This is a genomic window from Bradyrhizobium sp. LCT2 (assembly GCF_009931255.1).
In the GTDB taxonomy this organism is placed as follows: Bacteria; Pseudomonadota; Alphaproteobacteria; order Rhizobiales; family Xanthobacteraceae; genus Bradyrhizobium; species Bradyrhizobium diazoefficiens.
Genome location: NZ_CP034432.1, coordinates 2,799,712 through 2,857,382 on the forward strand (window position 1 = coordinate 2,799,712; position 57,671 = coordinate 2,857,382).

Below are 57,671 nucleotides of genomic sequence, written 5' to 3' on the forward strand. Positions count from 1 at the left end.
AAGCTAACCCGCCTTCCTCTGTCGCGCCGTCGACCGGTGCACCTTCTTCGCGGCTCGTCCCCGTCCTGTCGTCCGTCTTCCATGCGACTTGGCCGACGGCCGTCCCCCGCCGCGCCCCCTCAGGCTCTGCTTCAGCGCATCCATCAGGCTGACGACATTGCTCGGCCGCTCCTCCGGCTCCGGCAGCTTGATCGTCTTGCCGCTCGCCTTCCGCTTCACCAGCGCCTTCAGCGCGGTCTCGTACTGGTCCTTGAACTTGCTCGGATCGAAATGCGCAGCCTTGGTGTGCAGGATGTGACCGGCGAGCTCGACCATGTCCTTGGTGATCTTCGGACTCTTGATGTCGTCGAAGAACTGGTCCTCGTCGCGGAGCTCATAAGGATAGCGCAGCGTGGTGCCGAGCAGGCCCTTGCCGAGCGGCTCGATCGCCATGACATGCTCGCGGTTGGTAAGCACGATTTTTGCGAGCGCGACGCGCTCCTGGTCCTTCATGGCGTCGCGGATCACGGCAAAGGCGTCGATTGCGGCCTTGCCGTCTGGTGCGATGTAATAGGGATGGTCCAGGTAGCGCTGGTCGATCTCGTCGCTCGGCACGAAGCTCTCAATGTCGATGGTGTGGTTGCTCTCGATCTGGACCGCCTCGAGCTCCTCCGGTTCGATCTCGACATATTTGCCCTTGCGCAGCTCGTAGCCGCGTCCCTTCTGGTCGCTCTCGACGACGTCGCCGGTTTCCGAATCGACCATTTGCTGCTTGAGGCGATTGCCGGTTTCGCGGTTGATCATGTGAAACCGGGTCTTCTCCGCGGCGGTCGTTGCGGGATAGAGCACGACCGGACAGCTGACCAGCGACAGCTTCAACGTTCCCTTCCAATAGGCGCGGGGGGCCATTCCATTCTCCAGCGTTTTCAAGGCGTTTTGGAACTCCAACCGGCGCGTCGGGTTTTGGTTCCGGATGGGACTTTTGCCGTGATAGGCTTGAAGCCGAAAGAGATGCGGGACCGGTCGTGCTGCGAAAACTCTCCACCTATCGACAGAAGCGGGACTTCGAGAAGACCCCTGAGCCCTCCGGCGAGGCCGCGGTAGCCTCTTCGAAACAGCGACGCTTCGTGATCCAGAAGCATGACGCCAGCCGGCTGCACTACGATTTCCGCCTCGAGTTCGACGGCGTGTTCAAGTCCTGGGCGGTGACGAAGGGCCCCTCGCTCGATCCGCACGACAAGCGGCTGGCGGTCGAGGTCGAGGACCATCCGCTCGACTATGGCGATTTCGAAGGAACGATTCCGGAAGGGCAGTATGGCGGCGGCACGGTCATGCTGTGGGACCGCGGCACCTGGGAGGCCGATGATCCCGAGCGTGGTTTTAGGAAGGGCGACCTGAAGTTCACGCTGCACGGCGAAAAGCTGCACGGAAGCTGGGTGCTGGTCCGCATGCGCAACGATCGCGATGGCGGCAAGCGGACCAACTGGCTGCTGATCAAGCATCGCGACGAATATGCCCGCGAGGGCGAGGACATCCTTGCCGAGGACAAGTCAGTCGCCTCCGGCCGCGCGATGGCGCAGATCGCCGAAGGCAAGGGCCGCGCGCCAAAGCCGTTCATGCTGGCGAAGGGTGCCAAGGGCAAGGCCGATGCAGTGTGGCAATCCAACCGCGTCGAGGAGACGAAGGGGCGGACCGTCGCGCCGGCGCCACGCGCCGCGTTGAAGGCCGGCAAGACCGTAAACAAGGCCGCAAAGAAGAGTGCCACGGCGGCTACGAACGCCAAGACGGTCGCGGACATGCCGGATTTCGTCGCGCCGCAGCTCTGCACGCCGGTCGAGCGTCCGCCGGCCGGCGACGGCTGGTGCCACGAGATCAAGTTCGACGGCTATCGCGTGCAGCTTCGCATCGAGGATGGCAAGGCGACGCTGAAGACCCGCAAGGGTCTCGACTGGACCGACAAGTTCGCCTCCATCGCGAAAGAGGCGAATTCGCTGCCGGAGGCCATGATCGACGGCGAGATTGTCGCGCTCGACCACAACGGCGCGCCGAACTTTTCCTCGCTCCAGGCCGCGCTGTCGGATGGCAAGACCGAGGAACTCATCTTCTTTGCCTTCGATCTCCTGTTCGCCGAAGGCCGCGACTATCGCCGCCTTCCGCTCAGGGAGCGTAAGTCGCGGCTCAAGGAGCTGCTGGAGGCACGCAAGCGGAAATCGAACCAGATCCGCTATGTCGAGCATTTCGAGAGCGGCGGCGACGCCGTGCTGCAATCGGCCTGCAAGCTCGAGCTTGAAGGCGTGGTGTCGAAGAAGCTGGACGCACCGTACCGGTCGGGACGGATGGGGAGCTGGACCAAGGCCAAATGCCGGGCCGGCCATGAGGTCGTGATCGGCGGCTGGAAGACCACCAACGGCAAATTCCGCTCGCTGATGGCCGGTGTGCATCGCGGCGATCACCTCGTCTTCGTTGGCATGGTCGGTACCGGCTTCGGCGCCGACACGGTCAAGCGCATCATGCCGCTCCTGAAGGAGGCGGCGTCGAACGACAGCCCGTTCGGCGGCAAGAACGCGCCGAAGAAGACGCGGGACGTGCACTGGCTGAAGCCGGAGCTCGTCGCCGAAATCGAGTTCGCCGGCTTCACCGCCGACGGCAACATTCGCCAGGCCGCGTTCAAGGGGCTGCGGCAGGACAAGCCGGCCGAGGAGGTCGAGGCGGAGACGCCCGCCGATACCGAGCTCGCCAGGCCGTCTGCTGGAAAGCGCGTTCGTGCGAAGTCCGGAAAGAAGAAAGATGCCGGCGCTGCCGAGGTCATGGGCGTCGTGATCTCGAAGCCGGACAAGGAGCTGTGGCCGGATGGCGGCGACGGCGAGGGCGTTACCAAGCTCGATCTCGCGCGCTATTTCGAGGCGGTCGGCGGCTGGATGATCGAGCACCTGAAGGGGCGACCTTGCTCGATCCTGCGCGCGCCCGACGGCATCGGCGGCGAGACATTCTTCCAGCGCCATGCCATGCAGGGCACCTCGAACCTGCTCGAGCTCGCCAAGGTGTCCGGCGATCGCAAGCCGTATTTGCAGATCGATCGCGTCGAGGGCCTCGCCGCGGTCGCGCAGATCGGCGGCCTCGAGCTGCATCCCTGGAATTGCGCGCCTGATGCTTATGATACGCCGGGCCGGCTGGTGTTCGATCTCGACCCCGCGCCTGATGTCGGTTTCGCCGATGTCGTCGAGGCGGCCAAGCAGATGCGGCAGCGGCTCACTGACGTTGGCATGGAGAGCTTCTGCAAGACCACCGGCGGCAAGGGCCTGCATGTGGTGGTGCCGCTGCTCCACGGCGCGCGCGACAAGGTGAGCTGGAAGGAGGCCAAGGCGTTCGCGCAAGGAATCTGCCAATGGATGGCGGATGACGAGCCCGAGCGCTATCTGCTCAACATGTCCAAGAAGCTGCGCAACGGAAAGATCTTTCTGGACTATCTGCGCAACGATCGCCTGGCGACGGCGGTGGCGCCGCTATCGCCCCGCGCCCGCGACGGCGCGACCGTGTCGATGCCTGTCACCTGGGCGCAGGTGAAGGGCGATCTCGATCCGAAGCGATATACGGTGCGGACGGTGCCGGGCCTGCTGGCGCGTTCCAAGGCGTGGGAGGGCTATGACGATGCGGCCGCGTCGATCAAGGCCGCGATGAAGAAGCTTGCGGGGAAGATGAGGTAGTCGCTCTTTTAAACGTCATTCCGGGCTGCGCGAAGCGCAGACCCGGAATCCAGAGGTTTGCGGCGCGAGATTCCGGGTTTGCGCTTGCGCGCGCCCCGGAATGACCGACTTGGCTAGATCCGTCCGAGCAGCAGCAGGATCAGCAGGATGACGATGACGAGCCCGAGGCCGCCGCCGCCGTAATAGCCGGTGCCGTAGAACGGCCCGCCGCCGATGCCGCTGAAGCCGCCGAGCAGGGCGATGACCAAAATGATCAGAATGATCGTACCGATAGACATGCTAGTCTCCTCCAGCCCTCTGTTGAAAGGGTCGTTTGCACCTGTCCCTTTGGTGCGGGGGCAACTTGCCGCAGGTTTTAAAGTTCCGGTTTTGAAACGGGGCGACAGGTGCAAGTTGCATGGAACCTTTGCCGCTCGGGCCGGCATGATGAATGAGATTCAATCAGCGTAGGGCACGGCCATGTCAGCACCGCTTGTCGTTTCAATTCCCCATCGTCTCGGCCGCGAGGAAGCGGTGCGCCGGCTGAAGTCCGGGCTTGGCCGCGCGGCGGCGAGCATTCCCGTGATGCAGGTGGAGGAGGAGCGCTGGAGCGGCGACAGCATGACCTTTCGCATCCGCGCACTCGGGCAGATTGCCACCGGCCAGGTCGACGTCGCCGACGACCAGGTCAAGGTGCAAGTCGTGCTGCCCTGGCTGTTGCAGCGCTTTGCCGAGATGGCGCAGGCGACGATCCGCAAGCGCGGGCAGTTGCTGCTGACCAAGGACGGGGGAAAGTGAGTTTTAGGCGCGCACGCGCTGCCGCGCAGGCCTGATGGCGCCCGCTGTACGGGCCTCGATGACGGCCGCGGGAAAATCACGAAAAGCCTGCGCGACCGGCAGCTCGTTACCTGCAAGTCCCGGCGCAGCGTAGCCGGTGATGTCGATGGTGGCGTCAAAACCTTCGAGCGCGGGCCATTCCCGGCCGCCTTGCGAAAACGGCGCGAACAATCGCCCGACCACGACAATCGCCGCAGCGCGGTCGTGGCGACGGGCGAAAGCGATGACATGATCGGCGTGCGCGCCATGGACGTCCAGCGACTGGTAGTCGCCTTGCGTAAAAACGCCGGCGAGCTCGTTGCGCAGCTTGAGGAGGTGCCGCGTCCAGGCCAGCTTGAGCTGGCCATCCGGCCAGGTCTTGATAAAGCTGCTCCAATCCGGACCGGACAGCGAACCAAGCGCCGTATCCCGCGCGGAAAAATCCACCGGACGGCGGTTGTCGGGATCGACCAGCGACAGATCCCAGAATTCGGTGCCCTGGTAGAAATCCGGGACGCCCGGCAGCGTTGCCTTGAGGGTGAGCTGGCTCAGCGAGTTCAACGCGCCGAGCAGCGCGACGCGGCGCGCCAGGGTTTGCAGCGCCTCCAGGAATTCGCGCGACTGCGCAGGATCGAGGATCTTCGCGACGAAGTCTCGTAGTCCGGTCTCGTAGGTCTCGTGCGGGTTGAGCCAGCTCGTCTCTTCCTTGCCCTCGCGGGCGGCCTTCAGCGCATAGGCCTGGATGCGCTCGACGAAGCCGGCGTCCGCGGGTGTCTGAAGCGGCCAGGCGCCGAGCAGGGTCTGGTAGAGCATGTATTCGAACGTCGCCGACGGCGCGCGCAGATGGCCATGGAGCGCGAGATGCGGCGCGTTCAGCACCTTCCAGCGCGAAACTGCGCTGGTCCAGTCGCCGGGAATTTCGCTGAGCGCTGCGATCCGGGCGCGGGCGTCCTCGCCGCGCTTGGTGTCGTGGGTGGCGGTTGCCGTCATCCCTTGCGGCCATTCCTTGGCGCGCGCGCGCATGGCCTCGTGGAAGGCGGGAATGGCAAGGCCGGTGCTCGCGGGATCGCCGCCGACCTCGTTCAGCGCGAGCAGCCGGTGGAATTGGTAGAACGCGGTGTCCTCCAGCGACTTCGCCATCACCGGCCCGGTGAACTGCTGCACCTTTAGCGCGAAGCGGCGCACGCGTGGGGCACTGTGCGGGGGCCGGCCGGGCTTGAGCAGGTCCATGGTGAGGGCATCGCGCAGGAAATCGAAAATGCCCTCGTCCGCGGCGAACCACTCTGCCCGGGCACGCGCGATGGTATCGTCGATCAGCTTGCGATCGTGCGCGGCAGGCGCGCCGGACGTGAGATAGGTGCGATAGACCGGGAAATGCAGCACGTAGAGCTCGAGCGCCTGCCGCAGGCTGTCGGCCGAGAAGTCGCGGGTCGAGTAATGCCCGTTGGCAATGCGTGCGAGCAGGCGCGTCAGCACGATGAATTCGCTGGTGAGCAGCGTCTCCAGCACCCGCCGCTTGGCCTCCTTGACGTAAGGCGCAAGCCGCGGTGGGCGATTGCTGACTTGCCGCCAGGTCTCGTCCAGCGCCTCCAGCCCCTTGGCGTCGACCAGCACTTGCGTGATGACGTTCATCCACTCATAGCCGGTGGTGCCCTGGATGCCGGCGAAATGCGGCAGGCGCTCGTGCTCGCACAGGATCTTTTCGATCACGGTGTAGAACGGCTTGGTGTTGCCTTGCGCGTCGCGCACCAGCCGGCGCAGCCGCTGGCAGTATTGGGCGGGATCGCGCAGGCCGTCGATGTGATCGAGACGGATGCCGTGCAGCCTGCCGTCGGCAACGAGCTGCTTCACCAGCCGGTGCGTGGCAGCGAATGTGCCGGGGTCCTCGACGCGCAGGCCGGCGAGCCCGTTGACGTCGAAGAAGCGGCGGTAGTTGATGTCGCTGGAGGCGAGCCGCCAATGACCGAGCTTGTAGTGCTGGCGCTCCAGCAGATGATGCAGCGCCAGCGTCTGCGCCGGACGATCCTTGGCCGCACGATAGGCGGAAAGGCCGCTCGCGATGATGTCGGCCGCGCCCGCGATCTCCTTCAGCTCCGCCTTGAAGCCAGGGGCTTCCTTGCGGTTGGGACGGCGAAGGCCGGTGTAGCGGGCCGCGAGCGCGAGCAGGCGCTTGCCGGCCTCCGTCTCGGCGGCATCGGCTTCCTTCACGAACATCCGCAGCATTTCGCCATAGCGCTCCGGGGCGATCGGCAGGCGATGCTCGAAATACCAGGCAGAAAGGCTGCCTTCGCCGGCATCGTAGCGCAGCTCGATGTCGCCGCGCTCCAGCGCCTCGCCATAGGACGAACCGAGGATCGGCAGCAGCACGCCGCCGCGGGCGCGGTGGGGCAGCAGATCCCAGTCGATATCGAAGGCGGCCGCGTGCGGCGAAGTCGGTCCCCATTCCAGCACGTCAAGCCACCAGGGATTGTCAGCAAAGTGCACGCCGACATGGTTCGGCACGAAGTCGATGATGAGGCCGAGGTCGTTCCTGCCGAGTGCCTCGCTCAGCCGCGCAAAGCCGGCCTCGCCGCCGAGCTCCGGATTGAACTGGCTGTGATCGACGGTGTCGTAGCCGTGCGTCGAGCCCTTGCGCGCCTTCATCACCGGCGAGGCATACAGATGCGTGATTCCGAGCGATTTGAGATAAGGCACCACTGCGGCAGCCTTGTCGAAGTCGAAATCCGCGGTGAGCTGAAGCCGGTAGGTCGCGAGAGGAATGGCCGGAGGCATGTCAACCTCCGAGGCGCCAGACCACCGACCAGGGCGGAAGGCGATCGCCGGCCGCGCCGCCCCAGATCGGCGTGCCCGCATTGTCAGTGGAAATGATCTCGTGATCCGAGAGATTGGCGACGAGGCGCAGCGTCGTGCCGTCGCCCATGCGCCAATGCGCGCGGAGCAAGCCGCTATCGGTCGCCTCGGCGTCGCCGAAGCGCGCGCCTTTCAGCCGCGGCATGATCTCCTTGCGGCGGAGCGCGAGCAGGTCACGCACCAGAGCCAGCCGCGCATCCTGCTCCGGCGTGCGGCCGCCCCAATCGAGCACGGCCGATTGCAGTGTTGCCGGATCGAGCGGGTCGGGCACCTCGTCGCCGTATTTCTCATAGGCCCAGGCATATTCCTGCCTGCGTCCCTTGCGCACGGCGTCGGCCAGCCCGCCCTGGAAGTCGCAAAAGAACGGGAAGGGGACCTTCGAGCCCCATTCCTCGCCCTGAAACAGCATCGGCACCATCGGCGCCAGCAGCGTGACTGCGAGCGCGGCTTCGATCTGCCGCGGCGATGCCAGGCTTTCGAGCCGCTCGCCGAGCGGACGGTTGCCGATCTGGTCGTGGTTTTGCAGGAAGTTGACGAAGGTCGCCGGCGGCAGCTCGCGGCTCGGCTCGCCGCGCGGCTTCTTGCCCCAGAACTCCGAGATCTCGCCCTGGTAGACGAAGCCCGAGGCGAGCGCGCGTGCGAGATCCATGCGCGGTGTCTGGTAGTCGGCATAGTAGCCGGCGAGCTCGCCGGTCAGCATCACATGCCAGACGTGGTGATAGTCGTCGTTCCACTGCGCGCGATATTTGCCGTTCGGCGGCTCCTGCGCGGCGTCAAGCAGGCTGGCGCGATTGTCGCCGTTCTCCAGCACCAGATGGATGTGCCGCCCCGTGGCCTTGGCAAGCTCGCCGGCGGCGACGCTGAGGTCTTGCAGCATCGACTGCTCGCCGGGCAGCGCCATGATGTGGTTGGCGGCATCGAGTCGCAGTCCGTCGAAGCGATAATCGCTGAGCCAGGACAGTGCGTTCTCGACCGCAAAGGCTCGCACCTGCGGCACGCGATAGTCGATGGCGCTGCCCCAGGGCGTGTGCGTGTCGGTGAAGAAGCTCGGCGCATAGCGTCCGAGGTAGTTCCCTTCGGGGCCGAAATGATTGTAGACGACGTCGAGAAACACCATCAACCCGCGCAAATGCGCCTCGTCGATCAGCGTCTTCAGGTCCTCGGGCCGACCGTAAGCGCTGTCGGGCGCATACCACAGCACGCCGTCATAGCCCCAGCCGCGGCGGCCGGCGAAATCCGCCAGCGGCATCAACTCCAGCGCGGTGATGCCGGTCGCGGCGAGATGATCGAGCTTGTCGATCATGGCGCGGTAAGTACCTTCCGCTGTGAAGGTGCCGACATGGCTCTCGATCAGCACCGTCTCTTCCCAGGGACGGCCGCGCCAGTCGCGCGCGCGCCAGGCGAAGGCGTCGTGATCGATCACCTCGCTCGGGCCGAACACGTCCTCGGGCTGGAAGGCGGAGGCCGGATCGGGCACGTCGATCTCGTCATCGATCCTGAACTTGTAGGGACTGCCGGTGGTCAGGCCGGCGATCTCGGCCACATACCAGCCGTCCTGCCGGCGCTGCATCGCGTGCCTTCGGTCGAGCAGGAGATCGACCCGTCGCGCGCCGGGCGCCCACAGGCGGAACGACACGCCCTCCTTCGTCGGCCTCGCGCCGAAGGACGGCCTCATAGCGCCCCCGCGAAGGCGAGCACGGAGCGCGGCGGCGCCTTGCTGTCGCTTCCAGGCTGGAAGTCGATCGTGTTCAGCTTGGCATCGGTCGTGTTGAGGATCTGCTGCCAGCTCTTGTATTCGGTCATCTTGGGCAATTTGAATGCGATCTCTTCGGGAGCGGCGTTCAGGACGATAAAGATCGCGGCCCCGCCCGGTTCCATCGGCCCCATCACATAGGAGAGGAACCGCCCTTCCGGGAATTTCCAGTCGTTCTCCGTCATCTCTTCTCCGGCAGGCGTCAGCCACAGCGCGCCGTAGGAGAGGCCGTCTTTGGGGCGTCCGTCGAGCCAGCGATGGCTGCGAAGCTGCGAGAAGCGGCGGCGGATGTCGGCGAGACCGGCGACGAAATCGACCATGTCGTCGCCGTCCTTGCCGAGATTGCCCCAGCCGACCCAGCCGACCTCGTTGTCCTGGCAATAGGCGTTGTTGTTGCCGGATTGCGAATTACCGACCTCGTCGCCGGCGAGAAGCAGGGGAACGCCCTGCGCCAGCATCAGGCAGGCCAGCACGTTCTTGCGAAGCTGGCGGCGCAGACCGAGAATCCCGGGATCGTCGGTCGGCCCTTCGACGCCGCAATTGTTGCTGTGGTTGTCGTTGGAGCCGTCGCGATTGTCCTCGCCATTGGCCTCGTTGTGCTTCTCGTTGTAGCTGAACAGGTCGGCCAGCGTGAAGCCATCATGCACGGTGATGTGGTTGATGCTGGCGCGCGGCCGACGTCCGTCGTGGTTGAACAGGTCGGACGATGCCGTCATGCGGCTGGAGATGTCGCCGATCAGGCTGCCTTCGCCGCTCCAGTAGCGGCGCATGGCGCTGCGATAGCGATCATTCCACTCCGACCATTGCGAGGGGAACGCCCCGACCTGGTAGCCGCCAAGCCCGAGGTCCCACGGCTCGGCGACGAGCTTGACGGCGGCCAGCACCGGATCCTGCCGGATCGCGGTCAGGAGCGAGCTGCCGCGATCAAAACCGTTGGGCCCGCGCGCGAGGGTCGTGGCGAGGTCGAAGCGGAAGCCGTCGACATGACAGACCTCGACCCAGTAGCGCAGGGAATCCATCACCATCTGCAGCACGCGCGGATGGGTGAGGTTCACCGACGAGCCGCAGCCGGTGAAATCGTCGTAATAGCGCGGGTTCTCGCGGTTCAGCCAGTAATAGGAGGCGTTGTCGATGCCGCGGTAGCACAGCGTCGGGCCGAGGTGGTTGCCTTCGGCGGTGTGGTTGTAGACGACGTCGAGCATCACCTCGATGCCGGCATCGTGCAGGCGCGCGACCGTGGTGCGGAAGGAATCGAGCGCGTTGTCCTGGGCGTAGCGCGGCTCGGGCGCGAAGAAGGACAGCGTGTTGTAGCCCCAGTAATTGGCGAGCTTCTTCTCGACCAATATGCGGTCGTCGACGAAACTGTGGATCGGCAGCAGCTCGATCGTGGTGACGCCAAGCTTCTTCAGATGCTCGATCATCGCCGGCGATGACAGGCCGCCATAGGTGCCGCGCAAGTTCGGCGGGACGTCGTCGCGCTTCTGCGTCAGCCCCTTGACGTGGGCCTCGTAGATGATCGTGTCTTCCCAGGCGACGTTGGGGCGGATCTCGCGCCGGCCCCAGTTGAAGGTCTCGTCGACCACGACGGCCTTGGGCATGCCGCGCGCATTGTCGCGCCGGTCGAAGGACAGGTCCTCGCGCGGTGAGCCGGTGCGGTAGGCGAAATGCGCATCGCTCCAGACCAGTCGTCCGGAGAGCCGCTTGGCATAGGGATCGAGCAGCAGCTTGTTGGCGTTGAAGCGGTGGCCGTGCTCGGGCTCGTAGGGGCCGTGCACGCGATAGCCATAGAGCTGGCCCGGCGAGACGTCGTTGAGATAGCCGTGCCAGACGTCCTCGGTCCGTTCCGGCAATTCGACGCGCTCGAGCTCGCGGCGGCCTTGCGTGTCGAACAGGCAGAGCTCGACCTTCTGCGCGTTGGCCGAGAACAGCGCGAAGTTGGTGCCGCGTCCGTCCCAGCTTGCGCCGAGGCGTGCGGGCGATCCGGCAGTCAGGCGCATCGGTCAGCTTTCCGGAACGAGGAAGATCGCGGCGAGCGGCGGAATGGTGAGGCGGAGCTCGGGCGTCTTGCCGTCGACGGCATGAACCTCGCCGATGTTCCCGACATTGCTGCCGCCATAATGGGCGGAGTCCGAGTTGAGCACCTCTTTCCACTTGCCGGCAAAGGGCACGCGAACGCGATAGTTGCGATAGACGTTGGGGGAGAAGTTGACGATCACCAGGCAGCGCGCGTGCTCGTCGAGCCCCTTGCGCAGCCAGGCGAACACGTTGCGATTGGCGTCGTCGGTAATGAGCCATTCGAAACCGGCCTGGTCGCAGTCCATCTGGTGCAGCGCCGGCACCGCGCGATAGAGCCGGTTGAGGTCGCGGATCAGCGCCTGGATGCCCGAGTGATATTTGTATTCGAGCAGGTGCCAGTCGAGCGACTGGTCGTGATTCCATTCGCGGCTTTGCGCGATCTCGGCGCCCATGAACAAGAGCTTCTTGCCGGGATGGCCGAACATGAAGCTGTAATAGGCACGCAGGTTCGCGAAGCGCTGCCATTCGTCGCCGGGCATGCGGCCCAGGATCGAGCGCTTGCCGTGCACGACCTCGTCATGCGACAGCGGCAGGATGAAATTTTCCGAGAAGGCATAGTGCAGGCCGAACAGGATCTCGCCGTGATGATGCTTGCGGTGAATCGGATCCTTGCTGATGTAGTTCAGCGTGTCGTGCATCCAGCCCATGTTCCACTTGTAGCCGAAGCCGAGCCCGCCGAATTCGACCGGGCGCGAGACTTGCGGCCACGCCGTGGATTCTTCCGCCGCCGTGGTTGCCTGCGGAAAGCGGGCGAACAGTTCGGTGTTGAAGCGGCGCAGGAACGCGATCGCCTCGATGTTCTCCCGTCCGCCATACTGGTTCGGAATCCAGGCGCCGGGCGGGCGGCTGTAGTCGAGATAGAGCATCGATGCGACGGCATCGACGCGCAGGCCGTCGATCGCGTAGCGCTCCAGCCAGAACAGCGCGTTCGACACCAGGAAGTTCGTCACTTCGGTGCGGCCGTAATTGTAGATCAGCGTGCCCCAGTCGAGATGCCGGCCCTGCAGCGGGTTGGCGTGCTCGTACAGCGAGGTGCCGTCGAAGCTGCCGAGCCCGTGCGGATCGTCCGGGAAATGGCCGGGCACCCAGTCGAGCAGCACGCCGACGCCTTCGCGGTGGCAGGCGTCGACCAGTGCGGCAAAATCCTCCGGCGTGCCGAACCGGCTGGTCGGTGCATAGAGGCCGGTCGGCTGATAGCCCCAGGAGCCGTCGAACGGGTGCTCGCTGACGGGGAGGAATTCGAGATGGGTAAACCCCATGTCGCGGGCATAGGCCGGCAGCTGCTCGGCCAGCTCGCGGTAGGTGAGCCATTCATTGTCGCCCTTGCGCCGCCACGAGCCGAGATGGACCTCGTAGATCGACATCGGCGCCGACAGCGCATTGATGCCGTCAGGCGCCGGGCGCGGCCGCGGCAGGTGCGCCTCGTCGAACACGATGGAGGCCGTCTTCGGACGCACCTCGCTCGCGAACGCCATCGGATCGGATTTCAGCGGCAGCTGATGGCCGTGTGGCCCGACGATGTCGAACTTGTAGTGATCGCCCCGCTTGGCGTGCGGGATGAACAATTCCCAATAGCCGCTGCCGCGCACCCGCATCGGATGGCGCCGCGAATCCCAGAAATTGAAATCGCCGACCACGGACACGCGCCGCGCATTCGGCGCCAGCACCACGAAGCCGATGCCGTCGACGCCGTCGAGCGTCATCGGATGCGCGCCGAGCTTGTCATAGAGGCGCTGATGGGTGCCTTCGCCGAGCAGATAGAGGTCGAAATCGGTCAGGATCGGCGGAAAGCGGTAGGCGTCCTCGAACTCGACGATGCTGTCGCCGAATTTGGCGCGTAGCTGGTAATGCTTCGAGCCGTTCGGCAAGGCGCCGACGAACAGGCCTGCGTCGTGGACGCGGTCGAGCCGGGCGACCTCGCCGTGCTCGCCAACCGCCTCGACATTGGAGGCCTCGGGCAGAAAGGCGCGCACCACGCTCTTGCCGCCCTCGGGATGCAGCCCGAGATAGTGGAAGGGGTCGGCGTGGCGGCCCTCGATGATCGCGTAGGCCTCGGCAGGTAGTTTAGGCATGGGCTTCGCTCTCGGCATTGGACAGAATGCGAAGCAGTCCGGTCAGCGGCGCATGGAGCCCCTCAGGCCGGTGGGACAGCTCGTACTCTACTTCGTCGAACGCTTGATCAAGCAGGAAAAACCTTAACAGGCCTTCCGCGGATTGCGGATCTTCCGGCCACAGCCGCCGATCGGTCATGGCCTCGCGATAGGCGGACAGGAAGGTCGTGGTGGCGCGCTCGCGCCATTCACTGAGCGCGGCTACAAGCCGGCTCTGCTCGTCAGTGCCTCCTGACAGGGCCCGGCCAAGCGCCACGTTCACCGAAAGATCGATCGAGCGGATCAGACCGGCGACGTCGCGCGCGGCAGGCAGCTTGCGCCGCTTGTCGGCCAGCGGCAGACGCGGATCGCCGTCGAAGTCGATGATGCAGATATCGTCCTTCACGATCAGAATTTGCCCGAGGCGGAAGTCGCCATGATGACGGATGTTCAACCCGTCGATGTCGGATGGCAAGAGCGCATTCAGGCGGTCGGGCAGGCTCGTGCGCAGCGCCGTGAGCTGGTCGATCAGCGGCCGGTCCGCTTCCCGCAGGCCGTCGCGGCTGTCGGCCAGTCGCTCGAAAACCCGCCCGGCGCGTGCCTTGAGGTCGGAGACCCAGTGCCTGATGTGGGCGGAGCCGATCGGCTCCGGAGCGAGATCGTCAGGCCTTGCCGCGGCCAGAGCGACATGCAGCTCGGCGAGGCGCCGGCCGATCTGCATGACGAAGTGCAGGTAGGGCGACTGCTCCTGGGTCTCGCGCGGCGCTTCGCCCGCCGACAAGACGCGCTGCTCGTCGATATAGCGGTCGAGATAGCCCGTGGTCACCGCCCAGCCGTCGCCCTGGTTCTCGACATAGGCATGCAGCACGCCGAGTGTGCTGCGCTGATCGCCCTCGACCAGCTCGACGCTGCCGAGCAGCGCCGGCGTATTGGCAAAGCGGGCGACTTCCGTGAGGTAGTGGCCGATCTCGATCTCGGGATTGGTGCCTCCTTCGAGCTGGCGATAGATCTTGGCGACGTACTGGTTGTCGACCAGCGCGGTGCTGTTCGACTGCTCGATCGCGCGGATGCGTCCGGGCTCCTTGATGGTGTAGTCGGCAAACCGGCTGGTCGCCTTGAACTCCAGCCGCAGATTGTTCTCTTCCACCACCAGGTTCTGCGACAGGTTGCGCAGGAACAAGCCGATGAAGATCTGGTCGGTCGCGACGTCGAGCAGCGTACCTTCGCGCGCGCCCTGGCGCACGGCGGCGAGCGCCTTCGGGTTGAAGCGCTCGCGGTCGAAGCGCACCCATTCGATCTGCATCGGCAGCACGTAGCGGGTCGCAACGGCGTCCTGTTGCGCCGCCTCGAAGAACGCGATCCAGGGCCGGTTGTCGCCGATGTCGCAGAACGGCACCGCCGAGGTCAGCGTCGGCTTGATGTGCTTGGGATCGTGCTCGGGATACCAGCGTGTCCGCGACAGGAATCCCGGCAGCACATCGTGCTCGAACACGCCGCGCTCGCGCGCCAGCGACACCCAGGTCGAGTTGACCGGCACCACCAGCGTTTCGAATTCCGGCACCGCGCGCGGCGTCACCGGCTCGGACTTGTCGCGCTCCATGAGATGGAACCAGTAGAAGCCGTACGGCCCCAGCGTGATCATGTAGGGCAGCTCGCCGATCGGCGGGAAGCGGGTGCGGCCGAGCATCTCCTGCGGGATGCGGTCCTTCCACGGCGACAGGTCGAGCTCGGTCGCCTGCGCCGCCCGCGAGAGGTTGGCAACGCAGAGGATCACCTCGTCGTGGTACTGCCGGACATAGGCCAGCACGGCGCGGTTGGCCGGGCGGATGAAGGTCATGGTGCCGCGGCCGAAGGCGAGCGTCGACTTGCGCACCGAGATCAGCCGCTTGGTGGCGCTGAGCAGCGAGGACAGGCTGCGCGATTGCGCCTCCACGTTCACCGATTCATAGCCGTAGACCGGATCCATGATCAGCGGCGCGTAGAGACGGGCCGGGTCGCAGCGCGAGAAGCCGCCGTTGCGGTCCGGGCTCCACTGCATCGGCGTGCGCACGCCGTTGCGGTCGCCGAGATAGATGTTGTCGCCCATCCCGATCTCGTCGCCGTAATAGATGATCGGCGTACCGGGGAACGACAGCAAGAGCGAGTTCATCAGCTCGATCTTGCGGCGGTCGTTGTCCATCAGCGGCGCGAGGCGCCGGCGGATGCCGACATTGATGCGGGCGCGCGGGTCGTTGGCGTAGGTGGTCCAGAGATAGTCGCGCTCGACGTCGGTGACCATTTCCAGCGTCAGCTCGTCGTGGTTGCGCAGGAACAGCGCCCATTGGCAGCTTGCCGGAATGTCCGGCGTCTGGCGCAGGATGTCGGTGATCGGGAAGCGGTCCTCCTGCGCGATCGCCATGTAGATGCGCGGCATCAGCGGGAAGTGGTAGGCCATGTGGCACTCGTCGCCACGGCCGAAATATTCCTGCACGTCCTCCGGCCATTGATTGGCCTCGGCCAGCAGCAGCTTGCCCTTGGAGTAGGAATCCAGCTCCTGGCGCAGACGCTTGATGATCGCATGCGTCTCGGGGAGGTTCTCGTTCGAAGTGCCCTCGCGCTCGCAGAGATAGGGAATGGCATCCAGCCGGAAGCCGTCGACGCCGGCGTCCAGCCAGCGCTTCATCACCTGGATGAGGGCGCTGACCACGCGCGGATTGTCGAAATTGAGGTCCGGCTGGTGCGAGAAGAAGCGGTGCCAGTAGAAGGCGCCGGCCTCGTGATCCCAGGTCCAGTTCGACTTTTCCGTGTCGGTGAAGATGATGCGCGTGCCCTGGTATTTCTGGTCGGTGTCACTCCAGACGTACCAGTTGCGGGCGCTCGAGCCCGGATGGCTGCGGCGCGCACGCTTGAACCATTTGTGCTGGTCCGAGGTGTGGTTGACGACAAGCTCGGTGATGACGCGCAAGCCGCGCTTCTGCGCCTCCTGGATGAAGCGCTTGAAGTCCTTCATCGTCCCGAAATCGGGATTGACCGAGCCGTAGTCCGCGATGTCGTAGCCGTCGTCGCGCCCGGGCGAGGGATAGAACGGCAGCAGCCACAGCGCGGTGACGCCGAGCTCCTGGAGATAGGGCAGCTTCTCGGTCAGGCCGGCGAAGTCCCCGATGCCGTCATTGTTGCTGTCCGCAAACGCCTTGACGTGCAGCTGGTAGATGATGGCGTCCTTGTACCAGAGCTCATCCACGACCTCGGCAGCCTCAATCTTCTTGGTATCGACGGAAGACAGAACATTCATGGCGTTAAGCCTTTACGCCAGGCAGCGGAACAGCAGCGCCGGATCGCGGTCGGGATCGATACGCAACCTGATCCCGCCCCATTCGATGCGGGACTGTTCGCCGGTGAGGAGATTTTCGAGTGCGGTGACGTGGCGGCGCTGGCCGCCGGCGTCGATGGTGAGGTCGCCGAGCGGCAACCAGAATTCGCGCGCATCGCGCGTGAGGGCGATGGCGGCGACGACGGCGTTGGCCGGATCGGTCGCCTCTTTCACGAAGCTGATCGTCTCGCCGTCCTCGATGCCGAGAAACCGCAAATTCGCCGTCTGCTGGAGTGCCGCATTGTCGTTGCGGATGCGGTTGAGAGCGGCGATGTAGGGCTTGATGTTGCCCGGCTTGTCCCAGTCGCGCTGCTTGATCTGGTACTTCTCGGAATCGAGATATTCCTCGCGGCCGGGGATGGCTTCGTGTTCGAGCAATTCGAAGCCGCTATAGATCCCGTAATTGCCCGACAGCGTCGCGGCCAGCGCGAGCCGCGACTTGAAGGCCCAGGCTTCGCCGCTCTGGAGATGAAAGGGCAACAGGTCCGGCGTGTTCACGAACAGGTTCGGGCGATAGAAGTCGCGCTCGGGATAACGCGTCAGCTCGCCGAGATATTGCTCCACCTCCCACTTCGACGTGCGCCAGGGAAAATAGGTGAAGGACTGCGCGAAGCCGAGCTTGGCGAGGCCCTTCATCAGCTTCGGCCGTGCAAACGTCTTCGAGAACAGGATCACCTCGGGATGCCGGCGGCGGATGTCGCGGATCAGCCACTCCCAGAACGGAAGCGGCGCGGTATCGTGATTGTCGATGGCGAAGATGGTGACACCATGGTCGATCCAGAACAACATCGCGTCGCGGAACGCATTCCACAGCCCGGCCCGGTCGACGGAGGCGAAATCGGGGATGACGATGTCCGAATAGGGGCCATCAGCCGTCCGCACCGAGCGGTCCGGCCGCCATTTGAACCATTCCGGATGCTGCGTCAGCCAGGGATGGTCCGGCGAGCATTGCACGGCGAAATCGAGCGCGAGCTCGAGGCCGTATTCCAGGCAGGTCGCAACCAGCGCGCGGAAATCCTCGATGGTGCCGAGCTCGGGATGCAGTGCATCGTGTCCGCCCTCGGCGGTGCCGATCGCATAGGGCGAGCCGGGTTCGCCTGCGGTCGCCACCGGCGCATTGTTGCGGCCCTTGCGCCTGTTATGCCCGATCGGGTGGACCGGCGTGAAGTAGAGCACGTCGAAGCCCATCGCGGCGATATCGGGCACGCGCGCGATGCAGTCGCGCAGCGTGCCGTGCCGGCCGGGGATCCGGCCCTGGCTGCGCGGCATCATCTGATACCAGGCGCCAAAGCGCGCCTTGTCGCGGTCGGCGATCAGCGGGAAGAGCGGCGAGCGCGTGAGGTCGGGCCGCGACTGGCTCTCGGCCATGGCGCTGCCGAGCTCGGTTGAGAGCAGCGGGGTGACATCGCCGGTCTGAAGATAGTCCTCGCATTGTCTGACGATCACCGCCGCGGCGTCCTGCCGCGCGCCATGCGCCTTGGTCAGGAGCCCGGCGCCCTCGATGGCGTCGAGGCTGACATCGGCGCCGGACAGCCGCTTGCGCGCGACCGCGTGAGACCAGGTCGCGAACTCGTCGGTCCAGGCCTCGATCGCGTAGAGATATTGGCCGGGCTCGACGGGCGTGAACGCGCCGGACCAACGGTCATTGCCGTGATGGATCATCGGCTCGCTCCGCCATTCCCGGTCCTGCTCGCGTCGCCAGATCAGCGCGGCGCCGACCACGGCCTCGCCGTCGCGGTAGATGTCGGCCCACACCTCGACGCACTCGCCCGCGATCCGCTTCACGGCGAAACGGCCGCCGTCGATCAAGGGATAGACGTCTTCGATGAGGAAAGCGCTGCCGGCTGCGGCACTTTCGACAGTTTGAATTGTCTTGTTCACGGTGATGCCATTGACAAGAAAGCAGGGCCCGTTTCCCTTGTCGGGAACCTACGCTTGATACCTATATAGAAAGCCGCTTGTGTGTCATTAGTTCCGCCTGGGAACGGCAGGCCCGTTTTTGAGTTACCCCTGACTAACGTCTTCCGCCACCTCGTTAAAATCCCTGCCCCCGGCCACACAATGGCCTGCAAGCTGCGTGCCGAATGGATCTTTTAGCTCAAGCCCAGATCAAGGGTGTTCAGTCCGAATTCGTGGACGCCCTCGGAAAGCTGCGGGTCACCGATCCCGTGGCCCTCAAATCCATCCTCGACGCCCTGCCGGAGAAGCGGGTTTATCGCTTCGTCAGCGGGCCCGTGGTGGTTCGCGCCCTGGGACATCCGCGGACGGAATTGGCGGCCACCGGCGCGCCGCCGCTGCAATGGAAAATCGCCGGCAACGGCAACGTGATCGCGCAAGGCGAGACGCGCGAGCCTGTCATCGCCTGGCCCGCCGGCCTGCCGCTCGGCTACCACCGCTTGACGCTGACCGATGCCGAAGGCGTGACCGAAGAGGTGCCGATGATCGTGGCGCCCGAGCGCGCCTTCGGCGGCGATTTCGACCGCGGCTGGCTGCTCGCCGTGCAGCTCTACGGCGTCCGCTCGGAGCGCAACTGGGGCATCGGCGATTTCACCGACCTTGCCGATCTCGTCCGGCTCGCAAAACAGCTCGGGGCCGACGGCGTCGGCCTCAATCCGCTGCACGTGTTGTTCGACGACCACCCGGCCGATTGCAGCCCCTATTCGCCGAACAGCCGACTGTTTCTCAATCCGCTCTACATCGACGTCGAGGCGATCCCGGAATTTTCCGCGGACCTCGTCCCCGATGCGGCCGCGACCGCCGCGCGGCTGCGCGAAGGCGACCGTGTCCCCTATGCCGACATGGCGGCGCTGAAATGGCTGGCCTTGCGCGCTGCCTTTAACAGCTTCGTGCGGAGCGCGAGCGGCGTCCGCCGCAATCAGTTCGACGCCTTCCGCGCGGACCGCGCGCCGCTGCTGTCCCGCTTCGCCTGCTTCGAGGTGCTGCGGCATCGCTTCACCGGGCCGTGGTGGGAATGGCCCCCCGAGTGGCGGCAGCCCGACGAGACAAAATGCGCCCAGCTGCGCAACGGCCCTGACAAGCGCGAGGTCGAGTTCGTCGAATTCGTGCAATGGACCGCCGATAGCCAGTTGCATGCGGCCAAAGAGCTGGCCGGCCAGCTCGGCATGCGGGTCGGGCTTTATCTCGACGTTGCCGTTGGCGTGCAGTCCAACGGCTTCGATGCCTGGAACGAGCAGACGGCGATCTCGCGCCATCTCGCCGTCGGCGCGCCGCCCGACGTGCTCAACACGGTCGGCCAGGACTGGGGTCTTGCCGGCTTCAACGCCGGCGGCCTGGAGGCGCAATCCTTCGTGCCGTTCGCCGACATGCTGGCCGCCTCGATGCGCCATGCCGGCGCCATCCGGATCGATCACGTGCTCGGGCTGAAGCGGCTCTATCTCGTGCCGCGCGGCTTCAAGCCCGACAACGGCGCCTATGTGCAGATGCCGTTCGAGGCGCTGCTGGGCGCCGTGGCGCGCGAGAGCGCGGCCCATAAGTGCATCGTGATCGGCGAAGACCTCGGCACGGTGCCGGAAGGTTTTCGCGAGACCATGCAGGATTTCGGCATCTGGTCCTACCTCGTCATGATGTTCGAGCGCGACGATGCCGGCCACTTCCGCAACATCGACTATTACCGGCCGAACGCGCTGGTGACGCTGAACACGCACGACCTCTGCACCTATGCGGGTTGGCGCTCCTTCAGCGATCTCAAGATGAAGCTGTCGCTCGGGCTCGATCCCGGCGAGGACGACAAGGCCCGCTGGCATGCGCTCGGCATGCTCGATGAGATCCTGCGCCAGAACGGCATCAACGCCAACGATCTCTATTCGGTGCTCGCCTTCCTGTCGCGCACGCCCTCGCGGCTGCTCGCGGTGTCGCTGGAGGATCTGCTCGGCGTGATCGACCAGCCCAACATTCCCGGCACGATCGACGAGCATCCGAACTGGCGGCAGCGCCTGCCTGTCACGCTCGACAAGATCGCCTCGAAGGTCGATCTCACGGCCTTGAGAGCGGCGACGCGGGAACGTTCGTTGCTCGGCGGGAGTTAATCCGCCGGGGTTTTTAGGCTCGCACGACATTGTCTCAGAGGATCGAGGACTATGCGCTGATCGGCGACTGCGAGACCGCGGCGCTGGTCGGGCGCAACGGCTCGATCGACTGGTTGTGCTGGCCCGCCTTCGATTCCGACGCCTGCTTTGCCGCAATCCTCGGCACGCGCAAGAACGGCCGCTGGCAGATCGCGCCGGCCGGGGACGTCACCACGACGTCACGCCGCTATCTCGGCGATACCCTCATCCTCGAAACGCAGTTTGAGACGAGGAGCGGCATTGTCGCCTTGATCGACTTCATGCCGCCGCGCGGCAAGGCGTCCGACGTCGTGCGGCTGGTGCGCGGCGTCAGCGGCACGGTGAAGCTGCGGATGGAGCTCGTGATCCGCTTCGGTTTCGGCGTCGATATTCCCTGGGTACGCCGCTGCAGGGACGGTTCGCTGCTGGCGGTCGCCGGCCAGGACATGACCGTGCTGCGCACGCCGGTCGGGACCCGCGGCGAGGACCTGACGACGGTTGCCGAATTCGAGGTGAAGGCCGGCGAGACCGTGCCGTTCGTGCTGACCTATGGCCCCTCGCACCTCGATCCGCCCGAGCCGATCGACCCGGAGATCGCGCTCCAGGAGACCGAAAGATTCTGGAAGGACTGGTGCAGCCGCTGCACGCGGGACGGCGAGTATCACGATCTCATCATGCGCTCACTGATCACGCTGAAGGCGCTGACCTTCGGCCCGACCGGCGGCATCGTCGCGGCGCCCACGACCTCGCTGCCCGAGAAGCTCGGCGGCAGCAGGAACTGGGACTACCGCTTCTGCTGGCTGCGCGATGCCACCTTCACGCTGCTGGCGCTGATGAACTCGGGTTATACCGAGGAGGCCTTGGCCTGGCACAATTGGCTCTTGCGCGCCGCCGCCGGCTCGCCGGCGAACATGCAGATCATGTACGGCATCTGGGGCCAGCGGCGCCTGCTGGAATGGGAGGCGGGCTGGCTCGACGGTTATGAGGGCGCCCAGCCGGTCCGCGTCGGCAATGCCGCGCATGCACAGCTGCAGCTCGACGTCTATGGCGAACTGATCGACGCCTTCCACCAGACGCGCATGGCCAGGCTCAAGCTCAATGACGAAGCGACCTGGGCGCTGGAATGCGCGGTGCTCAATCATCTCGCCGAGGTCTGGGACCAGCCCGACCACGGCATCTGGGAGCGGCGCGGCGAGCCGAAGCACTACGTCTTCTCCAAGGTGATGACCTGGGTCGCCTTCGACCGCGGCATCAAGAGCGCCGAGACCTTTGGCTTCAGGGCGCCGCTGCTGCACTGGCGCGCGCTGCGCGAGGCCATTCACCGCGACGTCTGCAACAATGGCTTCGACGCGGAGGAAAATGCCTTCGTCGAGTCCTACGGCTCAAAGCTGCTCGACGCCAGCGTGCTGCTGGTGCCGGCGGTCGGCTTCCTGCCGGCGGAGGACCCGCGCATCCGCGGCACCATCGCAGCCGTCGAAAAGCACCTGATGTGCGACGGCTTCGTGCTGCGGCACGATCCGCGCGAAGTGTCCGAGGAAAAGCAGCCGACCGAGGGCGCGTTCCTGGCCTGCACCCTCTGGCTCGCCGATGCCTATGTGCTGTCGGGCGATCTCGACACGGCGCAGGTGCTGTTCGACCGCGTGGCCGCCCTTGCCAACGACGTCGGGCTATTGGCCGAGGAATACGATTCCGTGGCGGGCCGCCAGACCGGCAACTTCCCGCAGGCGCTGACCCACATCGCGCTGGTCAACACCGCGCATAATCTATCGGCGGCAAGGCAGGAGAGCGAGAAGCCCGCGATGCAGCGGTCGAAGTAGATCGGCGCGGCAGGTTCTTCACCTCTCCCCGCTGGGGAGAGGTGGGTACCCAGCGGCAGGCGATAGTTGAGGCCATCAAGCCCTAGCCGACCCCGTTCCGCTTCAAGATCATCTCCATCGCCTCGGCAAAGCCGTCCTGCTCGTTGGTGGCGGTGACGTGGGTGGCCTGGTCCTTGACGTCGTCGGTGGCGTTGCCCATGGCGATCGAGGTGCCGCTGACGCGGAACATCGCGAGGTCGTTCTGCATGTCGCCGATGGTCGCGACCGCGTCGGTCGAGATGTCGAGGCGCTTGGCCATCGCCTCGACGAAGGTGCCCTTGTCGAAGCCGGGCGGGGTGATGTCGAGATAATAGGTCTGCGAGCGCACCGCGGTCGCCTCGCTGCCGAGCGCCTCCTGCATCGCCTTCTCGCAAGCGGCGAGTCCGGCGGCGTCGGCGCTGGCGCCGACGATCTTGCAGGCGCTCGCAAGGTACGGCGAGAAATCCGTCACGATGGTCGGATCGGAGCGGATGGTGTGCTGCTCATGGGCAACGTATTTACCGCCAGGGTTGTCGATCAGCCATTTGTCGGTGGTGAACAGCCAGATGTCGGCGCGGAACTCCCGGAGGATCTGCAAGGACCGCTCGACCGCGCCTGCGGGGATGAGGTGCTGTTCGACCGGCTTCATCTCGGGATCGACGATCGAGGAGCCGTTGAACGGGCCGACCGGCAGCCACAGCGCCAGCGGCTCGATCAGGAAGCGCATGCCGATGGCGGGGCGGCTGGAGGTGATGGTGAAGCCGATGCCGGCCTGGTGCAGCCGCTGCACCGCGGACCTCGCACGTTCCGTCAGCGTCTTGTCCTTGGTCAGCAGCGTGCCGTCGACGTCGGAGACCACGAGTGAGATTGGCGTCATGGCAGAACCTTGGGTATTGCGCCGCCCAGTTTCAATTGCCGCACGACGCCGTCCACGATCGCCTCGACGGTTTCGTCGATCGAGACGGTGACGACGTGCTCGCTCGCCTCCGGGGCTTCCAGCGTGTTGAACTGGCTCGTCAGCAGCCCTGGCGGCATGAAGTGGCCCTTGCGGTGCGCGAGGCGTTCGGCGATCAGCTCCTTCGTGCCCTTCAGGAAGACGAAGCGGACGTCGTCGCGCCCCCGCAGCAGTACGTCACGATAGGTGTGCTTCAGCGCCGAGCAGGCGATGATGACGTGCTTGCCGCTCTTGCAGACCCGTTCGATCTCGTCGGCGATGGCGTTGAGCCAGGGCCAGCGGTCCTCGTCGGTGAGGGGATGGCCGGCCTTCATCTTCTCGACATTGCTGGCGGGATGAAAGCTGTCGCCGTCCTCGAAGCGCCAGCCGAGCCGCTCGCCCAGCGCCTCCGCAACCGTGCTCTTGCCCGAACCCGACACGCCCATCACGATCAACGCACAAGGTGCTTCAACGCGGCCCACGAATTTCCTCCGGAAGCGCGGCCTGGTCGACCAGCCAGACGGTCTCACCATTCGAGCGCGCGCGTACAGCCGGCAGAGTCTCGCCATTGAGGAGGCGCGTCAAGATCGGCTGCTTGTCATGTCCCGCAATCTCGAACAGCATTTCGCGGCAGGACGCAAGGACGGGCAGGGTGAGGGAGACCCGCGGCACGAAGGGGGCCACATTGGCCTTGGGCACCCCGACGACCCAACGCTTGCTCTCCTCGATCTCGGGATAGCCGGGAAACAGCGAGGCGGTGTGGCCGTCCGGGCCGGCGCCCATCAAGACCAGGTCGAACAGTGGCCGGGCCGGATCGAGGCTTTCCGAACCGTAGAAGGCCTGCAGCTCGCGCGCATAGGCGGCGGCGCCTTGATCCGGGTTCTCAGTCGCGGTCGGGATCGGGTGGACATGGCCGGAGGGCGCATTGCGGTCGAGAAAGGTCGCGCGCGCGACCGCCATGTTGTTGAGGGGATCGTTCTCAGCCACGAAGCGCTCGTCGCCGATGAACCAGTGCACGCGATCCCACGGGATTTTTCCACGCCAGGAATCGCCGCCGAGCAGTTGATAGAGCTTTTTCGGGCTCGAGCCGCCGGTCAGGCAGATCGCGATACGCCCCGGATTGGCGCCAATCCGCGCCATCACCCGTTCCGCCGCGGCCTGCGCAAGGGCCTCGGCGTCGGCCGCGACAATCAGCTTCGGCTTGCCGGCCGCCGCCATCACGAAAACTTCCGCCAGCTTCGTCCGTCGCGCCGGAGCAGCTCGTCCGCGCAGGCGGGGCCGTCGCTGCCGGCTTCATAGGTCTCGATGCCGTTGGTGCCCTCGCTCTTCCAGGCGTCCAGGAACGGCTGCACCGCCTGCCATCCGGCCTCGATGCCGTCGGCGCGCTGGAACAGTATGTTGTCGCCGATCATGCAGTCGTAGATCAGCGTCTCGTAGCCGGTCGAGGGATCGACGCGGAAATAGTCGCCATAGCGGAACTTCATCTCGACGCCGTCGATGGTGATGCTCGGGCCCGGAATCTTGGCGTTGAACTGAAGCTCGATGGTCTCGGTCGGCGCGATGCCGATGGTAAGGAAGTTCTGCGACAGGCGGTCGACGTCCGTGCCCGAAAACATCGACAGCGGCGCCTGCTTGAACTTGATCGCGACTTCGGTGCGCTTGTGACCCAGCGCCTTGCCGGTGCGCAAGTAGAAGGGGACGCCGGCCCAGCGCCAATTGTCGATCATCAGCTTGAGCGCGACAAAGGTCTCGGTGGTGCTGCCGGGCTTGACGTCCTCGGTCTTGCGATAGTCCGTGATCTCCTCGTCGCCGATGCGGCCGGCGAGATATTGCGCGCGCACTGAATTCTTCAGCGCCTCTTCCCGGCTGGGCTGCTGGATCGAGGTGAGCACGTCGGCCTTCTCGGAGCGCACGGAATGCGCGTCGAAGCGGGCGGGGGGCTCCATCGCGACCAGCGACATCAGCTGGAACAGATGGTTCGGTACCATGTCGCGCAGCGCGCCGGTGGCGTCGTAGAAGCCGCCGCGATGGCCGACGCCGAGCTTCTCTTCCACCGTGATCTGGATGTGGTCGATGTGGTTGCGATTCCAGATCGGCTCGAACATGCCGTTGGCAAAGCGCAGCACCAAAATGTTCTGCACCGTCTCCTTGCCGAGATAGTGATCGATCCGGTAGATCTGGTGCTCGTCCATGATCTTCAGGAGCTCGGCGTTCAGCGCGCGTGCCGAGGCGAGATCGGTGCCGAACGGCTTTTCGATCACGAGGCGTCGCCAGGCGCCGTTCTCCTCCATCATGCCGGTGCGGCCGAGCTCGCGCGCGGTCGGCGCGAACGCGGCGGGCGGCGTTGCCAGATAGAACAGCCGGTTGCCGCCGGTGTCCTGCGCGCATTCCAGCGAATCCAGATGCTCGCGCAAGCGGTCGAAGGACGGCGAGTCCTTCGGGTCGGCCTCGACGAAGGTCAGGCATTGCAGCAGCTTCTGGGCGATATCGTCGTCCACGGGTCGCGTCGCGAACTGGCGCAGGCCCTTCAACAGGCTGCTGCGCAGCTCGTCATCCGATTGGCCCTTGCGGGCCACGCCGACGACACAGAACTTTTCCGGTAACAGGTGCTCGGCCGCGAGATTGTAGAGCGAGGGCATCACAAGGCGATGAGTAAGGTCTCCGGTCACGCCAAAGATGACGAAGGCGCAATTTTCCGGCTTGCGCTTGGCTTGCGGGTCTTTTGTCACGAATGATCGGCCTTCGCTCTGTTACTTGATACTTCGCCTTTTATTTGGGCTTCGAAGCGCCCGGCTGCTTCGGCTCCTTGTGGCCGCCGAAACCCGCGCGCATCGCGGAGAGAATTTTTTCGGCGAAGGTGTGTTCCTTGCGGGAACGGAAACGTGTGTAGAGCGCCGCGGTCAGAACTTCGGCCGGCACCGCTTCGTCGATCGCCGCATTCACGGTCCAGCGGCCTTCGCCGGAATCTTCGACGAAGCCGGAATATTCCGCCAATGCCGGGCTGTCGGCGAGCGCCGTCGAGGTGAGATCGAGCAGCCAGGACGGGATCACGCTGCCGCGCCGCCAGACTTCTGCGATGTCGGCGAGATCGAAATCGTAGCGATGGTCCGCCGGCAAGGCATCGATGTTGGCGTTCTTGAGGATGTCGAACCCTTCGGCATAGGCCTGCATCAGGCCGTATTCGATGCCGTTGTGGATCATCTTGACGAAGTGGCCGGCGCCGACGGGGCCGGCGTGGATATAGCCCTGCTCGATGCGGGGATCGCGCCCCTCACGTCCTTCCGTGCGCGGAATGTCGCCGGCGCCGGGCGCGAGCGCGGCGAAGATCGGATCGAGCCGGTCGACCACCTGTTTCTCGCCGCCGATCATCATGCAATAGCCGCGGTCGAGACCCCAGACGCCGCCGGAGGTGCCAACGTCGACATAGTGGATGCCGCGTGCCTTCAGCGCCTTGCCGCGGCGGACGTCGTCCTGCCAGAAGGTGTTGCCGCCGTCGATGATGACGTCGCCTTCCTGCATCACGCCCGCGATCGTGTCGATCGTCGTCTCGGTGATGCGCCCCGCAGGCAGCATCACCCAGGCCGTTCGCGGCCGCTCCAGCTTTGCGACGAACTCCTCCAGCGTCGCCGAGCCTACCGCGCCGTCTGCGGCAAGGCCGGCGACGGCCTTGGCGTCCTTGTCATAGACCACGGTCGAATGGCCGTGGCGCATCAGCCGGCGAACGATGTTGCCGCCCATCCGGCCGAGGCCGATCATGCCGAGTTGCATCTGAGAGATTCCCTTAATTCAGCGCGTCGTTAAGCGCCGCGTTGAGCGCCGCGAGACCCTTCTTGAGTCCGCCCTTCAGGTGGACGCGCAATGCGCGCCGCCCGCGCTCGGTGAGCACATCGAAATCGCCGCGCGCCTGCGCCGCCTTGATCACGCCGAAGCTGGCCTTCTGGCCCGGCACGGCCAGGTCCTTGGCGTCGTCAGCGGTGATCTGGAGGAACACGCCGCTGTCGGGCCCGCCCTTGTAGGCCTGTCCCGTCGAGTGCAGGAAGCGCGGTCCGAACTCGGCGCAGGTCGCGACATGGCGCTTCTCGCGCACCTCGAGCCGCATCGCCTGAAGCGCGTCGATGGTGGCCTTGTCGCGCGCGATGTAGCCAAGCAGGGCGACATAATCGCCATGGCCCGAGCGCGAGAGATGCGCCTTCAGCCAGGAAGTGAGGTCGCCGTTGGCGCCGGCGGCGCGCAGTGCCGTGGCGTTGGCCTCGTCGGTATAGAGATCGGCCTCGTCGGTGCTGACCACCGGCTGCTCCGCCGGCAGCGCGCCGGTCTTCTCGAACGACGCGGTGAGCTCGCGGGTCTTGATCTTGGCCGCTTCCACGTCCGGCTGGTCGAACGGGTTGATGCCGAGGATGCTGCCTGCCACCGCCGTCGCCATCTCGAAGCGGAAGAACTCCTGACCGAGATGGTCGATCGACTTCATGACGATGCGCACGACGGGATGGCCGGCCGCTTCGATCGCGGCAAGCTTCGAATCATGGGCGGCGTCCGCCTCGCCCTCGGTGCGGATGTCGATGAAGAAGCGGTCGTTGCCGTAAGCCGCGGCTTCGCCCAGCGGCTCGCCGTCGATCGGGATCAGGCCCTTGCCCTCCTTGCCGGTCGATTCCGCGATCAGCTGCTCGGCCCAGGCGCCGAAATCGGTGATCTTCTTCGACGACAGGATCGTCACCTTGTCGCGGCCTTCGAGGCCGGCGAGGCCCATGGCAAGGCCGAGCTGCACGCCGGGATTCTCGCTTGGCGGCACGTCCGGTCCGCAGGAGCGGGCCATCGCGAGCGCATGCTTGACGAAGGTCTTGACGTCGATGCCCGCGGTCGCCGCCGGCACGAGGCCGAACGGCGAGAGCACCGAATAGCGGCCGCCGATCGAGGGCTCGCCGTGGAAGATACGGGCGTAGTTCAGCGTCTTGGCCGACTTCTCCAGCGACGAGCCGGGATCGGTCACCGCGATGAAGCGGTGGCCGGTCTTCACCTTGGGGCCGACCGCCTGCGCGACGCGGTCGTGGAAATAGTCCTTCATCGCGTTCGGCTCGGTGGTGCCGCCGGACTTACTGGACACAATGAACACGGTGTTGGCGATGTCGATCTTCGCTTCCATCGCCCGCACCTGGGCGGGATCCGTGGAATCGAGCACATGCAGCTTCGGAAAGCCTGACTTTCGCGCAAAGGTCTCGGCCAGCACCTCGGGTCCGAGGCTCGATCCGCCCATGCCGAGCACGACGGCATCGGAGAATTTCTGGCCCTTCACGCGGCTCGCATAGTCCTCGTAGTCGGCGACGTCCGCCTTGGCGGCGCTGTCGAGCCAGCCGAGCCATTTGTCCTCGTCGGCCCCGGTCCAGACCGATTTGTCACGCTGCCACAGCCTGCGGATCTTGGCCGACGCGCGCCATTCCTCGGTGCTCTTCGCCACCGCCTTGCCGAGCCCGTCGCCGAGCGACAACTGCTGGCGGTCGAGCGCGGGCCCGAGCACGGTTGCGCGCTTGTGCGCAACGGCGCCGTAGAGCTTGTCGGCGGCGTCGGCGAACAGCTTGACGCCGTCCTTGACCAGCTCTTCGGTGATCGCGTCGAGCGAGACGCCGGAGCGCTCCAGCTCTTCCAGCACGCGCCTTGCGTCGTCGATGTTCTCTTCCAGGCTGTCGCGCGGCTTGCCGTGGTCGCGGAACGCATCCAGCGTCGCCGGCGGCACGGTATTGATGGTGTCGGGGCCGATCAGCTCCTCGACATAGAGGACGTCGCTGTAATCCTTGTTCTTGGTGCCGGTCGAGGCCCACAGCATGCGCTGCGGCTTGGCGCCCTTGGCGGCGAGCCTCTCCCAGCGGGAACCGGAGAACAGGCGCTTGTAATCCTGGTAGGCGACCTTGGCGTTGGCGATGGCGACCTTGCCCTTCAGCGCGGCCAGCCGTTCCTTCTCGCTGGGGTCGTTGGCGCGCGCGATCTTCTCGTCGAGCTGCTTGTCGACCACCGAGTCGATCCGGCTGACGAAGAAGCTCGCGACGCTCGCGACATGCGACGGATCGCCGCCGCCTGCGACGTATTTCTCGAGGCCGGCGAGATAGGCCTCCGCGACCTGGAGGTAGACGTCCCTGGAGAACAGCAGCGTGATGTTGATGCTGATGCCCTCGCCGATGAGCGTCTCGATCGCCGGCAGGCCTTCCGGCGTCGCCGGCACCTTCACCATCAGGTTCTTGCGGTTGACGTCCTTCCAGAGCCGCCGTGCCTCGGCGACCGTCCCGGCGGTGTCCATCGCAAGATAGGGCGAGACCTCCAGGCTGACATAGCCGTCGCCCCCCTTGAGGCGGTCATAGACCGGGCGGAGCACGTCGGCGGCGTTCTGGATGTCCTCGACCGCGACGGCTTCGAACAGGTCGGCCACGCTCCGGTCGCCGCGCTTCAGCGCCTTGCCGATCGGGGCGTCGTACTCGTCCGAACTGCCGATCGCCTTCTCGAAGATCGACGGATTGGAGGTGACGCCCTTGACGCCGTCGGTGTCGATCAGCCGCTTGAGGTCGCCCTTGGCGATGAAGCCACGGGCCAGGAAGTCCAGCCAGACGGCTTGTCCGTGCTTTTCCAGTTCTTTGACGGGATTCATGATACTTATTTATCTCCAAGCCTGCGGGCGAGGGGTTTCCGCGCCGGTCCTGACGCGCTATCCTCTAGCTTACATGCTCCCGGGAGGGAACCAATCAAGGGAATAGGCGTCATACCCTCCAGTGTAACTCCGTCGCGATCATGGCGATCCAGGCGGTTGTGGTCGTGTTGCGTAAAAAGTCGCTGACCGGGGAGGTTCGGTCGAGGTCTCGTTGCGTAACGTCTGCCGGCCGCTGCACAGAGTGCATCGGCGGATTCCGATCCGCCTGATGCTTCATCGCCCGGTCGCGAATGGCCATGCTGGGGGAAGGCATGCACGCACATCCTGACGGCCCACCGCTCGCCGTCACCGACGGATCGCAATCAGTCGTGCCGGCCGTAGGTATCGACGCGGCCCACGATCTCGAAATCAACCCATGCACGACGTATCTGCGGCTGCTGGTCGCGGCGGGCTTTGCGATGACCCTGCTCAGCGCCGGCCTTGCCGTCGACTGGTGGGACGGCCTCGGCGACTACGACACGACGGTCGGCTATGCCGGCGTCGCGGTGTTCGGCCTGGTCACCAGCCGGCTGATCTGGATGCTCCCCGCCGAACGCGGGCCGGTGGTGATCGTCACCCCCTATGGCATCCGCGATCTCCGCATCGGCAATGAATTTCTGCTGTGGGAGTCGATTGCGGAGGTTTCGACCGAGGAGCGGCGCGGCCGCAAGGCGATCGTGCTGACGCCGACGCCGGGCTTGCAGCGGCAGCTCTCCTGTATCCGCGCCAACATCCAGTCGACGTCGCGCGGCGTGCAGGACGATCGCATCATCATACGCCCCGACGGACTGGCGACCGATTTTGACACATTGCTGCGCGCCTGCCGCGACTGTCATGCCGCCAGCGATTCACGCACCGCATTGCGGCGGGACCGCGATCAAGGCGCGGAAGGCTCGGGTTCGGTCTCACAAGGCTTGGCCGCACAAGCGTCATAAAGCTGCCGCCGGCTGACGGCTATGCTGCACCGCCGGATAGGCTGATCCCCGGTAACGCCCGGATGTTGCGGCCGAGTGACATTTGCTGGAAATGAGCGAAGATATACATAGATTCGCATAAATAACAGGCAGGTGCCTGTTCGTAACTCACCTGGTTGCCTACGTTGTGCGTTGCGTCGAGTCGGCCCCCGGGTGTCCAATGATCGTCATGTGCTCACGCTGATTCGAAACGGCCTGAGGAACGGTCCGGTAACTGCTTTCGTTTCAGCTTGTAGCGGAACTCACGCGGAGAGGGATCATGTACAACGATTCTCTATTCAACGCTTTCGCTCGGTCGTTCGAGGCGAGAAGCCAGCACGACATGTCGATGGCGGAATATCTGGAATCGTGTCGAAGCGATCCCATGAAATACGCGAACGCGGCCGAACGACTGCTAGCAGCGATCGGTGAACCCCAGACGATTGACACGGCCAAGGACCCACGCCTTGGCCGTATTTTTTTGAACCGCACCATCCGTACCTATCCGGCCTTCGCCGGCTTCTACGGCATGGAAGAAACCATCGAGCGCATCGTTGGTTTCTTCCGGCACGCGGCGCAGGGCCTGGAGGAGCGCAAGCAGATCCTCTATCTGCTCGGCCCCGTCGGCGGCGGCAAATCCTCGCTCGCCGAGCGGCTGAAGTCGCTGATGGAAGTGCATCCGATCTACGTGCTCAAGGCCGGCGACGAACTCTCGCCCGTGTTCGAGAGCCCGCTCAGCCTGTTCGATCCCGATCAGCTCGGGCCGATGCTGGAGGAGAAATACGGCATTCCGCGCCGGCGCCTCACCGGATTGATGAGCCCGTGGTGCTACAAGCGGCTTGAGGCCTTCGGCGGCGACATTTCCCAGTTCCGCGTCGCCAAGATCCAGCCGTCGCGGCTGCGCCAGATCGCGATTGCCAAGACCGAGCCCGGTGACGAGAACAACCAGGATATCTCCTCGCTGGTCGGCAAGGTCGACATCCGCAAGCTCGAGACCTACGCGCAGAACGACCCCGACGCCTACAGCTATTCCGGCGGTCTCAACCGCGCCAATCAGGGTATCCTCGAATTTGTCGAGATGTTCAAGGCGCCGATCAAGATGCTGCACCCGCTGCTCACGGCGACGCAGGAAGGCAACTACATCGGCACCGAGAACATCGGTGCGATCCCGTTCACCGGCATCATCCTCGCGCACTCCAACGAGGCGGAGTGGGCGAGCTTCAAGGCCAACAAGAACAACGAAGCCTTCATCGACCGCATCTGCGTGATCAAGGTGCCCTATGTCCTGCGGGTCACGGAAGAGCAGAAGATCTACGAGAAGCTGATCCAGGGCTCCGAGTTGGCGTCGGCGCCGTGTGCGCCGTCGACGCTGGAGACGATGGCGCGTTTCTCGGTGATGTCGCGCCTGCGCAAGCACGAGAATTCCACCGTGTTTGGCAAGATGCGGGTCTACGACGGCGAGAGCCTGAAGGAATCCGATCCGAAGGCGCGCAGCGTCCAGGAATATCGCGATGCCGCCGGCGTCGACGAGGGCATGGACGGCGTCTCCACGCGCTTTGCCTTCAAGATCCTGGCTGCGACGTTCAACCACGATCCGCAGGAGGTCGCCGCCGACGCCGTGCATCTGATGTACGCGCTGGAGCAGTCGATCAAGCGCGAGCAGCTGCCCGAGGAAGTCGAGAAACGGTACCTCGAATTCATCAAGGCGGACCTCGCGCCGCGCTATGCCGAGTTCATCGGAAACGAGATCCAGAAAGCCTATCTCGAATCCTACTCGGATTACGGCCAGAACCTGTTCGATCGCTACGTCGACTATGCCGATGCCTGGATCGAGGACCAGGACTTCAAGGATCCCGATACGGGACAGCTCCTGGATCGCGAATTGTTGAACCAGGAACTGACCAAAATCGAGAAGCCGGCGGGCATCGCCAACCCCAAGGACTTCCGCAACGAGGTGGTCAAATTCTCGTTACGGTCGCGGGCCCAGAACGGCGGCAAGAATCCGACCTGGACCTCCTACGAGAAGATTCGCGACGTGATCGAAAAGCGGATATTCTCCCAGGTCGAGGACCTGCTTCCGGTCATCTCCTTCGGGTCGAAGAAGGACGGCGAGACGGAGAAGAAGCACGGCGAGTTCGTCGCACGCATGGTGGAGCGCGGCTACACCGAGCGTCAGGTTCGCCGGCTCGTCGAATGGTATATGCGTGTGAAGCAGGCCGGTTGAGGCGGATGGAAAAGTGCCCATTCACATTATTGACAGGCGCCTGAATCCAGGCGGCAAGAGTCTTGAGAACCGCCAGCGGTTCTTGCGTCGGGCCAAATCCCTGGTGCAGGGCGCCGTCAAGAAGACCTCGCAGGAACGCGACATCAAGGACGTCCTGGAGGGTGGTGAGGTCACGATCCCGCTCGACGGGATGCATGAGCCGCGTTTCCGCCGCGAAGGCGGAACGCGCGACATGGTGTTGCCCGGAAACAAGAAGTTCGTCGAGGGCGACTATCTGCAGCGTTCCGGCCAGGGCAGCGCCAAGGATTCCGGTCCCGGCGAAGGCGACAGCGAGGACGCCTTCCGCTTCGTGCTGAGCCGCGACGAATTCGTCGATCTCTTCCTCGACGACCTCGAGCTGCCGGATCTTGCCAAGCGCAAGATCGCGCAGACCGAGAGCGAGGGCATCCAGCGCGCCGGCTACACCACGTCGGGCTCGCCCGCCAACATCTCGGTGAGCCGGACGGTGAAGCTCGCGCTCGCCCGCCGCATCGCGCTCAAGCGTCCCCGCAAGGACGAGATCGAAGAGCTCGAAGCCGCAATCGCCGCATGCACCGACGAGGACGAGCGTGTGGTGCTTCTCGCCGAGCTGGAAAAGCTGATGGCGAAGACGAAGCGGATTCCGTTCATCGATCCGCTCGACATCCGCTACCGCCGCTTCGAGACGGTGCCGAAGCCGGTCGCGCAGGCCGTGATGTTCTGCCTGATGGACGTCTCCGGCTCGATGTCCGAGCACATGAAGGATCTCGCCAAACGCTTCTACATGCTGCTCTACGTGTTCCTGAAGCGCCGCTACAAGCACGTCGAGATCGTCTTCATCCGCCACACCGACCGCGCCGAGGAGGTGGACGAGCAGACCTTCTTCTACGGCCCGGCCTCCGGCGGCACGCTGGTCTCCAGCGCGCTCCAGGCGATGCACGACATCGTGCGCGAGCGCTTCAATCCGTCGGACTGGAACATCTACGCAGCGCAGGCCTCCGACGGCGACAATTCCTATTCCGACGGCGAGCTCACTGGGCTTCTGCTGACCGACAAGATCCTGCCGGTCTGCCAGTTCTTCGCCTATCTCGAGGTCGGCGAGTCCGGCGGCAGCGCCTTCGATCTCTCCGACTCCTCGCTCTGGACCCTCTATGAGCGCCTGCGCAACAGCGGCGCACCGCTCTCGATGCGCAAGGTCAGCGAGCGCAGCGAGATCTTCCCGGTGTTCCACGACCTGTTCCAGCGCCGCGAAACCTCTCAGGAGAAAGCCGCTCCATGACGGAAAGATTGTTCGAAGGCGCGGATTGGGACTTCCACACCTTGCAGCGCATCACCGATGCCTGTGAGGAGGTGGCGAAGAACGATCTCGGGCTCGACGTCTATCCGAACCAGATCGAGGTCATCACCGCCGAGCAGATGCTGGATGCCTACTCGTCGGTCGGCATGCCCCTGTTCTACAAGCACTGGTCCTTCGGCAAGCACTTCGCGTACCACGAGGCCTCCTACCGCAAGGGCCTGATGGGCCTCGCCTATGAGATCGTGATCAACTCCTCGCCCTGCATCTCCTATCTGATGGAGGAGAACACGGCGACGATGCAGACGCTGGTGATCGCGCACGCCGCCTTCGGCCACAATCACTTCTTCAAGAACAACTATCTGTTCAAGCAGTGGACCGACGCCGACGGCATTCTGGACTATCTCGATTTCGCCAAGAACTACGTCATGCAGTGCGAGGAGCGCTACGGCCGCGCCGAGGTCGAGCGTACGCTCGATGCCGCGCACGCGCTGATGTCGCACGGCATCGACCGCTACCCGGGCAAGAAGAAGCTCGACCTGCGCGCCGAGGAGAAGCGGGCAGGGCGTCGCCGCCAGCACGAGGAGGAGGTCTTCAACGACCTCTGGCGCACCGTGCCGGCGGGCAAGAGCAAGAGCCGTTCCGCGCTCAGCGTCGAGCGGCGCCGCAAGCTGCTCGGCCTGCCGCAGGAAAACCTGCTCTACTTCCTGGAAAAGAGCGCGCCGCGGCTGGCGCCCTGGCAGCGCGAATTGCTGCGCATCGTCCGCCACATCGCGCAATATTTCTATCCGCAGAGCCAGACCAAGGTGATGAACGAGGGGACGGCGACCTACGTCCACTATCGCATCATGACCAAGCTGCACCAGCAGGGCCGCATCACCGACGGCAACTTCCTCGAATTCCTGGGATCGCACACCAACGTGGTGTTCCAGCCCGAATTCGACGATCCGCGCTTCTCCGGCTTCAATCCCTACGCGCTCGGCTTCGCCATGATGCAGGACATCGAGCGCATCGTCACCAGCCCGTCGGACGAGGACCGCGAATGGTTCCCTGACATCGCCGGCAAGAACGACGTGATGGGCGTGCTGCGCGACGTCTGGGCCAACTACCGCGACGAGAGCTTCATCGGCCAGTTCCTGAGCCCGAAGCTGATGCGGCAGCTGCGCATGTTTCATCTGCACGACGACCCCGAGGAGCGTGCCGGCATCCGCGTCGATGCCATTCACGACGAGCGCGGCTTCCGCCGCGTCCGGCGCGAGCTGGCGCGGCAGCACGATGTCGGCTACATCGACGCCAATATCGAAGTGGTCGACGTCGATCTCTCCGGCGACCGCCGGCTGATCCTGCATCACCACGTCATCAAGGGCGCACAGCTCAACGAGACCGACGCCAAGCGCGTGCTCCAGCATCTGGCGGACCTCTGGACCTACGACGTCGCGCTGATCGAGGTCGATGCCAACGACAAGGTCCTGCGTGAATATGTCGTGAGCCCGCGCCCGATCCCGGCGGCGGTGGCCTGAGGCGCCGGCAACTTCTGGCGCTTGACGATGAGTCCCTACTAGTGCGCCGACGAAGGTGCGTTCCCTCCCCCCTTGTGGGGGAGGGAACGGAGAGAGCGTTGCCTTGCCCTGGCCAGACTCGATTTGACCTCAGCTCATCACGCTTTCGTCTTCGCTGGCTTCTTCTTCACCTTGGACGCGTTCAGGGCCACGGCTGCGCGGATCAGCGCCTTCAGCGCTTTCTCGTTGATTTTCTCGCCTTCGCGAATATCGATCGCGCGCCGCACATTGCCGTCGAGGCTGGAATTGAACAGGCCGGCCGGGTCATCGAGCGCCGCACCCTTTGCAAAGGTCAGCTTCACGACGGCCTTGTAGGTTTCGCCGGTGCAGATGATGCCGTCGTGCTCCCACACGGGAACGCCGCGCCACTTCCATTCCTCGATCACGTCAGGGTCGGCGTCCTTGATCAGGGCGCGAATCCGCCCGAGCATCTCGCCGCGCCAGTCGCCGAGCTCCTTGATCCTGCCGTCGATCAACTTGGACGCCGACGCTCCGTCCGCGTCCTTCGGGCTGCTTGTCTTCATCGCGGCGGCCTTCTTCATGACCTCGCCTCGCGCTGCATGCCGCTGCGCCGGTCAAGATAGGGCAGCGCAAACAGATACAGCCCGGTCGCGAGCAGCGGGATCAGCGGGACGAGCGCCAGGAAACCGATCCACACGGCCTGGATCTGCATGGTCATCGCGACGATGTTCGCGATGACGGCGATCGTGAAGGCGATGGACAGCCAGCGATGGATTTGTCGAATGTTCAACGAGACCTCCTTTGCAATGGTCGGAATGGATGTACGCCGCCGGCTCAATCCGGTCGCGCCAGCAGCTCGTCCAGCTTGGTGAGAAACTGCTTCCAGCCGGCATGCGCGCCGCCATAGGCCTGCTTCTGCGTCGGGCTGAAGCCCGCCTGCTCGACGCGCAGATGCGTGCCCGCATTCGTCGGTGTCAGCGTGAAGGTGACGACGCTTCGCAAGTCGAACGCCGCGTCCTCATGCGCGAAATTCCAGGTGTAGGCGAGCGTCTTCTGCGGCTCGATGGTGAGCACCTCGCAGTCCAGCACGCCGCCCCATTCGCCGCGAAGATTGAAGCGATGGCCGACTGACGGCTTGAAGTCGTTCTTCATCAGCCATTCCTCGATCAGGTGCGGCTGTGTCAGCGCGCGCCAGATCCGCTCGGCCGGAAAGGCAAATTCGCGCTCGATGACGACGGCGCGGGTCTCGCTTGAGGTTTCGGTCATTGGTCCATCCTCTTCAGGAGATCGTCGAGTGCGTCGAGCCGGTTCTGCCAGAACCCGGCCATCTGGCTGGTCCAGTCGAGCAGCGGATTGAGCGCACCGGGCTGGGCGCTGTAATGGGTCTGGCGTCCTTCATGGCGGTCGCGCACGAGGCCGGCCTGCTTCAGCGCGCCGAGATGTTTCGAGACCGCCGGCTGGGAAACGCCCGACCGTGCCGTCAGTGCCCCGACCGTCTGCTCGCCCTCGCGGCACAACCGCTCGAAGATCGCCCGCCGGGTCGGATCGGCGAGCGTCCTGAACAGGAGGTCGGGGGCGGTGGACATGCAAATTCCATAACCATTCAGTTATGGATCAATTCATAACCGCAGGGTTATGGGTAAGTCAAGCGCGATGCGAGCAGTTTTGGCGCGTTCAGATCCGCGCTCAGGGCCGCAGATAGAGATATCCCTGCGACTGGAGCTCGGCCAAGCGGACCACGCCGCCTTTCTCCGCGCTGACGAAGCCCGGCAGCAGATCCGTCAGCGTGACGTTCTGCGCCTTCATCGTGTTGCCGCAGGCCGCGAGCTCGACGCCGTCCTTGGAGAACTCGCCGACGCGCTTGCTGACATCGGGGTTGGCCTGCGCCGAGTGAAACGCCTTCAGCGCCGGCCCGTGGATCACCAGCGCGATCGTGACGTGCTCGGGGCCGCCGACGCCGTCGATGTGGTTCTGGATGTTGCCGAGCACGAAATTGACCTTCTCGGCGTCGCTGAGGTGATAGACGACCTTGAGCCTGTTCGACGGCGGAGCCTCGGTCGCGGCCTGTGCGCGGGAGGCGCCGAGCGCCGCACCTAGCGCTGAAACGGCGCTCCACAGGATGTTCCGGCGGTTCATCGCGATCTCCCTCGACTGCGCCCGAATTTGCCGGACACATATCACTTGTGGCGGAGCGCGGCGAGTTCCTTGCGATCGGTCACCAGCGAGGCGCACTCGCCGTTGTCGGTGCGGTCGAGGCGGAAAATCTTGTCGTCGGCGCCGGCGACCAGCGATTGCTCGGCCTCGTCATCCGGCTTGTTGTTCTGCCAGACCCTGACCTGTTCGAGCCGAATGATGGCGGACCTGTTGTCCTTGGACAGCGCCACTTCGATGCCGCCGCCTTCGCAGTCGACCCCGCAGCCCATGCGGACTTCGTCGCCCTCCGTGAGAAGCACCGCGTGGCTGCCGCATGACCCGCTGGAGTCGAAATCGCCGCTGCGATAGCGATAGCGGAAGCCCAGGCGAAAGGAATTGTGGAGTTGCTTGTCCTCCTTGTCGGTTTCCGCGGAGATCAGCAGCTTCATCGACGCGACCTTCTGCTTGGGATGCCGCGCCAGGTGCTCGGCATCGTAGCGGCGGACGAAGCAGGCATAGGCCTTGTCACCCGGCGCCCCCGCATAGATTCGGGCCGTGAAGGCGTCAGCTTCGGCCTTTGTGGTTTCCCGGACTTTATCGGCCTCATCGGCGTGGGCGAGGCCGGTGAATGCGGCAAGGACAAGCGGCAGGAGGAGGGCAAGCTTCATGGTCGCACCGAACGCGTGAGCCGTTGACGGCCCGCGGCGGGACGGTCAGGGCCGATTGGCCGTTAGTCGCGGGCAGAAAGCGTTGCGTTCAAGCGTTCCTGGCCGCACGCCTCGCGGGCAGCCTCGCGCAAGGTTCCCGCTGTAACAATTTGGAAGGAGGGGTGTTGGTAAGCCCCTGGTTGTTGCAGATGACTGGTGGCGGTCAAAATGTCCATAAGTCAGAACTTGCCCAACCTTGCGATCGGCTATTCCCTTGCGCGGCTGTTCAAGTTGCTGGGAGCCAGCCTGCTGGCGACGCTGCTGTGCGGCGCGCTCGCATTCAGCTGGCACTATGGCAAGGACATCGCCACGATCCAGATCGCGCTCAGCTATTTCGGCATCGTGTTTTTCGGCCTGACCACCTGCAAGACGCTCTCGACATTGATCTCCGCCAGGGAGCCGGTCCTCTTCATCACCCGTATCGGCATTCGCGACACCAGGATCGCCGATGACACCATCTCGTGGAGATCGGTGAGGGACATATCGATCTTTCGGTATCGCAGCCAGAAGATCGTCGTTCTTCAGGTCGATCCTCTTCTTGCCGGGCGGTTCGAAGGCGGCTTTCTGAAGCGCGTCTTGTCGCTGCTGAACAAGCCCATTGGCGCGGACGGCGTGCTCGTCACGGGCGGCCTGACCATGGACGGCGAAACGCTGTTCGAGACCTGCAAGCAATACTGGACGGCCGGCCGGTTGGCATATTCGGGTCGCGCCGCAGCTGAGCCCGAGCCTGTCCATTAAAGCCCGATGTGTCTTGGCTGAACCAGTGGCGGACTCCGTCGCCCTGAGTGAGAAGCACCGCGTGGCTGCCGCACGACCCGCTGGAGTCGAAATCGTCGCTGCGATGGCGATAGCGGAAGCCCAGGCGGGCCGTTAGTCGCAGGGTAAGCGCGGCGCGTTCACGTTCGCTCCTCCCAGACATCGTCATCACTGGACCGACATGAGATGGATGTTCCGAGCGGTGCTTTAGTCGCTGGTTGGACCGGAAGGGTTCAAGGTCGTCGCTCCCTGGAACTCGATGTCGCGAGTCCTTCGACATTGTCCCAGTTTGTCAATGTGATAGCCTTCACAGACGATTGCTTCTCGAAATCGTAGGGTGGGGCGGCCTTTGTAAGTTTGTGGAGTCCCCGCGCAATGGGCGAAATTCGCAACTTCAGATCCGGGAATCAGAACGAGCCGCCTTCGCACGGCGCCATGCCTCGTCGTCTCGCAGCAATCATTGTCGGTGACATCGCTTCCTACAGCCGCTTGATGCAGGCCGACGAGGAAGGCACGCATGTCCGCGTCAAGCGGATCGAGCGGGACCTCATCGAGCCCAGTATCGTCGAGCACCATGGAAGCCTGGTGAAGACGACGGGCGACGGCTTCATCGCTATCTTCGATAGCCCTGTTGAGGCCGTTCGCTGCAGCATCGTCATCCAGCAGAATCTCATCGGCCGCAATGCCTCGCTTCCGAAGCACTCCCGGATCGAGTACCGAATTGGCGTCAATCTCGGCGATGTCATCATCGAGCCGGACGACGTTTACGGCGATGGCGTCAACATCGCCACGCGTATCGAGGGCATTGCCGAGCCCGGTCAGGTCTACATCTCGGGCGCGATCTACGAGCAGATCAAGCACAAGGTGGTGTGCGGCTACGAGGCCCTTGGCGACCGCAAGGTGAAGAACATCACCGACCCCGTACGCATCTATCGCGTCCTGCCCGACGCAGATGCCGTCGGCGGGACGCGAGGCCGGCGCGAGAATACCTTGATCTTTCTCCTCAGCTTGACGTTGCTGGTCAGCGCAGCCGGCGTGCTCTGGTATCTTCTGGCGCAGCCGCCCGGCAAGGGAAGCGAGCAGGCCGCCACGCCGACTGCCTCTCCGGTCGCATCTCCTGTCCAGCAGCCTCCGGCGCGCGAATCGGCCGTGCCGACGCCGCAACCGTCGCCCTCGTTGGCTTCACCTGCGCCGCCGGCACCGACGCCGACGCCCAGCCAATCGCCGACGCCCGCCAGCGAGCCGGACATGACCGCCATTCGCGGCGGTAGCTTCACGATGGGAAGCAACGACGATCCGACCGAACGCCCTGTTCACCAGGTCGCGATCAAGCCATTCTCGATCGGCAAATACCCTGTGACGGTGCGGGAGTGGAATGAATGCGCCGCCGCAAAGGCGTGTGGCTTTACGGCGATCGGGAAGGACGACGCCCCCGTCACGAATGTAAGCTGGACCGATGCCCAGCAATATGCGGCCTGGCTCGCGCAGGCGACGAAGAAGCCGTACCGGCTTCCGAGCGAAGCGGAATGGGAATATGCGGCGCGCGGCGGAACGCAGAGCAAATATTGGTGGGGCGACAAGCTCCAGCCGGGCATGGCCGGGTGCAAGGATTGCGGTGACGCAGCCGGCGAGCAGCCGGCGAAGGTCGGCAGCTTCAAACCCAATCCATTTGGACTCTACGATATGGGCGGCGGCGTCGATCAGTGGGTCGCCGATTGCTGGCACAGGACTTATCAAGGCGCGCCCAATGACGGTTCGGCATGGAGCGGTGGGGACTGCAGTTCGCACGTCCTGCGCTCGGGCTCCTGGAAGAACGATTCGAGATACGTGCGGCCGTCCAACCGCGACGGCTACGATACCAATGTTCGTTACCCGACGCATGGATTCCGCGTCGCGCTCGGTCCTTGAGTGCAGGAGTAGATCCGATGCAAATCCTTCGCTGCGTTGCGCTGTCGGCGGTGCTCACATTGCTCCCGGGCGTGGCCTTCTCGCAGGGTAAGGCTGCTCCAAAGGACGCAAAGGTTTATTTCATCACCCCGTATGACGGGCAAAGGGTGCGCGCCGGTTTCCTGGTCCGGTTCGGCTTGCGCAACATGGGCGTGACGCATGCCGGCGACGACTACCAGAACGCCGGCCATCATCATTTGCTGGTCGACGTCAGCGACCCCATCGATCCGAAGGAGCCGATCCCGCAGGACAAGTCGCATCTGCATTTCGGGGCAGGGCAGACCGAAACATTTCTCGAGCTTCCGCCCGGGACCCATACCCTTCAACTGGTGCTGGGCGACGCGAAGCACTATCCGTTCGAGCCGCCTGTCGTGTCGGACAAGATCACCGTGCGCGTCAGGCCGCTGCCTCAGCGCGGCAGATGATCACCGCAGGCTGGCGTTGAACTTGTCCAGGGCCGCCGAGCCCGGGCACAGCGTGTCCGCTTCCAGCGTATTGAGCGGCGTCTCGACCGTGTTGAGATGCGCGTGCAGGTCTTCCGCGTCGGGATCGACATAGAGCAGGCCGGTGACGATCTGGCCCTTGGCGGCGTGCTTCGCGAGGAAGGTCTGGGCGCCGAGCCGGTCATGCGGATCGTAGTCCGCGTCGATCTTGCGCAGCGCGATCTTGCTGCCGTCATGCTGCTCGACCAATTGCACCGTGCCCGGCGCATAGTCCACGGCGATCGGATCGCGACCGACCAGCACGTCGAGCCGGTTCACCGCGTCGTTGTGCTCGCGGACATAGTCAAAGCTCTTGGTCGAGCCGGCATGGTTGTTGAAGGCGATGCAGGGGCTGATGACGTCGATGAAGGACGCGCCCTTGTGGCGGATCGCGGCCGCGATCAGCGGCACGAGCTGGGTCTTGTCGCCGGAGAACGAGCGCGCCACGAAGGTTGCGCCCAGTTGCAGCGCGATCGCCACGAGGTCGATGGCGTTGTCGGTGTTGGTCACGCCCTTCTTGGACTTCGAGCCGCGGTCGGCGGTCGCCGAGAACTGGCCCTTGGTGAGGCCGTAGACGCCGTTGTTCTCGACGATATAGGTCATGTTGACGGCGCGCCGGATCGAATGCGCGAACTGGCCGAAGCCGATCGAGGCGGAATCGCCGTCGCCGGACACGCCGAGATAGATCAGGTCGCGATTGGCGAGGTTGGCGCCGGTCAGCACGCTGGGCATGCGGCCGTGCACGGAGTTGAAGCCGTGCGAATTGCCGAGGAAATAGTCCGGCGTCTTCGACGAGCAGCCGATGCCGGAGATCTTCGCCACCCGGTGCGGCTCGATCGACAGCTCATAGCAGGCCTCGATGATCGAGGCCGTGATCGAATCGTGGCCGCAGCCGGCGCACAGCGTCGAGATCTTGCCCTCGTAGTCGCGATGGGTGTAGCCGAGCTCGTTCTTCTTGAGGCCCGGATGATGGAATTTCGGCTTGGCAATATAGGTCATGATACGGCCTTGCGGAGCGGGGTCACCTTGAGTTGATCCTGGTGATCGCCAATGGCTTTTGCGATGAAACGGGCGGTGATTGGTGAGCCGTCGTAATGCACGATCGGCACGAGGCGGACGGGATCGATGCCGTTCTCGTTGACGATGAGCTGGCGGAGCTGGCTGTCGCGGTTCTGCTCGACCACGTAGACGAAATCGTGCTCGGCGAGGAAGCTCGCCACGCTCGAGTGGAACGGGAAGGCACGGATGCGCAGGCGATCAAGCTGATGCCCGCGTGCCTCGAGCAATCCGATCGCCTCGTCCATCGCGGGGGAGGTGGACCCGAAATAGATCACGCCATATTTGGTCGGCCGTTCCGCATTGGCCTGCAGCGGCCGCGGCACGAGGTCCTGCGCGGTCTCGAACTTGCGCACCAGGCGCTGCATGTTGTCGGCGTAGACCGGGCCTTCCTCGGAGTAGCGCGCATAGCGATCCCGGGACGTACCGCGGGTAAAATAGGAGCCCTTGGTCGGATGCGTGCCGGGATAGGTGCGGTAGGGGATGCCGTCGCCGTCGACGTCGAGATAGCGGCCGAAGTCGCGGCCTTCCTCCAGCATCTCCGCGGTCATGATCTTGCCGCGGTCATACTGCCGCGCATTGTCCCACTTCAGCGGGCGGCAGAGGCGGTGGTTCATGCCGATGTCGAGGTCGAGCATCAGGAAGATCGTGGTCTGCAGCCGCTCGGCGAGATCGAAGGCGGCGGCTGCGAACTCGAACGCCTCCGCCGGATCTTCCGGGAACAGCAGCACATGCTTGGTGTCGCCGTGCGAAGCATAGGCGCAGGCGATGATGTCGCATTGCTGGGTGCGGGTCGGCATGCCCGTCGAAGGCCCGGCGCGCTGGATGTTCATGATCACGGCCGGGATCTCGGCAAAATATGAAAGGCCGATGAACTCGGTCATCAGCGAGATGCCGGGGCCGGAGGTCGCGGTGAAGGCGCGGGCGCCGTTCCAGGAGGCGCCGATCACGATGCCGATCGAGGCAAGCTCGTCCTCGCCCTGCACGATGGCGTATTTCGCCTTGCCGGTCTCAGGGTCGTGCCGGTACTTCTTGCAATGAGCGGTGAAGGCTTCCGCCACCGACGAGGACGGCGTGATCGGATACCACGCGCACACCGTGGCGCCGCCATAGACGGCGCCGAGCGCGGCGGCGCTGTTGCCCTCGATGAAGATGCGGTCGCCCACCTTGTCGGACTTCTTCACCCGCAGCCCGATCGGGCATTTCAGGTTCTGCAAGGCCCAGTCGCGGCCGAGATGCAGCGCGTGGACGTTGGAGGAGAGCAGCTTCTCCTTGCCCTTGTACTGCTCGCCGATCAGCTGCTCGATCAGCTTGGCGTCCATGTCGAGCAGCGCCGAGAGCGCGCCGAGATAGATGATGTTCTTGAACAGCTGGCGCTGGCGCGGATCGGTGTAGGTCGAGTTGGTGATCGCGGTGAGCGGCACGCCGATCACGGTGATGTCGTCGCGGAATTTCGTGGACGGCATCGGCTTGGTGGAATCGTAGAACAGATAGCCGCCGGGCTCGATACCGGCGACGTCCTTGTCCCAGGTCTGCGGGTTCATCGCCACCATCATGTCGACGCCGCCGCGGGCGCCGAGATGGCCGTCCTCCGTCACCCGCACCTCGTACCAGGTCGGCAGGCCCTGGATGTTGGAGGGGAAGATGTTGCGCGGGGAGACCGGCACGCCATGGCGCAGGATCGCGCGCGCGAACATTTCGTTGGCGCTGGCCGAGCCCGATCCGTTGACGTTGGCGAAGCGGACGACGAAGTCGTTTACGCTGCTGATCGGCTTTTTGTCGGACATGCTGAACCTGCGTGAGTCATTTCGATCAAATATTTCTGCATGTCCCAGGCTCCGGTGGGACAACGCTCGGCACACAGCCCGCAATGCAGGCAGACATCCTCGTCCTTCACCATCACGCGTCCGGTCTTGAGATCGGAGGACACGTAAAGATCCTGGTCGGGGTGCAGCGACGGCGCCTTCAGTCGCTGGCGCAGATCGGGTTCCTCGCCATTCTCCGTGAAGGTGATGCAGTCCATCGGGCAGATGTCGACGCAGGCGTCGCACTCGATGCAGAGCGAGGTCGAGAACACCGTCTGCACGTCGCAGTTCAGGCAGCGATGGGCTTCGCCGAGCGCGAGCTTGACGTCGTAGCCGAGCTCGACCTCGGTGCGGATGTCCTTCAGCGCGATCACCTTGTCGCGATGCGGCACCTTGAAGCGCTTGTCGACGGAGATGTCGTTGTCATAGCTCCATTCGTGGATGCCCATCTTCTGCGAGGAGACGTGCACCTCCGGCAGCGGCCGCTCGGTGATGTCCTCGCCCGACAGCAGTCTGTGGATCGACAGCGCGGCGTCATGGCCCTGCGCCACCGCCCAGATGATGTTCTTCGGGCCGAAAGCGGCATCGCCGCCGAAGAACACCTTGGGGTTGGTCGAGACGAAGGTCTTGGGGTCGACCTGCGGCATATTCCACTTGTCGAACGCGATGCCGCAGTCGCGCTCGATCCAGGGGAAGGCGTTCTCCTGGCCGACCGCGACCAGCACGTCGTCGCAGGGAATGGTCTGCTCGGGGTCGCCCGAAGGCACCAGGTTGCGGCGGCCTTTGGCGTCGTATTCGGCTTTGACGTGCTGGAAGGTGACGCCGATGAGCTTGCCGGCGACATGCTTGAATGCCACCGGCACCATGTAGTTGAGGATCGGAATATCCTCGTGGATCGCGTCTTCCTTCTCCCACGGCGAGGCCTTCATCTCCTCGAAGCCGGAGCGCACGATCACCGTGACTTTCTCGCCGCCGAGGCGGCGCGCGGTGCGGCAGCAATCCATCGCGGTGTTGCCGCCGCCGAGCACGATCACGCGCTTGCCGATCTTGTCGGTGTGACCGAACGAAACGGAGGACAGCCAGTCGATGCCGATATGGATATTGGCGGCGGCCTCCTTGCGGCCGGGAATGTCGAGCTCGCGGCCGCGCGGCGCGCCGGAGCCGACGAAGATCGCGTCGTACTTCTCCGTGAGCAGCGCCTTCATGCTCTCGATGCGGTGACCGCCTTTGAACTCGACGCCGAGATTGAGGATATAGCCGGTCTCCTCGTCGATCACGGAATTGGGCAACCGGAACTTCGGGATCTGCGAGCGCATCATGCCGCCGGCTTCCGGATCGGCATCGAACACGGTGCAGTGATAGCCGAGCGGCGCCAGATCGCGCGCCACCGTCAGCGAGGCCGGACCGCCGCCGACCAGCGCGACGCGCTTGCCGTTCTTCGGCGAAGGGCGCGGCAGGCGCTGCGTGATGTCGTCCTTGAAGTCGGCTGCGACGCGCTTGAGGCGGCAGATCGCGACCGGTGTTTCCTCGACGCGTCCGCGGCGGCACGCCGGCTCGCATGGACGATCGCAGGTGCGTCCCAGGATTCCGGGAAACACGTTCGATTTCCAATTGATCATGTAGGCGTCGCTGTAACGGCCTTGGGCGATCAGTCGGATGTATTCGGGAACCGGGGTGTGTGCAGGACAGGCCCACTGACAGTCGACCACTTTGTGAAAGTAGTCAGGGGCCGCGATATCGGTCGGTTTCATTCCTACCCTGTCCGCGCAGGCCCAAAGACCCGGCGGCCTCTTCTGAGCTTGGCGAACGCTTAACGCGCGTCGATCTGGTTTCTGAATGACGTCATTGGGTTAGCTTATTAGAACTCTTCCGAAGTACAACGGCAAATTTGGGGGATCACCCGCTTTCATGGGAGCTGCGCGTGCACAGCATTAACGGCTGCGCACAGCAATGCGGCGGTGCAATATGTTGCGGTGCATGGAGGCGCGTCAGCGGTGCGCGATGTCGCTCTTCGCGAGGTCCCACATCAGCGCGTAGGTGCCGACGGAGACGGGAAGCGGGAAGGGCGATGCGGCGGGGCCGGTGAAGCGCTCGGCAATGACAGCCGAGACCGCGCCGACATGCGTGCCGTCGATCAGCACGAACCAGTCGCGTGCACCTTCGTTGCGCACTGCCGGAATCCCGGGCGCTGCGCCCGACAATTCCGGCTCGCTCTCGAGCAGATGCATCGAGATGATGCCGTCGCGCTTTTCCGGCGCCAGCCTTTCTTGCAGCGCATCACGCCATGGCGCGGCGTTGCCGGGCGTCGGCCGCAGCCGCACCACGCCGAGCGCAGCTCCGCGTCCGCTGCCGTTGCTGATGGTGACGCGCGCGACGACGCGCAGCATGTCCTTGAAACGCGCCATGGTCTGCCGCGACCAGTCGGTCGGGCTCGCGAGCCGCGCCCGGTAGGCGGGGCTGTCGAGCACGTCGAGCGTCGCGGTCGAATAGAGGCAGAGATATTTGGGATTGGCGGCGTGCGCGACATAGCGCCGCGCTTCCAGGAATCCCTCGATCGCGACACGCTCTTCCAGATGCTCGCGATCGTACCAGCGGTTGAAATCGGCCTCATCGGCCGCGTCGATATTCATCGACGTCAGCAGCATGCCTTTCCCGGCGAGCGGCATTTTTCTTGTCCTCTCATCGCGCGGACTTCGAGGCAAGGTCCGCGATCGACTTCATGACCGCGTCCCTCACGCCGGTATCATAGAGCGAATGCCCGGCTTCTTCCACGATGCGAAGCTCGGAACCCGGCCAGACTTTCGCGAGCGCATGCGCTGTCTCGGGCGGGCACAGCAGGTCGTAGCGGCCCTGGATGATGATGCCGGGAATGCCGGCGAGCCTCCCTGCATTCTGCAGCAGCTGGTTTGCGGTCATGAAGCTGTCGTTGACGAAGTAGTGCGCTTCCATGAACGGGGTCGCCGGCAATGTGCGCCAGACGTTCAGCGAGGCGAGGTCGAGCCGCGTCCGTGCGGGCTTGTGCTCGGACAAGATGCGCTCGGTATCGTGCCAGGCCCGCGCCGCCGGTCCATGCACGGCCGGATCGGCATCGAGGATGCGGCGCCAATAGGCGTCCACCGGCCGGTCCCGCTCCTCGGGCGGCAGCACGCTGAGAAAATCCTCGTGCAGCCCGGGATAGAAATGCGGCAGGCGCACGGTGAAGCCGGTGACGACTTCCGCCCGCGTGCCCAGGAAGGTCGCGCGCAGCGCGATGCCGGAGACGCGCTCGGGATGCGCCTGCGCATACGCCAGCGCCAGCGTCGCGCCCCAGGAGCCGCCGACCACGATCCAGCGTTCGAAGCCGAATTTCTCGCGGATCTTCTCCATGTCCGCGATCAGATGCGCCGTGGTGTTGTGCTCGCGCGAGCCCTTCGGCCGGCTGCGGCCGCAGCCGCGCTGGTCGAACAGCACGGCATGGAGGCGCTCAGGATCAAAAAGCCGGCGATGATCGGGCTGGCAGCCGCTGCCGGGCCCGCCATGCAGGTAGATCGCAGGGATTCCGCCGGCGCGGCCGACGCTCTCGACATAGAGCTCAAAGCCGTCGCCGACGTCGAGCATGTCGGAGGTCAGCGGCGCAAAGGGATCGGCACGCCTGAGTGAGCTGGCCGCGTCGGCGTCAGGCGTCATTCTCGGGTTCCAGGGTACCGCCGGCGAAGTTGCGGTAGAGGAAGCGGTTGGTCTCGCCCTCGGCCTCGCGCTCGGCCTGCTTGAAGATGGTCTCGTGCAGCGGCGACAGCGCACAGGCCGGATCGGTGTTGGCGGCATCGCCCGTCAGCGCGAAGGCCTGGCAGCGGCAGCCGCCGAAATCGATCTCGCGGAATTCGCAGGATTTGCACGGCTCCTTCATCCAGCCGGTGCCGCGATAGCGGTTGAAGGCCTCGGAGTTCTGCCAGATCCAGGCGATCGAGTGGTTGGAGCGCACGGATTCGAAGTCGAGCCCGGTGATGCTCTCGGCGGCATGGCAGGGCAGCACCTTGCCGGCCGGCGAGATGTTGAAGAACTGCCGGCCCCAGCCGCCCATGCACTTCTTCGGCCGCAGCGCGTAATAGTCCGGCACGACGTAGTCGATCGAAAGCCGGCCCTTCAGCCGTTCCCGCGCTTCCTCGACGAGGCGGGTACATTCGTCGAGCTGCGCCACCGTCGGCATCAAGGCGGCGCGGTTCTTCAGCGCCCAGCCGTAATATTGCACGTTGGCGACCTCGAGCCGGTCGGCGTCGAGATCGATCGACATCTGGATGATGTCGGGGAGCTGGTGCAGGTTCTGCCGGTGCATCACCGCATTCACGGTGAGCGGCAGATCGAGCTCGCGCGTCCACTTCGCGACTTCGAGCTTCTTGCGGTGCGCGTTCCGGTAGCCGGCGACGCGATCGGCAAGGCCCTCCTCGACGCCCTGGAAGCTGATCTGCACATGGCAGAGCCCGGCGTCCGCCAGCTCGCTCAGCCGCTCGCGCGTCAGCAGCACGGCCGAGGTGATGAGGTTGGTGTAGAGGCCGACGTCGCTGGCATGCTTCACCAGCTCGACGAGATCCTTCCGCGCCGTCGGCTCGCCGCCGGAGAAATGCACCTGGAGCACGCCGATCTCGGCGAGCTCGCTCAACACCTTCTTCCACTCCTCGGTCGTCAGTTCCTTGCCCGAGCGATCGAGCTCGACCGGGTTGGAGCAATAGGGACATTGCAGCGGACAGCGATGGGTGATCTCGAGCAGCACGGCGAGCGGAATGCCGAAGGTCTCCGCCGTCGAGCGTTGCTTCTCCAGCACCGCGAGGCTGTCACTTGTCCCGGGCGGGATTTTGGGATTACCGAGCACATCGCTCATGACGTCTTCTCCCGGGCCTCGGTGAGGAAGCCCTTGTCGGCGAGATCCTGGAGCATGGCGACGACATCGGTGAGGATCGCCTCGCGCGGCGCGGCGTATTTCGCCGCCAGCTGGTCGGAAACGTCGCCGACGCTGCGCTCCCCGTTGCAGAGCTGCAGGACCTCGACCGCGATCTCGTCCGGCGCCAGCACGCGTTCCGGCGCCAGGATCACCCACACTTTGCGCGTCTCGTCGTATTTCAGCTTGGCATGCCGCGGCAGCACGGGGCGGCTCGCCTCGCTGACGCTGATATGACGCGGCCCGGCCATGACAGTTCCTCTTCAGCTCGCCTTTTTAGTTTTCTTTGGGCACGAACGCGCCCGGCGGAATGTGGCCCTCGACATAGGCGTGCTGGAGCGCGTCGAGCTGCACCCACAGCACGTTGGTCTTGAAGATCAGCGCATTGCACACGGAGGCTCGCTCCTCCGGCGTCCTCGCGTGCGTCCTGACATATTCGAGCGCGAAATTGGCATCGCGCGGCGCCTGCGTGAGGCGGCGCTTGAAGTAGCTCATGATATCAGGATTGACGAAATCATAATGCTGCAACATGCCGGCGATGCGCTCCTCGTGGATGCTTGGCGCGAACAGTTCCGTGAGCGAGGAGGCGATCGCCTCCAGCGGGCTCTTCTCGCGGCAGTAGTGGACATAGGCCTCCACCGCGAAGCGCGTAGCGGGGAGAATGCCTTCGGTGGATTCCACATAGGCGGTGTCGAGGCCGAGGCCTTCGGTCAGCTTCAGCCAGCGCTCGATGCCGCCTTCGGAGCCGACATCGCCGTCATGGTCCTCGATGCGGTGGCGCCATTCCAGGCGCGTGGCGCGGTCGCGGAAGCGCGAGATCACCACCGCGTCCTTGATCGGGATCGTGCTCTGGTAATAGTAGCGGTTCAGCGCCCAGGCCTGCACCTGGCCCTTGTTCAGCTTGCCGCCGTGCAGCAGCTTATGGAACGGATGCAGGCTGTGATAGCGGGTCGCGCCGATATGGCGCAGCGCCGCTTCCAGCTCCTCGGCCGAGTTGAGCTTGATGTCCTTGCCGATCGAGAGCGCGGTTATTCCAGTCAGTGATGCGGCATTCACAGCACGATCTCCGTTCCATCCGCGGGTATCTGCCAGCCCGCCTGCTCGGCCGCTTTCCGCTCGGGTGAAGCGGGCAGCAGCGCCGGGTTCGAGTTATTGATATGCAGAAACAGCTTCCTGTCGATATCGAGATCGGCGAGCCGCGCGATCGCGCCGTCCTCGCCGGACATGGCGACATGCCCCATGCTCTTGCCGGTCTTGTGGCCGAGCCCGGCTTTGATCATCTCGTCGTCCCGCCAGACCGTGCCGTCGAAGAACACCAGCGCGGCACCGTCGATCTCGGCCTTGAGCGCGTCGGTCACTTCGGCGCAGGCGGCGATGAAGTAGAAGCACTTGCCGGTCGTCTTGTCGGTGATCTTGAGCCCCAGCGTATCGCCGTCGCCGGTCTCGCCGCCCGGATGCGCCTTGCCTTCCAGGTACCAGGCCGATTTGCCGGGGACCGCGAACGGCAACACCTCGATTCCAGACCGCGCACCGTCAACCAGCCGCGGCTCGAACGGCTCGCGGATGGCGATCGGCTGGCGCCGCACGTTCTTCTCGTTCAGCACGTTGAAGATGCTGTTGGCGCTGAGGATCGCCAGCACCTTCTCATGCGCATAGACCGTGAAGGGCGAGCCCTCGCGCATCGACAGCAGGCCTGCCACGGCATCGACCTCGCCATTGGTCAGGATCACGCCCGCGACCGGCGTATGCCGCAGCGCGCCCGCCTTGGGGTGCAGTTGCGGCGTGGCATTCAATTGCTGGCGCAGATCGGGGGAGGCGTTGATCAGGAACCAATGCTCGCCGTCGCCGCTGAAGGCGACCGAGGCCTGGGTTCGCAAGAGCTCATCGCCGATGGCACGGGCCGTGCGGCAACCTTCGCAGCCACAATTCCATTGCGGCACTCCGCCGCCGGCCCCGGCGCCCAGGACGACGACGCGAAGCATGATCCGTCTCCTGGAGGCAACGTCGCGAGGTGGATCTCAGGCCGACACGAAATCTATCTTCCGGAAATGCATCGTGACCGGAAGACATCGTAGCCGAGAGTGCCCGACCGAAAGAACCACCTGCGCAGAACGCAAACTCACCAACCGCTTACTTGCGGGTGGCGCTCACATACATGTTGATTTCCATGCCGCAGGGCACTTCGACGATCTTCGGGGCTTTCCAGGCCATTTGGCTCTCCATTTTCGTGAATTCGGACGCATCCGCCCACGGGTTAAATTACTGCGGGTGGAAAAGTTCGCCAGTGAAATTTTCCCGACCTAAGTAGTAGGCTGGCGGAATTGTTGCACTGCAAAGAGAGCGTATTGCGGCCGTAAAGTTGAGCGAATGACATAAGAAAAATTACCGATAGGTCGTGATCCCTGTCGGGATAAACCAGTTGTGAGTATGGAACGGCTTCCAATCGGCTACAGGCGACCCAATCTGGACCTCGGTGATGCCCAAATATTTCTTCAACACCCGCATCGGCGATGAATTGATCGTGGATCCCGAGGGCGAGGATCTGCGCAATCCCGATCGCGCCTGGGAGGTCGCCCGCCAGATGATCCTGGAGGTCCTGAGATCGGAAGGGACCCAGCCGGCGCTGCTGGAGGCGGTGATCGAGGTCACCGATGTCGACGGCGAAGTCGTGCTGGAGTTTCCCTTCACCGAAGCGCTGCTGGACATGCCGGATCAGTCCGCGACGAGGCATTAGAGAGGTCCGCCGCTCTCTCCACGTCATTGCGAGGAGCGCGCGACAAAATTGTGAAGCAATTTTGCGCTGATGCGACGAAGCAATCCAGACCGGTTCCGCGGAGACAGTCTGGATTGCTTCGCTGCGCTCACAATGCCGAAAGATGCCGCAATCCGAGCCCTTCGCCCCTGCGAAATCCGCATGGCTTTACCGCGTTCCCGGCGCTAAAAGACGCCGGTTACACGGAGCAAGCCATGCAAGATCTCTGGCGCCTGTCGGCTGCCGACCTCGCCACCCTCGTCAAGGCCAAAAAGGTGTCCGCCAGGGAGGCGGCCAAGGCGGGCCTCGCCCGTCTGGACGCCGTCAATCCCCAGCTCAACGCCGTGATCGACCACCGGCCGGAGGACGTGCTCAAGCAGGCCGACGCCGTCGATGCCGCAATTGGCCGGGGCGAGGACCCCGGCGTGCTGGCCGGCGTCCCCGTCACCATCAAGGCCAATGTCGACCAGGAGGGCTTTGCCACCACCAACGGCTTAAAACTCCAGCGCGACCTGATCGCGCGGGAAGACAATCCGGTGGTCGCCAATTTCCGCAAATCCGGCGCCATCCTGCTCGGCCGCACCAATTGCCCGGCCTTCTCCTATCGCTGGTTCACCACCAACCTGGTCCACGGCGACACCAAGAACCCCCGCGATGCCTCGCTGACGCCGGGCGGCTCCTCCGGCGGCGCCGGCTCGGCGGTCGCGGCCGGCATCGGCCACATCGCCCATGGCACCGACATCGCCGGCTCGATCCGCTATCCCGCCTATGCCTGCGGCGTGCATGGCCTGCGGCCGACCCTGGGCCGCATCCCCGCCTTCAATCCGGCGCTGCCGGAACGCCCGATCGGCCCGCAGATCATGGCGGTGTCGGGACCCCTGGCGCGCACCGTCAACGACATCAGGATCTCGCTCGCGGCCATGTCGGCGCGCGACATCCGCGACCCCTGGTATGTGCCGGCGCCGCTGGAAGGTCCCGCGCGGCCGAAGCGCGCCGCGCTCTGCCTCAACCCGGACGGCCTTGCGACCACGCCGGAGGTGAAGGCGGCGGTGACCGATGCCGGCAAGCGCCTCGAACGTGCCGGGTGGACCGTTGACGTGATCGAGAACACGCCGCCGATGCGCGAGGCGGTCGAGTGGCAGATCAAGCTTTGGCTCGGCGACGGCTATGAGGCGCAGCTCGAGATGGCAGAGCGCGAAGGCGATCCCGGTGCGCTGGCGTGCCTGCGCGGCAACCGCAGCAGGGTGACGCCGATGGACCAGGCGAATTACGCGAAGGCATTGACCCGCCGCGCCACGCTGACCCGCGACTGGATGCTGTTCTTCGAAAAATATGCGGTGGTGCTGACGCCGGTCTCCGGCGAATTGCCGTTCCCGGATCATCTCGACCGCAAAGACGACGAATCCTTCAAGCGGGTCTGGGAGGCGCAATTGCCGCAGATCGCGATTCCCTTCATGGGTCTGCCGGGCCTCGTGGTCTCCACCGGCCTCGTCGGCAAGGCGCCGGTCGGCGTGCATATCGTGTCCGGCCGCTACCGCGAGGATCTGTGCCTGCTTGCCGGCGAAGCGATCGAGGCGGGCGGCGTGCCGCCGTCGCCGATCGATCCCGTGGGTTAGCGATGTCGGCGATTTACGACTTCAAGGCCAACTCGCTGCTCGGCGAGGAAGTGCCCATGCGCCGGTTCGAAGGGCAGGTGCTCCTGATCGTCAACACCGCGAGCAAATGCGGCTTCACGCCGCAATATCGCGGCCTTGAGGATCTCTACCGCGATCTCTCGCCGCGCGGCTTCGCGGTGCTCGGCTTTCCCTGCAACCAGTTCGGCGCGCAGGAGCCGGGGCAGGCGAGCGAGATCCAGGAATTCTGCTCGACCAATTACGACGTCACCTTTCCCCTGTTCGAGAAGATCGACGTCAACGGCGCCAACGCGCATCCTTTGTATGAGTATCTGAAACGCCAGCAATCCGGGCTCCTCGGCGCCTCCATCAAATGGAATTTCACCAAATTCCTGGTGGACCGTGCCGGCCGGGTGATCGCGCGCTACGCGCCGACCGCGCGGCCCGAAGGATTGCGGCAGCAAATCGAGACCCTGTTATGAGCGAGACAATCATGAGCGACGAATTTCCGGACCGCCTGTCGGTCGATCCGAACAGCCCCTATTACAACGCGGACATCCTGGCGCGCGACGTCGGCATCCGCTTCAAGGGCATCGAGAAGACCAATGTCGAGGAGTACTGCATCAGCGAAGGCTGGGTCCGCGTCACCGCCGGCAACGCCAAGGACCGCCACGGCAACCCGCTGACCATCAAGGTGCACGGGCCGGTCGAGCCGTATTTCAGGGATAAGAAGTAACATGCTGTCATTCCGGGGCTCGCGAAGCGAGAACCCGGAATCTCGAGATTCCGGGTTCGATGCTGCGCATCGCCCCGGAATGACGATAAGAGAAAGCCAACCCCATGTCCGTCCGCATCGTCGACGTCCGCGAGATCACCAAGCCGATCTCATCGCCGATCCGCAACGCCTATATCGATTTCACCAAGATGACGACGAGCCTCGTCGCCGTCGTCACTGACGTTGTGCGCGACGGCAAGCGGGTCGTCGGCTACGGCTTCAATTCCAACGGCCGCTACGGGCAGGGCGGCCTGATCCGCGAGCGCTTCGCCTCGCGCATCCTGGAGGCCGATCCGAAGAAGCTTCTGAACGAGGCCGGCGACAATCTCGATCCCGACAAGGTCTGGGCCGCGATGATGATCAACGAGAAGCCGGGCGGCCATGGCGAGCGCTCGGTCGCGGTCGGCACCATCGACATGGCGGTGTGGGACGCGGTGGCGAAGATCGCGGGCAAGCCGCTGTTTCGCCTGCTCGCCGAACGTCACGGCGTCAAAGCCAACCCGCGCGTGTTCGTCTATGCCGCCGGCGGCTACTATTACCCCGGCAAGGGGCTCTCGATGCTGCGCGGCGAGATGCGTGGCTATCTCGACCGCGGCTACAACGTCGTGAAGATGAAGATCGGCGGCGCGCCCATCGAGGAGGATCGCATGCGCATCGAGGCGGTGCTGGAGGAGATCGGCAAGGACGCGCAGCTCGCCGTCGACGCCAACGGCCGCTTCAACCTCGAGACCGGCATCGCCTATGCCAAGATGCTGCGCGATTATCCGCTGTTCTGGTACGAGGAGGTCGGCGATCCCCTCGACTACGCGCTGCAGGCCGCGCTCGCCGAATTCTATCCCGGCCCGATGGCGACAGGCGAAAACCTGTTCAGCCACCAGGACGCGCGCAACCTGCTCCGCTATGGCGGCATGCGCCCGGACCGCGACTGGCTGCAATTCGACTGCGCGCTGTCCTATGGCCTCTGCGAATACCAGCGCACGCTCGAAGTGCTGAAGACCCATGGCTGGTCGCCAAGCCGCTGCATCCCGCATGGCGGCCACCAGATGTCGCTCAACATCGCCGCCGGCCTCGGCCTCGGCGGCAACGAAAGCTACCCGGACCTGTTCCAGCCCTACGGCGGCTTCCCCGACGGCGTGCGCGTCGAGAACGGCCACATCACCATGCCGGACCTTCCGGGCATCGGCTTCGAGGGAAAGTCGGATCTCTACAAGGAGATGAAGGCGCTGGCGGAGTAATTCACTCCTCGCCGCGCATGTATCGTTGCGATAGTCGCGAGAACTCTCCCCAACGTCGTCCTGGCTTTCGCCAGGACGACAGAACCCTACGACAGCCGCATATCCAGCCGCCGCCGTCCTTCGCCCTTCAGCAGCTTCTTCACCGCGCTCGAGGCAACGATCTCGCCGTCATTGGCGTAGGCTTCGTGGTTCTTCTCGATGTCGTCGAGGCGGTAGAGGTAGTTGACCATCACGCCGGCCGACTCGCGCACGCCCTTGGGCGAGAGGTCGCCGAGCCAGTTGATGCGCTCGAGCCGCGCGCCGTTGCCGAGATGGAAGCGGGCGACGGAGTCGATCAGCCGGCCCTTCGCCGTGCGGGCCTTCAGGAAGTAGTGCGCCGCGAGCGGCTCCAGTATGCCGCGCAGCAGTGCCGTCGTCTCGGGGTTCTCGAACCATTTGGGATCGTCGAGGCGCTTCAGCACCTCGCGATCCTCGTCCGACAGCGGCAGCTCCTTGTCCTGCTTGACCCATTGCATGAAGCCCGGCACCGGCGACAGCGTCACGAAGCTGTCGAGCTTCGGCAATTCGCGGCGCAGCTCTTCCACCACCTGCTTGATCAGGAAGCTGCCGAACGAGATGCCGCCGAGGCCACGCTGGGTGTTGGAGATCGAATAGAACACGGCGGTGCGCGCGCGCTCGATCGGCAGATGCTGGCGGTCGACCGCCAGCAGCGGCGCGATCGCGCCGGGGATCGTCTCGGTCAGCGCTACCTCGACGAAGATCAGGGGCTCGTCCACCATCGCCGGATGGAAGAAGGCGTAGCAGCGGCGGTCGACCGGATCGATGCGACGGCGCAAATCGTCCCAGTCGCTGATCTCGTGGACGGCTTCATAGCGAATGATCTTTTCGAGGATGTTGGCCGGGGTTGACCAGTCAATCCTGCGCAGCACGAGAAACCCCCTGTTGAACCACGAAGAAAGCAGATGCGAGACGTCGCGATCGAGCGCGGCGAGATCGGTGTGTCCGTTCATCATGCCGAGCAGGTCGGCACGCATGTTGACGAGGTCGCCGGTGCCGCCGGGCGCGCGGTTGAGGCGGCGGATCAGCTCCTGCCGGCGCGGCTCGGAGGCGAAATGCAGCGAGCTCGCGTCCTCGTCGCTGGGCTTGGCGCGCCATTTCTCTATCGCCTTGGACAGGCGTTCCCGGTCGGGGCCGAAATCGCGCACCAGCGCCTCGAAGAAGGCGCGGCGTCCTGCCGCATCCAGGTCCTGGTAGAGATCGAGCACCTCGCGCGCCATGGCTGTGCCGGAGGCTTCGCCCCGGCCCGACAGCAGCGCACCGCAGAGCGCGATCAGGCCGTCGGCGTCCTGTTTGGTATCCGCGGAATCGCGACGAAGCAGCGTACGGCCGC

47 protein-coding genes (1 of these 47 running past the window's edge) are annotated in these 57,671 nt (G+C 64.7%); 16 read left to right on the forward strand and 31 right to left on the reverse strand.

Going from position 1 to position 57,671, the window contains the following annotated elements:
* Positions 1–3: 3 nt before the first annotated feature.
* Positions 4–888 (reverse strand): Ku protein, encoded by an 885-nt coding sequence (locus tag EI171_RS13760; protein ID WP_161533601.1) that lies wholly within the window; start codon positions 886–888, stop codon positions 4–6.
* A 116-nt stretch (positions 889–1,004) separates the two neighbouring features.
* Between EI171_RS13760 and ligD the strand changes: the two genes are divergently transcribed.
* Positions 1,005–3,683 (forward strand): DNA ligase D, encoded by a 2,679-nt coding sequence (gene ligD, locus EI171_RS13765; RefSeq protein ID WP_161533602.1) that lies wholly within the window; start codon positions 1,005–1,007, stop codon positions 3,681–3,683.
* 113 nt (positions 3,684–3,796) lie between these two features.
* On the opposite strand, the gene EI171_RS13770 is transcribed toward ligD, so the two are convergent.
* Positions 3,797–3,961 carry a DUF3309 family protein gene (locus EI171_RS13770; protein WP_007595743.1) on the reverse strand — a complete coding sequence of 55 codons (165 nt, stop codon included), beginning with the start codon at positions 3,959–3,961 and terminating at the stop codon, positions 3,797–3,799.
* Between the two features lie 181 nt (positions 3,962–4,142).
* On the opposite strand from EI171_RS13770, the gene EI171_RS13775 reads away from it, so the two are divergent.
* Positions 4,143–4,460: a polyhydroxyalkanoic acid system family protein gene (locus EI171_RS13775; protein WP_038965696.1), complete on the forward strand. Its 318-nt coding sequence runs from the start codon at positions 4,143–4,145 to the stop codon at positions 4,458–4,460.
* Positions 4,461–4,463: 3 nt separating this feature from the next.
* Here the strand turns inward: EI171_RS13775 and treY are convergent, their stop codons facing one another.
* Genes treY through EI171_RS13805 form a run of 6 tightly spaced genes read right to left on the reverse strand, consistent with a single transcriptional unit; the run spans position 4,464 to position 18,477 of the window.
* Positions 4,464–7,250 (reverse strand): malto-oligosyltrehalose synthase, encoded by a 2,787-nt coding sequence (gene treY, locus EI171_RS13780; protein ID WP_161533603.1) that lies wholly within the window; start codon positions 7,248–7,250, stop codon positions 4,464–4,466.
* A gap of 1 nt (position 7,251) precedes the next feature.
* Positions 7,252–9,003, reverse strand: coding sequence for a malto-oligosyltrehalose trehalohydrolase (gene treZ / locus EI171_RS13785; protein ID WP_161533604.1), 1,752 nt, complete (start codon positions 9,001–9,003; stop codon positions 7,252–7,254).
* On the reverse strand, positions 9,000–11,078 hold the full coding sequence (gene glgX, locus EI171_RS13790; protein WP_060908702.1) for a glycogen debranching protein GlgX: 2,079 nt from the start codon (positions 11,076–11,078) through the stop codon (positions 9,000–9,002). The genes treZ and glgX overlap by 4 nt, the downstream gene beginning before the upstream one ends.
* Positions 11,079–11,081: 3 nt before the next feature.
* Positions 11,082–13,229, reverse strand: coding sequence for a 1,4-alpha-glucan branching protein GlgB (glgB, locus tag EI171_RS13795; RefSeq protein WP_038965697.1), 2,148 nt, complete (start codon positions 13,227–13,229; stop codon positions 11,082–11,084).
* Entirely contained in the window at positions 13,222–16,518 is a 3,297-nt protein-coding gene (gene treS, locus EI171_RS13800) for a maltose alpha-D-glucosyltransferase (RefSeq protein WP_011089506.1), read from the reverse strand. Before treS ends, glgB begins: the two co-directional genes overlap by 8 nt.
* A gap of 12 nt (positions 16,519–16,530) precedes the next feature.
* Complete coding sequence (locus tag EI171_RS13805) at positions 16,531–18,477, reverse strand: maltotransferase domain-containing protein (RefSeq protein ID WP_161533605.1); 1,947 nt, start codon at positions 18,475–18,477, stop codon at positions 16,531–16,533.
* Between the two features lie 203 nt (positions 18,478–18,680).
* Between EI171_RS13805 and malQ the strand changes: the two genes are divergently transcribed.
* Complete coding sequence (gene malQ / locus EI171_RS13810) at positions 18,681–20,642, forward strand: 4-alpha-glucanotransferase (protein WP_161533606.1); 1,962 nt, start codon at positions 18,681–18,683, stop codon at positions 20,640–20,642.
* Between the two features lie 29 nt (positions 20,643–20,671).
* Positions 20,672–22,477 (forward strand): glycoside hydrolase family 15 protein, encoded by a 1,806-nt coding sequence (locus EI171_RS13815; protein WP_161533607.1) that lies wholly within the window; start codon positions 20,672–20,674, stop codon positions 22,475–22,477.
* An 82-nt stretch (positions 22,478–22,559) separates the two neighbouring features.
* Here the strand turns inward: EI171_RS13815 and EI171_RS13820 are convergent, their stop codons facing one another.
* The 6 genes from EI171_RS13820 to EI171_RS13845 are packed head-to-tail and all read right to left on the reverse strand — an operon-like array spanning position 22,560 to position 30,060.
* A complete protein-coding gene (locus EI171_RS13820) occupies positions 22,560–23,372 on the reverse strand; it encodes an HAD family hydrolase (protein ID WP_161533608.1) in 813 nt (270 codons plus the stop codon).
* Positions 23,369–23,911, reverse strand: a complete 543-nt coding sequence (locus EI171_RS13825; RefSeq protein ID WP_011089501.1) for a gluconokinase — start codon at positions 23,909–23,911, stop codon at positions 23,369–23,371. Before EI171_RS13825 ends, EI171_RS13820 begins: the two co-directional genes overlap by 4 nt.
* The gene (pgl, locus tag EI171_RS13830) at positions 23,898–24,647 is read right to left on the reverse strand and encodes a 6-phosphogluconolactonase (protein ID WP_028174545.1); all 750 of its coding nucleotides are present in this window, start codon (positions 24,645–24,647) and stop codon (positions 23,898–23,900) included. Before pgl ends, EI171_RS13825 begins: the two co-directional genes overlap by 14 nt.
* Entirely contained in the window at positions 24,647–26,158 is a 1,512-nt protein-coding gene (gene zwf / locus EI171_RS13835; RefSeq protein ID WP_011089499.1) for a glucose-6-phosphate dehydrogenase, read from the reverse strand. Before zwf ends, pgl begins: the two co-directional genes overlap by 1 nt.
* A 40-nt stretch (positions 26,159–26,198) precedes the next feature.
* The gene (gnd, locus tag EI171_RS13840; RefSeq protein WP_011089498.1) at positions 26,199–27,197 is read right to left on the reverse strand and encodes a phosphogluconate dehydrogenase (NAD(+)-dependent, decarboxylating); all 999 of its coding nucleotides are present in this window, start codon (positions 27,195–27,197) and stop codon (positions 26,199–26,201) included.
* Between the two features lie 13 nt (positions 27,198–27,210).
* On the reverse strand, positions 27,211–30,060 hold the full coding sequence (locus EI171_RS13845) for a bifunctional transaldolase/phosoglucose isomerase (protein WP_161533609.1): 2,850 nt from the start codon (positions 30,058–30,060) through the stop codon (positions 27,211–27,213).
* Between the two features lie 290 nt (positions 30,061–30,350).
* On the opposite strand from EI171_RS13845, the gene EI171_RS13850 reads away from it, so the two are divergent.
* The 4 genes from EI171_RS13850 (at position 30,351) to EI171_RS13865 (ending at position 36,108) form a co-directional block, all read left to right on the forward strand.
* Positions 30,351–31,034, forward strand: coding sequence for an STM3941 family protein (locus EI171_RS13850; protein WP_161533610.1), 684 nt, complete (start codon positions 30,351–30,353; stop codon positions 31,032–31,034).
* A 298-nt stretch (positions 31,035–31,332) separates the two neighbouring features.
* Positions 31,333–33,276 carry a PrkA family serine protein kinase gene (locus tag EI171_RS13855; protein ID WP_011089495.1) on the forward strand — a complete coding sequence of 648 codons (1,944 nt, stop codon included), beginning with the start codon at positions 31,333–31,335 and terminating at the stop codon, positions 33,274–33,276.
* 19 nt (positions 33,277–33,295) lie between these two features.
* Complete coding sequence (locus tag EI171_RS13860; RefSeq protein WP_028174548.1) at positions 33,296–34,573, forward strand: YeaH/YhbH family protein; 1,278 nt, start codon at positions 33,296–33,298, stop codon at positions 34,571–34,573.
* Positions 34,570–36,108: a SpoVR family protein gene (locus tag EI171_RS13865; RefSeq protein ID WP_011089493.1), complete on the forward strand. Its 1,539-nt coding sequence runs from the start codon at positions 34,570–34,572 to the stop codon at positions 36,106–36,108. The genes EI171_RS13860 and EI171_RS13865 overlap by 4 nt, the downstream gene beginning before the upstream one ends.
* Before the next feature lie 137 nt (positions 36,109–36,245).
* Here EI171_RS13865 and EI171_RS13870 read toward each other — a convergent pair whose 3' ends face one another.
* The 6 genes from EI171_RS13870 to EI171_RS13895 form a co-directional block, all read right to left on the reverse strand.
* Positions 36,246–36,689, reverse strand: coding sequence for a DUF1801 domain-containing protein (locus EI171_RS13870; RefSeq protein WP_161533611.1), 444 nt, complete (start codon positions 36,687–36,689; stop codon positions 36,246–36,248).
* Complete coding sequence (locus EI171_RS13875; RefSeq protein ID WP_028174549.1) at positions 36,686–36,898, reverse strand: hypothetical protein; 213 nt, start codon at positions 36,896–36,898, stop codon at positions 36,686–36,688. Before EI171_RS13875 ends, EI171_RS13870 begins: the two co-directional genes overlap by 4 nt.
* 44 nt (positions 36,899–36,942) lie before the next feature.
* Positions 36,943–37,374, reverse strand: coding sequence for an SRPBCC domain-containing protein (locus tag EI171_RS13880; RefSeq protein ID WP_011089490.1), 432 nt, complete (start codon positions 37,372–37,374; stop codon positions 36,943–36,945).
* Positions 37,371–37,694, reverse strand: coding sequence for a helix-turn-helix transcriptional regulator (locus EI171_RS13885; protein WP_011089489.1), 324 nt, complete (start codon positions 37,692–37,694; stop codon positions 37,371–37,373). The genes EI171_RS13880 and EI171_RS13885 overlap by 4 nt, the downstream gene beginning before the upstream one ends.
* Before the next feature lie 100 nt (positions 37,695–37,794).
* Positions 37,795–38,244, reverse strand: coding sequence for a DsrE family protein (locus EI171_RS13890; RefSeq protein WP_028174550.1), 450 nt, complete (start codon positions 38,242–38,244; stop codon positions 37,795–37,797).
* Positions 38,245–38,285: 41 nt separating this feature from the next.
* A complete protein-coding gene (locus EI171_RS13895; protein WP_161533612.1) occupies positions 38,286–38,909 on the reverse strand; it encodes a hypothetical protein in 624 nt (207 codons plus the stop codon).
* 207 nt (positions 38,910–39,116) lie between these two features.
* On the opposite strand from EI171_RS13895, the gene EI171_RS13900 reads away from it, so the two are divergent.
* The 3 genes from EI171_RS13900 (at position 39,117) to EI171_RS13910 (ending at position 42,076) form a co-directional block, all read left to right on the forward strand.
* Positions 39,117–39,686: an STM3941 family protein gene (locus EI171_RS13900; RefSeq protein ID WP_028174552.1), complete on the forward strand. Its 570-nt coding sequence runs from the start codon at positions 39,117–39,119 to the stop codon at positions 39,684–39,686.
* Positions 39,687–40,079: 393 nt separating this feature from the next.
* Positions 40,080–41,612, forward strand: a complete 1,533-nt coding sequence (locus EI171_RS13905; protein ID WP_060908687.1) for an SUMF1/EgtB/PvdO family nonheme iron enzyme — start codon at positions 40,080–40,082, stop codon at positions 41,610–41,612.
* A 17-nt stretch (positions 41,613–41,629) separates the two neighbouring features.
* Positions 41,630–42,076, forward strand: a complete 447-nt coding sequence (locus EI171_RS13910; RefSeq protein WP_028174554.1) for a DUF4399 domain-containing protein — start codon at positions 41,630–41,632, stop codon at positions 42,074–42,076.
* On the opposite strand, the gene EI171_RS13915 is transcribed toward EI171_RS13910, so the two are convergent.
* The 10 genes from EI171_RS13915 to pqqA form a co-directional block, all read right to left on the reverse strand.
* Complete coding sequence (locus EI171_RS13915; RefSeq protein WP_011089483.1) at positions 42,077–43,132, reverse strand: 2-oxoacid:ferredoxin oxidoreductase subunit beta; 1,056 nt, start codon at positions 43,130–43,132, stop codon at positions 42,077–42,079. It abuts the gene before it with no gap.
* A complete protein-coding gene (locus EI171_RS13920; RefSeq protein WP_161533613.1) occupies positions 43,129–44,976 on the reverse strand; it encodes a 2-oxoacid:acceptor oxidoreductase subunit alpha in 1,848 nt (615 codons plus the stop codon). The genes EI171_RS13915 and EI171_RS13920 overlap by 4 nt, the downstream gene beginning before the upstream one ends.
* Entirely contained in the window at positions 44,946–46,745 is a 1,800-nt protein-coding gene (locus EI171_RS13925) for an FAD-dependent oxidoreductase (protein WP_011089481.1), read from the reverse strand. The genes EI171_RS13920 and EI171_RS13925 overlap by 31 nt, the downstream gene beginning before the upstream one ends.
* A 237-nt stretch (positions 46,746–46,982) precedes the next feature.
* Positions 46,983–47,660 carry a DUF4286 family protein gene (locus tag EI171_RS13930; RefSeq protein ID WP_028174557.1) on the reverse strand — a complete coding sequence of 226 codons (678 nt, stop codon included), beginning with the start codon at positions 47,658–47,660 and terminating at the stop codon, positions 46,983–46,985.
* Between the two features lie 13 nt (positions 47,661–47,673).
* Positions 47,674–48,660, reverse strand: coding sequence for a prolyl aminopeptidase (pip, locus tag EI171_RS13935; protein WP_161533614.1), 987 nt, complete (start codon positions 48,658–48,660; stop codon positions 47,674–47,676).
* The gene (pqqE, locus tag EI171_RS13940; RefSeq protein ID WP_060908680.1) at positions 48,650–49,849 is read right to left on the reverse strand and encodes a pyrroloquinoline quinone biosynthesis protein PqqE; all 1,200 of its coding nucleotides are present in this window, start codon (positions 49,847–49,849) and stop codon (positions 48,650–48,652) included. The genes pip and pqqE overlap by 11 nt, the downstream gene beginning before the upstream one ends.
* The gene (pqqD, locus tag EI171_RS13945) at positions 49,846–50,157 is read right to left on the reverse strand and encodes a pyrroloquinoline quinone biosynthesis peptide chaperone PqqD (protein ID WP_060908679.1); all 312 of its coding nucleotides are present in this window, start codon (positions 50,155–50,157) and stop codon (positions 49,846–49,848) included. Before pqqD ends, pqqE begins: the two co-directional genes overlap by 4 nt.
* A gap of 25 nt (positions 50,158–50,182) precedes the next feature.
* On the reverse strand, positions 50,183–50,962 hold the full coding sequence (pqqC, locus tag EI171_RS13950) for a pyrroloquinoline-quinone synthase PqqC (RefSeq protein WP_011089476.1): 780 nt from the start codon (positions 50,960–50,962) through the stop codon (positions 50,183–50,185).
* Positions 50,959–51,888 carry a pyrroloquinoline quinone biosynthesis protein PqqB gene (gene pqqB / locus EI171_RS13955; protein ID WP_161533615.1) on the reverse strand — a complete coding sequence of 310 codons (930 nt, stop codon included), beginning with the start codon at positions 51,886–51,888 and terminating at the stop codon, positions 50,959–50,961. The genes pqqC and pqqB overlap by 4 nt, the downstream gene beginning before the upstream one ends.
* 148 nt (positions 51,889–52,036) lie before the next feature.
* The gene (pqqA, locus tag EI171_RS13960; protein ID WP_007595659.1) at positions 52,037–52,117 is read right to left on the reverse strand and encodes a pyrroloquinoline quinone precursor peptide PqqA; all 81 of its coding nucleotides are present in this window, start codon (positions 52,115–52,117) and stop codon (positions 52,037–52,039) included.
* Between the two features lie 265 nt (positions 52,118–52,382).
* Here pqqA and EI171_RS13965 point away from each other — a divergent pair, with 265 nt between their 5' ends.
* The 5 genes from EI171_RS13965 (at position 52,383) to tarD (ending at position 56,281) form a co-directional block, all read left to right on the forward strand.
* Positions 52,383–52,640, forward strand: coding sequence for a hypothetical protein (locus tag EI171_RS13965; RefSeq protein ID WP_028174561.1), 258 nt, complete (start codon positions 52,383–52,385; stop codon positions 52,638–52,640).
* A 233-nt stretch (positions 52,641–52,873) separates the two neighbouring features.
* Complete coding sequence (locus EI171_RS13970) at positions 52,874–54,274, forward strand: amidase family protein (RefSeq protein WP_161533616.1); 1,401 nt, start codon at positions 52,874–52,876, stop codon at positions 54,272–54,274.
* Between the two features lie 2 nt (positions 54,275–54,276).
* Entirely contained in the window at positions 54,277–54,753 is a 477-nt protein-coding gene (locus tag EI171_RS13975) for a glutathione peroxidase (RefSeq protein WP_011089471.1), read from the forward strand.
* Positions 54,750–55,007, forward strand: coding sequence for a DUF3297 family protein (locus EI171_RS13980; protein ID WP_011089470.1), 258 nt, complete (start codon positions 54,750–54,752; stop codon positions 55,005–55,007). The genes EI171_RS13975 and EI171_RS13980 overlap by 4 nt, the downstream gene beginning before the upstream one ends.
* A gap of 104 nt (positions 55,008–55,111) precedes the next feature.
* Positions 55,112–56,281 carry a D(-)-tartrate dehydratase gene (gene tarD / locus EI171_RS13985; RefSeq protein WP_060908677.1) on the forward strand — a complete coding sequence of 390 codons (1,170 nt, stop codon included), beginning with the start codon at positions 55,112–55,114 and terminating at the stop codon, positions 56,279–56,281.
* 86 nt (positions 56,282–56,367) lie between these two features.
* Here tarD and EI171_RS13990 read toward each other — a convergent pair whose 3' ends face one another.
* Positions 56,368–57,671, reverse strand: the 3' portion of a protein-coding gene (locus EI171_RS13990; protein WP_161533617.1) for a malonyl-CoA decarboxylase. The gene runs 46 nt beyond the window's last position; the window shows 1,304 of its 1,350 coding nt (coding positions 47–1,350); its start codon lies off the right edge, out of view — the gene reads right to left on this strand; its stop codon occupies positions 56,368–56,370.

Coding starts and splice junctions, on each gene's coding strand:
- EI171_RS13760 (WP_161533601.1), bottom strand. CDS start 888: ATGGCCCCCCGCGCCTATTGGAAGGGAACGTTGAAGCTGTCGCTGGTC.
- EI171_RS13770 (WP_007595743.1), bottom strand. CDS start 3,961: ATGTCTATCGGTACGATCATTCTGATCATTTTGGTCATCGCCCTGCTC.
- EI171_RS13775 (WP_038965696.1), top strand. CDS start 4,143: ATGTCAGCACCGCTTGTCGTTTCAATTCCCCATCGTCTCGGCCGCGAG.
- treY (WP_161533603.1), bottom strand. CDS start 7,250: ATGCCTCCGGCCATTCCTCTCGCGACCTACCGGCTTCAGCTCACCGCG.
- treZ (WP_161533604.1), bottom strand. CDS start 9,003: ATGAGGCCGTCCTTCGGCGCGAGGCCGACGAAGGAGGGCGTGTCGTTC.
- glgX (WP_060908702.1), bottom strand. CDS start 11,078: ATGCGCCTGACTGCCGGATCGCCCGCACGCCTCGGCGCAAGCTGGGAC.
- glgB (WP_038965697.1), bottom strand. CDS start 13,229: ATGCCTAAACTACCTGCCGAGGCCTACGCGATCATCGAGGGCCGCCAC.
- treS (WP_011089506.1), bottom strand. CDS start 16,518: ATGAATGTTCTGTCTTCCGTCGATACCAAGAAGATTGAGGCTGCCGAG.
- malQ (WP_161533606.1), top strand. CDS start 18,681: ATGGATCTTTTAGCTCAAGCCCAGATCAAGGGTGTTCAGTCCGAATTC.
- EI171_RS13820 (WP_161533608.1), bottom strand. CDS start 23,372: ATGACGCCAATCTCACTCGTGGTCTCCGACGTCGACGGCACGCTGCTG.
- pgl (WP_028174545.1), bottom strand. CDS start 24,647: ATGGCGGCGGCCGGCAAGCCGAAGCTGATTGTCGCGGCCGACGCCGAG.
- gnd (WP_011089498.1), bottom strand. CDS start 27,197: ATGCAACTCGGCATGATCGGCCTCGGCCGGATGGGCGGCAACATCGTT.
- EI171_RS13845 (WP_161533609.1), bottom strand. CDS start 30,060: ATGAATCCCGTCAAAGAACTGGAAAAGCACGGACAAGCCGTCTGGCTG.
- EI171_RS13850 (WP_161533610.1), top strand. CDS start 30,351: ATGGCCATGCTGGGGGAAGGCATGCACGCACATCCTGACGGCCCACCG.
- EI171_RS13855 (WP_011089495.1), top strand. CDS start 31,333: ATGTACAACGATTCTCTATTCAACGCTTTCGCTCGGTCGTTCGAGGCG.
- EI171_RS13865 (WP_011089493.1), top strand. CDS start 34,570: ATGACGGAAAGATTGTTCGAAGGCGCGGATTGGGACTTCCACACCTTG.
- EI171_RS13870 (WP_161533611.1), bottom strand. CDS start 36,689: ATGAAGAAGGCCGCCGCGATGAAGACAAGCAGCCCGAAGGACGCGGAC.
- EI171_RS13880 (WP_011089490.1), bottom strand. CDS start 37,374: ATGACCGAAACCTCAAGCGAGACCCGCGCCGTCGTCATCGAGCGCGAA.
- EI171_RS13885 (WP_011089489.1), bottom strand. CDS start 37,694: ATGTCCACCGCCCCCGACCTCCTGTTCAGGACGCTCGCCGATCCGACC.
- EI171_RS13890 (WP_028174550.1), bottom strand. CDS start 38,244: ATGAACCGCCGGAACATCCTGTGGAGCGCCGTTTCAGCGCTAGGTGCG.
- EI171_RS13895 (WP_161533612.1), bottom strand. CDS start 38,909: ATGAAGCTTGCCCTCCTCCTGCCGCTTGTCCTTGCCGCATTCACCGGC.
- EI171_RS13900 (WP_028174552.1), top strand. CDS start 39,117: ATGTCCATAAGTCAGAACTTGCCCAACCTTGCGATCGGCTATTCCCTT.
- EI171_RS13905 (WP_060908687.1), top strand. CDS start 40,080: ATGGGCGAAATTCGCAACTTCAGATCCGGGAATCAGAACGAGCCGCCT.
- EI171_RS13910 (WP_028174554.1), top strand. CDS start 41,630: ATGCAAATCCTTCGCTGCGTTGCGCTGTCGGCGGTGCTCACATTGCTC.
- EI171_RS13915 (WP_011089483.1), bottom strand. CDS start 43,132: ATGACCTATATTGCCAAGCCGAAATTCCATCATCCGGGCCTCAAGAAG.
- EI171_RS13920 (WP_161533613.1), bottom strand. CDS start 44,976: ATGTCCGACAAAAAGCCGATCAGCAGCGTAAACGACTTCGTCGTCCGC.
- EI171_RS13925 (WP_011089481.1), bottom strand. CDS start 46,745: ATGAAACCGACCGATATCGCGGCCCCTGACTACTTTCACAAAGTGGTC.
- EI171_RS13930 (WP_028174557.1), bottom strand. CDS start 47,660: ATGCCGCTCGCCGGGAAAGGCATGCTGCTGACGTCGATGAATATCGAC.
- pip (WP_161533614.1), bottom strand. CDS start 48,660: ATGACGCCTGACGCCGACGCGGCCAGCTCACTCAGGCGTGCCGATCCC.
- pqqE (WP_060908680.1), bottom strand. CDS start 49,849: ATGAGCGATGTGCTCGGTAATCCCAAAATCCCGCCCGGGACAAGTGAC.
- pqqD (WP_060908679.1), bottom strand. CDS start 50,157: ATGGCCGGGCCGCGTCATATCAGCGTCAGCGAGGCGAGCCGCCCCGTG.
- pqqB (WP_161533615.1), bottom strand. CDS start 51,888: ATGCTTCGCGTCGTCGTCCTGGGCGCCGGGGCCGGCGGCGGAGTGCCG.
- pqqA (WP_007595659.1), bottom strand. CDS start 52,117: ATGGCCTGGAAAGCCCCGAAGATCGTCGAAGTGCCCTGCGGCATGGAA.
- EI171_RS13965 (WP_028174561.1), top strand. CDS start 52,383: ATGCCCAAATATTTCTTCAACACCCGCATCGGCGATGAATTGATCGTG.
- EI171_RS13970 (WP_161533616.1), top strand. CDS start 52,874: ATGCAAGATCTCTGGCGCCTGTCGGCTGCCGACCTCGCCACCCTCGTC.
- EI171_RS13975 (WP_011089471.1), top strand. CDS start 54,277: ATGTCGGCGATTTACGACTTCAAGGCCAACTCGCTGCTCGGCGAGGAA.
- EI171_RS13980 (WP_011089470.1), top strand. CDS start 54,750: ATGAGCGAGACAATCATGAGCGACGAATTTCCGGACCGCCTGTCGGTC.
- tarD (WP_060908677.1), top strand. CDS start 55,112: ATGTCCGTCCGCATCGTCGACGTCCGCGAGATCACCAAGCCGATCTCA.